Genomic DNA, 57,671 nt, shown 5'->3' on the forward strand with positions numbered 1-57,671 from the left:
TGTAAGGATTTCATGATCATTTTTATGAATCTTAGGGTATTCACTACATCTTTTAAAGAAAAATCCTTCACCTGGTGATACTTTTGGTACAACGTACCAGGCTTTTCTTCTTTGACATTTGTATCGCTGATGAATATTTAAAGATTCGCCAAGCTTCAAATACTCTTCGATTCGTTCACATGAACCTTTAACATAATTAGATAGGTCAACGAAAAAACTCGGTTTATTTAATTTGACTAGATATTCAAAATCATTTTCGTTGAAAATTATTTTCTTTTGAAAAAACTGACTTTTCTGAATTATAGGGAGTGTGTAATTATGTAAAGAATATTCCTCTATTTTCTTTTGAGAAACTATAAAGAAATTATTAGCGGCAGTTACTATACCTGGCCTAGATGTTACGTAACTCCCTATTTCTTTTAATTTACTAGATATTTTAGTTAAGAAAATCAATTCGGAATCAGATAGGCTTAATGAACTCCATTTAATATTACTATCTTGAGAAATTAGCTCTCTACACTCATCTTTTGAGTGATATATTAGGTTAGCTTTGTTCTTCTCATTTTCATCAAATGTGAGATCGTTTATAAATAATCCTTTATCTTTAGCATCCTTGTATGCAAATAGAATTATAGTGTCTTGCTCAGCCTTATCGAAAGCCAACTTGTTTGAAGTATAGATTTCGATTCGTGAGAAATTTGATGTAAGGTATGACTGTATATAACTACCGAACTTAACTTGTAATAAATCAAATGGAAGGACTAAAGCCATGATCCCATTTTTTTCAAGCATTTTAGTGCAGCGAATGATAAATGAAGTCCATATATTTTTATCTGCTAAGGTTGGTATTGATTCTGTTAAGAGTATATCACGACATTTCTCTATTTGCTCTTTTGTTAAATGTTTTTTGGAAATGTATGGTGGGTTACCTATGATAATATCGAAATTGTGATCATTCTCATAATATAAAAAATCATAGTTTATAATTTTAATGTTTTTTTTGTTGGTGAACTTTTCATTAAGAGATTTAGCAGATTCCTCATTTATTTCAACTAAAGAGGCATTTATAGTTGGCTGAGGTTTTTTTTTCATAAGGCTATCTATGAAACGCCCATCACCAGCACTTGGTTCGAGAACATTAATGCTCTTTTTTTTCGAAATCTTAGGTGAAATTTTATCTATAATAAAATCAATAAGAAATTGTGGTGTATAAAAAACCCCGAATTCTTTACTCATTATTTTTACAATTCTCGTTGTAGTTGTCGATATTTATCCATTTGTTCGATGACGTCTAGCAACAATGACTTTAACTCACCATGTAATGGATTGCTCTCGGGGGTCTCTTGAAGTTTTCGACTTATTCTTGGCACCAGTTCATAAAAGTAATCAGCTAACCAAAGTATTTCATGACGTCTTAGACCAAACTTTAGTTTGTCAAACATGTACTTTGCTGCTGAATTACCTTCTTTATATCGTATTTTACCTGATGAGTCTCTATAAAATGCCTCAGAGTATTGGATATCACAAGGCTCAATATATCCAATGCCGTTGCGGATAGACTCGCTTTCATTATTACCACACCAGTCGTTACTTTTGGCAATATTACAGGTGGGACAAGAGTAAACCAAATTACTATACTCATTCTCTAGATGTTTAAACTTGCTTTTGGGAGCAAAATGATCGATGTGAAAACATTTTCCTGAGCCGTAATATACATGATGAGTGCCACAGTAGCCACAACAGCAAAAAAAATCCTTTGATAAGGCTTCTTTATATAAATTATATTTACTTAATTTGCTTTGTGCCGTTCGTTTTGGATCATTTTTTCTCAGTGGGAACATATAAAGCATCCAGTTTCTCTAAAATATCTTCAGCACGAACGACTAATTCTTTTATGTTCCCAACATGCTGTAAGTTTTTTAAGTGTTTTGGTAATTTTACATCGTTGTTTAAACTAGACTCTAAAAAATCATCTAATTCAATGAGCCTGTTTTCTTGTTCTAATGTCAAATTATTTAATGACGTTAGCTCTGCAAATTCGCTAGATGCTCTTTGTAATTCATTAATATAATGTTCAATGCTTTTACGGATTTTAAATTCAAATAGCTTTTTACTTTCTGTGTCGCTGCCAAATGGAATGCTTTTGCTGTACACTATATGTGTATCGAAAGATTCCGAAATGGCGTCATCTGCAAATGATGTTAAGATAATACAAGGGAAATTTCTTCTCTTATTTCTAATGGAGTCAAATACTTTGACTCCATTATAATTAATATTAACATACTCATTGATTTGGAAATCAATAACTAATATATCCAGGTTGCTTGAATTTATCTCATCTATTAATTCTTCAATAGATGGCTTAGGTTTGAAATCAATAAATTCATATATGTCATATTTTTTTATAAAATCGTAGAAACGCGCTATATCTGACTCATCTTCATCAAGATATCCCATCCTAAATTTATTCATAAGCATCTCCTTTTCTTTACTTATGGGATTATTATTTCAAGTGAAAAGCCTGAACTACTTGATAAGACTTCACAAGTGGCATTATATTGTTCAAGTGATTTTTTCACTAACCACATACCCATACCAGTACCGACTTCTTTACCCGAATTATCTCGTTTTGTAGTATAGGTTGCTTGAAATATATCTTGTGCGTTTGTTATATCCTTGCTTAATCCGGGCCCGCTATCTTTATATTTAATATGGAACCCATCAGGTAATTTTTCAGTGGATATTTCTATATTCCGAAACTCACTCGATACCTCATTTCGAATGAAGACATCTAAAGAGTTTATTAGAAGATTGTTAAAGATACAATCTAAGTCAATTTCATATGACTTTAGTCGATACTCCGTACTTTTATTCTGTAATGTGAGATTGACACAACGCTCCTCTAATGTATCGCTCCACTCAGTTTTGAAATTTTCAAGATAATCTGAAATATTAATGTATTGTTGGTTTCGTTTATCTTTGCGTATGGTTCTAAGTGTATATTGCAACCACTGCTTTAATTTTTTATCTTCTTTTTCAAATAGTTCCAGTCGGTAATAAGGATTGTCATATTTATAGGTATTAGAAAGCGATGCCTCATCAATTAAGGGCGAGATTAATTGCCTTATCTCATCAAATCTACTTCCTAACTTAATCTGAAGGTTCTCTAATTCATGAGTAAAAGAGGCAATTGTCACTCCACTGGATGCGAATACTCGTAAAAGAGAATTCTCCTCACGCATTTCAGTTAGTTCTTGTTCTAATCCTTCTTTTTCCTCTTTTTCTTTTAAATAAACAGTAGCAATAGTTTCGTTATCTGTTTTTTTCGATTTTCGCTTTGAACCATCATTTTTATTTTTATATTTCTGATAGATTTCATTAGCAATTTGTGTAGCTTTTTCTATATCTCTCTTGGATATTTCTCCATCGCTTGGAGATGTAGAGTTCTGTTGATTAAATTTAAGTAGTTCACTAAAGAAAAAGCTACGATCATCTTCAAATATTTTTATTAACTTTTCAATGATATTTTTAAAGAATAGAAATGATTCATTCTCTTGAACACCCTCTCGACTGGATTTATCCTCTAGGTATGGATTGTCAATTCTAGAAATGTTGATTACACCAGTAATGTTATTAGGGCTTACTTTCCAGTGTCGATATCGACTAACCTGAGCAGGGTTAAGAGCTACTCTGTTACCTAGTTCTAACCAATCCCATGAAGAACTGCCTCTTTCTCCGTAAGGCCTGACTCTAAAATTATCTCTAAATAATTTTATGCCACCATAGCTGTCAAGCCATAAACCACGTTTAGTCGTATCAATTTTCTTTTGATAATATTTTTCAGTGTCTGATTTATTAGGTACAGCTCGTTTCATGAAATAGAGGGTGAAAGAAAATGGGCCTGTTTTACTTAACTCCATATCACTGATGCCCGGCATTAACTTTGATAAGGGAAAATTTAAATGTTTTACTTTATCTTTTAAACTTTGTGTTTCATTACTTTGGAAAAATATCGGAGGGATATCTTCTATTCGATATTCATTTCTAATTATACGTCCAGTCAAATTAAGTTTCTTATCTAAGCTAACTTCTAATTTGTAGTCATAATCTTCGCAAACTTCTGGTTGCAATAGTCCATTGTATTTGGATGTATGACTGCAGAATAGAAATAATTGAAATGATGTATCTTCGGATGGTGGAACTAAAGATTCTAACCTATCCTTTAAGTTTCGTATTGCGAGTTCATTCCAATGATCTCTGACGGACGATATTTTAATAATTGTACCAGTAGATAAAGTTTTCTCTAAATCTAATGGGTTTTTTCTTTTATTTAACCCGCTCTTTATTTGTTCTATGATTTCAAGAGGCAAAATAGACAATGTATTTATATTATTGTTTATGTCAGGAACTTCAATTGTGGCATAGATTTCATTTATGTTCTTTCCATTTTGCTCAAAACTTTCCCAATCAACCTTCCAAATGATCCCATTGGATTTTTCAGTTTTTGTTTTTAAAGTACAAAGCCGACCAAGACGGTCCAGAGCAAACCGACCAATTCCTTTTGCTCCCGATTTCGTTCTACCACCCTTAGATTTAATATCATAGGTTTTATTATCTGTGCCTATTGTCATCCAGTTTTTCTTTATCGTTTCAGAATCCATCCCCTCGCCATTATCAATAATATAAATATTTGTAAAAGAACCAAAGAAATTCTTTAATTTTTCATTTTCGGTGGCTCTTTCCTTTTTTAATCTTTCAATCTCTTCAGAGAGAATTCCTTTTGGAGGGTTAAATTCATGCCTTTCCCATTCAAATGTAATTTTATTTTGCTCATAAAAATCTTGTAAATTTAATTGTATCTTTAGTGCATATGATGATAATTGATTAAAACTCTCCTCTTGTATGATTTCAGGTGTTGTAGGGTAAGGTATATCAAAATAAACAATGCAATATTCTGAATCGGCATCATATGTATTTTTTACTAACTCTATAATAGCGCCGTCAGATGTCGCAACGTTCTCTCTTCCAATAAGACGGGCTGTCCGTGCTGAAACATTGAAATTAACAAGCTCTTTATTATTATCCATAAACGATACGAACCTTTTATTTGAGTTAGATATTGATGTTGTAAGTTAGATAAATTTCGCACAGATATTGCAATAAATGTTGTTTATTTTTAGGGGGTAGTGATGAACATAGTGTTTGTATGTTTTTGAACGTTGTTTATTACGCTTTAATTATGAGTTAAACCTGTATGTTTAATACTGATCGTATGCATGGGTTTAACATTTTTCTACAATATGGGTGTTTGTACGCTGTTATCTATTTAGATAGCCCTTAGTCACTTGTCAAGGTTGTGTGTAAAAACTTATTCGCTCATATACTTCGAAAGGAAATCATCACGTTGAGTTATTTTTCGGGCTGTTGTTTCTTAAATTTGAGTATAAATAACAGGGGCTATGCTTGAACTATAGAAAGGTCTTGAACGATAACTGAAACGAAAGTTACTTCATTTACTATGCAGGGTACCGATTGCTTAATCTTATGCCATTGAAAACACGCTACCGCCCGACCTTGGTTTTAGAACCTGCCCCGCGATATGTTACCAGCATTTGATGGTGTAAGCACACCCATGACCCCGTATATGACCCATTCATAATCAGGAATAACCGGCTTCATCTTTGCTGCATATTCTTGCAACCGGCAAATTCGGAGGGCGTCATCCAGCCCACTGCGGAATGGGAACGCCCCTGTTACAGTGTATGCGTCATGCCTCGCTTTTGCTCTATGCACCCTCCAGAGAAATGAGCCAGTTCTCGTTCAGGCATTCCTGACACAACCTACCGTTGAAGGACCCGACCGTAGCATCGTCCGTTTGTGTTCCCAGGAGTGACAAGTCGACTCTTATCCCTCTTTCATACACTCACCTGTCCAGCATTTTTTTGCAATTTCAGAACTATTATCGATTTTCAGAGACTACGATAAAGGGCGCCTGAGCACTATGCTGTTCAGCATTTCTGCCACTTCTGTTGTGTAGTGATGTGATGGACGCCCTTACCTGAAGCAGACAGTGCCATACTTTTACTGTCTGCGTTTGCTACGGGAGTAAATCACATGAGCACGATCAGAGTTGTTGGTATTGATATCGCCAAATCAGTTTTTCAGGTCTGCGTCTGGATGGTCGATGGCTCCGTCGCATGGAACAAAAAAATCTCTCGTTCTAAATTGCTGGATACTATCCGACAGTTTGAACCTGGAACTCTTGTTGCTATGGAAGCCTGCGCAACTTCGCATTTTTGGGGGCGAACCTTCACATCTATGGGCTATTGCGTCAGACTCATCCCCGCACAACACGTAAAAGCTTTTATCCGTTGCCAGAAAAATGATGCCAATGATGCGTTGGCAATTTGCGAGACAGCATTTCGCTCGGGTATTCACTTTGTTTCTGTAAAAATCACAGAACAGCAGGATATCAAGGTGCTTCGGAACACACGTCAACTGATGGTTGAGCAGAGAACGGCGCAGGCCAACCAGCTTCGTTCTCTGCTTGCTGAATATGGTTTCACTATTCCTGTCGGGATCCTGCGTCTCCAGCAACAGCTACCGGAGCTGATTGAAGATGCCTTAAACAGCCTGACATTCACTCTTCGTCGACTGTTGTCTTCGCTGCGGGAAGATAACGAAATACCGTCCTGCTCAGCGACAATGTCCTGCTGCCTGGCGTAAGCTCATGGCAAACTGCGCGGTCAGATAGCTGACCAGCTCACGTTTTATCGCTAGTGTTAAAGCTTTTTTTCAATAACGTCTTTCAGTGCTCGGCACTCGCGACTCAGGTCCGCAAACATCTGTTTGAGGCGACGGTTTTCATCCTCAAGGTCTTTCATCTTTTTGATATCAGAGGCTTCCATCCCGCCAAACTTCGCTTTCCAGTTGTAGTACGAAGCCTCAGAGATCCCGGCCTCGCGGCAGACATCCTTAACGGTACGTCCGGCTTCGACGGACTTCAGAATGGCAATGATCTGGTGTTCGGTGAATCGGGCTTTACGCATAGTGATCTCCTCAGGGGATCATAGTCAGTATGTCGGAAGCTCTCTGAAAGTGAATGGTTCGTTTAAGCGGGATACTTACACAACTACTGTGGGAGTGAGTTGAACAGTTTTTTTGCTCTCCAGCACATATTATTTTTCGTCAAACCCTCCCGCGACCTGTTATCTGGACTGCCTGATAAATTGTATATAAAACATGCAGTTAGGATACATGTGGAGATGTATGTATGAGCACCAGAAGAGAGATAAAGGATGGGGCACTGTTTGGCGTACTCGACAGAGGGATGGTCTACACCGAGACGTTGGGATGGATTGATAAGGGACATGCCCGTGGCAATGACGTGGTGGCGCACAAACGTCAATTCGTTGAGGGAGAGCGTAGCGTTAAGCCATCTTATTCCGTCATGTATCGGCAAGATATGGGTGTCTTAAAATTCAAATCGCGGTTCAGCATCGGGAAGTTCTCTCACTGGGAAATTAAGCATGACCGGAGTATCGAAGACATTAACAGAATCATGCTGGCCATGATGAACACCGCATCCAGATTCGAAGGGCTGCAAAGCTAGCGTTCCTTATCCTGGTATTCGGACAGTGGCTTTAGCGATGAGGATTTAGTGTCTTGCCTGTTCGGCTTCAATCGGGCAATTATGCCCGGCCGATATTGCTACCGTCTCAAGCCGGTGAGCTATGGTTCAGCCGTTCGCCGCTGGGATTACTACGGCGCTATCGGTTCCCATAAAAACTGTGGCTTTTGCCTGATTCTTTTCCCCGATCCGCAGGACCAGTGTGTGCGGAACCAGCCGTATGCGGTCAATCTTCCGCATTTTATGACCTGGCTCAGGCCGTGGGATGATTTCGCATCCGGAGTGGTGAAGGTCATTACAAACGATGAGGCATCGCTCTCGTTCATAGGGGCTAAGCTATGACAATCCTTTTAAAAATCCTGAAATAGTGCTTACTCTGTTGCCACCGTCTTTATCCTCGGATGGCTGTTAGTCTAGCTCTTGGCATCGGGTTCGGATGAAACCACGGTTTACACAGAAAATGACTTTTTCCACTACCACACCCTGACTGACAAGGATATTAAAAACGCCCCGCGTATCACGGACGACTAATATTTCGAGGCGCATCCAGCGATGGTTATGCCCCTTCAAATAGCATCATTTTTAAAGGGCTATCGGTGCTGCACCGTTGCGCTCGTATCTCGAAACGCTGGGATATACCAAGGAAAAGCGACGCCTGGGGATAAGGAAATCTGGTCAAAACCCGATCAGGTAAAAGGTAGCTTTTTCTATCTGTACTTTAATACCGCTACGGGTGAAGTCGAACTGACCAAAGTGATGATTGAGTTAACCTATCCCAGTCGATTAGCACAACATATTGATCACGCAGATTTTTTTCGTAATAACCCATTCAGCCATGTCTCATCTCTGTCCGGGCGGTTATCCTGAGTCGCCCAAAGCGAAGCTATCTCCATCCCCGGAACCGCCCTCAGCAACTCCCGCAATCCCTCTTCATTCAGATCCGTAAACCGTCTTTCACCCCGCACGCGTTCACCGTTGCCATACTTAAAGGACACATACCAAACGCCGCCAGGCTTAAGCGCATCCGCAAGCTTCTGCATCACCGCAGGCAGCTCAGAAGAGGGGACATGCAACAAAGAGGCACAGCACCATATCCCATCATACTGCGCTTTACCGTCGATCTCTGAAAAGGACATTAGCTGCACGGGTAACCCGGTATGTTGCCTTGCCAACTCTACCATCGCGGAAGAGGCATCAAAAGCATCCACCTGATAACCCATCTCATGAAATGCTTTTGCGTCCCGGCCTGAACCGCAGCCCGCATCCAGAACCCGAGCACCGTTAGGCAGATGCCGGGTAAATGCCTCGTATAGCGAAGTCATATCGACATTGACCGTGCCATCGAAGAAATCCTGTGCGTGGTTCTGATAGTAGTGAAGTGTCATTAAAACGTAGCCTCGCCTTCCGCGTTAGGTTTCCAGGTATGGATAAGTTTGTCCAGCGCGGCCTGCCAGTTACGCTGGAGAAAGCTTTTCCGTGCTTCAGGACGTTGCCCTGTCTGCAGAACAATCGTCTCATGTAACGGCAGTTTGCTCTGAATAAAATACTCATTGCGGGTGTGTAACCGCTGCAGGAGTCTGAGGTCGGGCAGCCGCGCAGATTTACCACGATTACAACAACGACAGGCCAGAACTAAGTTCCATACGCCGTTAACGTTAGTAACTTCGTTGCGGGCAGCCCAGGGAACAAAGTGGTCGACGTCCGCCAGAGCTGCGTCTCCGGGTACCAGGCTGACAGGTTTGAAGCAGTAAAAACACCGTCCTTTCTGGTAACCATTCAGGCTGTCGCGACAGCTGGTGATGCCTACGCGACGCGCGTTCACCTTCGTGAATAGCAGCTGATTATCTTCGTCGAACTCTACGCCCAAAATGTTACGCGAAATCCCCATCGACCAGGCCTGTTCTACCAGGTTCCAGCGAGCATTAGTTTCAAAAGCGAGGTTTTTATACTGTAGGCGTTCGCCCAGTAAATAGAAGTTATCCGTTAGGCGGATCCCGTTGCTGGTTTTGCGCTCATCAACGAAAAAACGTTTATCGATCTCGCCCTGATTAACGTAATGAAAGGCATCAATCACGTTGTTAAAGCCAAGGCGCACCGTTGCTTCAATGAGCTGAGCATGGGTGATTTCGCCCCTATTGAACTTCAGACAGGTTTCGAGAAATTTACTGCTGCGAGAGGTGATCTGTTTTGGCGCATGTTTCAGGTGCTCGCAAAGATGGCGGCTGAACGGCCCGGCAAGCTGGTCGAGCGTTATCAAATCGCTGCCCGTCTTATCCACTTCATACAACGCTGACGCCAGCGCAAATTTGTAAGATGCGACGTTCCTTCCAAAGAGGATCACACCACGCCAGTAGTTCTCAAGCGTCGGATCGGCCTGATAAAATTCCATCGATGAAGTCCTGTTACGGTTGGCTGGGGAGGGTGTTACTACAACCTGTAACAAGATCACATAACAAAATCAGAGTGATGTAAATCGTTAATCTATAGGTTTGATGAATTTTGAGAGGTCTGAGAGGAAAGGTGTGGTGACAGCCGATACGGCACTAGCGTTTGGTTTGCGAACGAACAGATATCTGGAAGAGATGAGTTGAACTGATTTCCAGCCAGGGTGTTGTTGTTTATCGAATTAGAAAACCTCTATTGTTATTTACTGAATCCTCCTCGCATTTTTCAAATTTACCCGTCGTGAAACCGCTGTACGTATATTCAGCACGGTATAATGGGCACCAGGAATTACGCCGAACGGCAAAGGAAGTATCAAAGAATATTTAAATAGAGAATTCGCGATATGAAGGTGCTGCAACACCCCCATACCGCTAACCACAAACAACTAATCAGGAGTTGAAAATGGCTGCGACGAATTTTATGCCAGAGTTTACCGTTTGCAAAACACAATCAGACGCTTTTACCGATATGATTGAAAACCGCGATCTGATGCGCAAAAACAGCGCCCGCCGCCTTCACGGTAACCGGCCGGAAAGCGCGCCCGTTCATGCCCGGGCAGATACGCCGGAAGGGAGCGCGGCCTGCTGCGAACTCTATTCCCGGATTGAGGGTCAATATCTTCCTCTCGGTGGCGGCTGGTTAACGCGGGCGGGGTTTATCGACGGCATGCCCGTTAAAATAAGAGTCATGAAGGACTGCATTGTCATTACGCCGCAGCATACAAGAGAATTATGGGGTTGCCTGGAAGGAATGAGCGTGGTGAATATTAATAAGCGACAGGTTACGCAGTGGCTAAAAACATTTCCGTGGGCGTTGAACGACACGGGGGATATTCCGGTCATCAAGCGCGTTAGGGTTATATCTAAATAAAACATGCAGGCAGCATAGCCATTAACGCTATACCGCCTGTTTCAGGCTATCGGGTCATCAGCGCAAATACGCCCCAGCCGAAGTATTCCCGTGCGTAGGTGACGTGGCGCACGGGCGCAGCCGTCAGCTCCGCCCGAACCTCCTGCGCAAAGTCATCGTCTGGGTTTGCCTCCAGCCAGCGGCGCATAGTCATCCATTTTGCCGCTTCGTATCTGTCCCAGCCTTCCCGATCGGCCAGCACCATTTCCACCAGGTCATAGCCCCGTTCGTCGAAAGAAGCCACAAGGTCGGGCAGGGTGAGAAAATCAGACACCGACGAAACGCCGCAGGCCTGGGCAATCTCATCGCTTGCGGGGACCTGAAGCCAGTAAGGTTCGCCGATGAGCATGATCCCGCCCGGCCGAAGGCTTTTGGCCAGCAGCGCCATCGTCCCGGCAACGCCGCCCGCGATCCAGGTGGCGCCCACGCAGGCCGCGACGTCACATTGCTCATCTGCGACGTATCCGGCCGCGTCGTTATGCATAAAATGCACGCGTTCGCTCACGTCGAGCTCCTCGGCGCGGCGCCTGGCCTGTTCGGTAAAGAGCGGGCTCATGTCGATGCCGGTGCCGCTGACGCCGTGATCGCGCGCCCAGGTGCACAGCATCTCTCCCGACCCGCTGCCGAGATCGAGAATGCGCGTGCCCGGCTTCATGCGTAACGCACGCCCCAGCGCGGCATATTTTTCCGCGGTGAACGGGTTGTGAATGCGGTGTTCGCTTTCGCTGACGGTAAAAATACGTGGGATATCCATCATCCTCTCCTTAGCGGTTATCAGGCTGGGCGCGAACGCTGTTCAGCCCGGTGGTATTAATGCGGTAGGGCTGACCGTTAACGGACTTAATCAGCTTTTTGGTTTTGAGCTTTTTAAAGACGGCGAGCGTGCAGTCGGTCAGCAGCAGCCCTTCGCGGCTGTAGCATTCAACAGAAGTGACGCGGCCTGAAGCATCGCGGACGTGCGCGATTCGGCCACCTTTGGCGAGAACGTGTAAGGTACGCTGTTCCTGACGGGATAAATTCATACTGGAAAACCTGTTTAATCATCATGTGCAAAACGTGCAAACACGCAGCGGTGTCCGCATTCGATTTCGGCGCATTGATAATCAGTCCGGCCTGAAAAGGTCGGGAAGCTGATTATCGGATGATTACATTCTCCAGCATCAAAGCCTCGGGTTGAGTTGATAGGTATTTACGGCGTGAATAATAACACCCGTTTTTTATAAGGGAATGTTTGAGGAGGAAAAGTGTGATCCAGGTCGAAGCCAGGCGGCGCCATCATCGGATTGCAGAATATGATGGCGCGCTGGCGTTAAGCCTCGGTTATCCCGTCAGGTCAAAACACTGGCACCCCCAGCCCAACCTTTACCTCCCGCAGCGTTTCCTGCGTCACGCCCTGCGCCCGCTCCGTCCCGCGCTTCAGCATCGCCATCAGCTCGCCTCTGTCACGAATGTACATCGCCCGGCGCTCGCGCATCGGCGCAATCAGCTCCTGCAGGCACGCCTCCAGTTCGTTTTTGCACGCCCGGTCCCCCAGCCCGCCCGCCTGGTAATGCGCCTTCATCGCCGCCACCTTCTCCTTGTCCGGATGAAACGCGTCGAGATACGTAAACACCACGTTCCCCTCAATCTGCCCCGGGTCGCTCACCTTCAGGTGGTTCGGGTCGGTGTACATGGCGCTGACCGCGCGGTGAATAGTCTCTTCGCTGGCCGAAAGGTGCAGCGTATTGCCCAGCGATTTCGACATCTTGGCGCTGCCGTCGACGCCCGGCAGGCGGCCGGTGTCGCTCAGCATCGCCCTACAGTGGCGCAGCACCGGGGCGGGCAGCAGGCTGTTCATCTTGTGCACAATCTCATTGGTCTGCTCAATCATCGGCAGCTGGTCGTCGCCGACGGGCACGCACTCGGCTTTGAACGCGGTGATGTCCGCCGCCTGGCTGATGGGGTAGGCCATAAACCCGACCGGCAGCGAGCGGGCAAAGCCCTTCTGCGCAATCTCATTTTTTACCGTCGGGTTTCGCTCCACGCGGGCAACGGTGACGATGTTCATATACAGCATCGTCAGCTCGGCGAGGGCGGGCAGGGCGGACTGTAGGCAGATCGTGGTCAGGTTCGGGTCGATGCCGGCGGCGAGATAGTCGGCCAGCACCTCGGGGATGTTGTCGCGGATCTTCTGCGGGTTGCTGCCGTTGTCGGTCAGCCCCTGCAGGTCGGCAATCAATACATACTGGTTATGCATCTGCTGCAGCGCCACGCGCTGGCGCAGCGATCCGACGAAGTGACCAAGGTGCAGCGGGCCGGTAGGGCGGTCGCCGGTGAGGATGGTAGTTTTAGCGTTCATAAAGACTCCTTAATGTGCAAGTGCCGAAAGGGGTCTTAAACGTGTGAAAGCCGCCTTTCGGCGGCTCTTTGAAATGGGGAAAAACGATTCCGTGCCGCCTTTAGGAAGGCAGCCACCAGCGGTTTACGGTGAGTACGGCGCGATTTGTGTTCATCGGGTTACCGTACCACGTCTGGCGCGGAATGCAAAAGGGCACGTCCTGCGGCCAGCAGAACGGATGCAGCCCGTTTTATTGCTATCGGCTCCCACCATCACAGGCTACACTCTGGGTTTGAGCGCGAAAAGCTGAGGAAACCACAATGCACTTCACACAGAAAAACGACAATACCGAAAAAGCGGACGGCAAAAACGTGGCGGGCGCCCTCCAGCAAAAACTGCTGGAATCCCGTTCGATCATCATCTCCGGTGAGATCGACCAGGCGCTGGCCGAAAAGGTGATCACCCAGCTGATCCTGCTGCAAAGCATCAGCAACGATCCGATCAAGCTGTACATCAACAGCCAGGGCGGCCACGTGGAAGCGGGCGACACCATTCACGACTTCATTAAGTTCATCCGTCCGGACGTGCACGTGATCGGCACCGGCTGGGTGGCCAGCGCCGGGATCACCATCTTCCTGGCGGCGAAAAAAGAGCACCGCTACGCGCTGCCAAATACCCGCTTTATGATCCACCAGCCGCTGGGCGGCGTGCGCGGCCAGGCGACTGACATTGAGATCGAAGCGCGCGAGATCATCCGCATGCTGGATCGCGTGAACAAGCTGATCGCAGACGCCACCGGTCAGCCGCTGGAAAAAGTGAAAAAAGATACCGACCGCAACTTCTGGATGTCTCCGGCAGAAGCGCTGGACTACGGCATCGTGGGTAAAATGATTACCCATTATGACGATCTGAAGCTCGATTAAGCGTTAGCGCGGTGTATGTGTCGGGTAGCGGCTTCGCCTTACCCGACCGACACCCGCAGGCTTTTTAACCTCGCTTGACCCACGACAAAGCAGCCCTCCACGCTCTCTTCCATAATCGCGCCTGTTTCCCTTCTCACTGGTGCTTACCATGGCGTATCAACTGAACCTGAACTGGCCGGAATTTCTCGAAAAATACTGGCAAAAAAAACCTGTTGTGCTGAAAAATGCCTTCGCAAATTTTGTCGATCCGATCACTCCGGACGAGCTGGCCGGGCTGGCGATGGAGCCAGAGGTCGACAGCCGCCTGGTGAGCCATTCCAACGGTAAATGGCAGGCCAGCAACGGTCCGTTTGAGCACTTCGACGGCCTGGGCGAAACCGGCTGGTCGCTGCTGGCGCAGGCGGTGAACCACTGGCACATGCCGTCCGCGGAGCTGGTGCGTCCGTTCCGCGTCCTGCCGGACTGGCGTCTTGATGACCTGATGATCTCCTACTCGGTGCCGGGCGGCGGCGTGGGTCCGCATATCGACCAGTACGACGTGTTTATCATTCAGGGGATGGGAAGCCGCCGCTGGCGCGTGGGCGACAAGCTGCCGATGCGTCAGTTCTGCCCGCATCCGGCGCTGCTGCACGTCGATCCGTTTGAGCCGATCATCGACGAAGATCTGGCCCCGGGAGATATCCTCTACATTCCGCCGGGATTCCCGCACGACGGCTTCACCCACGAAACCGCGCTTAACTACTCCGTGGGCTTCCGCGGGCCGAACGGTCGCGATCTGATCAGCAGCTTTGCCGACTACGCGCTGGAAAACGATCTGGGCGGCGAGCACTACAGCGATCCGGATCTCACCTGCCGCGAGCACCCTGGCCGCGTGGAGCAGTACGAGCTCGATCGCGTTCGCCAGATGATGATCGAGATGATTAGCAAACCGGATGATTTCACGAAATGGTTCGGCAGCTTTGTCTCCACGCCGCGTCACGAGCTGGATATCGCCGCCGCCGAGCCGCCGTATACGCCGGAAGAGGTGCTCGACGCGCTGCAGGGCGGAGAAACCCTGACGCGCCTGAGCGGCCTGCGCGTGCTAAACATCAACGGCACGTTCTTCATCAACAGCGAGCTGCTGGAAACGGTGGATGCGAAAGCCGCCGACGCGCTGTGCCGCTTCACGACGCTGGGCCAGGCCGAGCTTGGAAAGGCGCTGAATAATCCGGCGTTCATCGATGAATTAACCGGGCTGATTAACCAGGGCTACTGGTACTTCGAAGAGTAAATAAAGCGCGGCGTTTAGCCAGGCTAAACGCCGCGTGATTTAGACCAGCATATTGCAGGCTTTCCAGTAGTTCAGGAGCCGTTCATCATCACGCTCCCTCTCCGCTTTGATCTTCATAGCCTGCGCCAGATTTTCTCGTGAAACTTCATGGCCTTTTTGCACGATGTCTAAAACCGCTTCACCAAGAGCCAGCGAAATTTCCGTCCGATTATTTTGAATCGTCATGAATACCTCCTCGTGGTTTGCGATTATGTAATTATAAAAGATGTCTTAACCGGCGGGAATAATTCGTCTAATTCTTATTTTTTATTTTTTGAACACTCGCGCCCATATAGCTGTTATTTAATATTGTGTCAATGTTGTTTCAAAATGCTAATAGTCCTCTGAAACCCAAATTTATGGGCTACAGTTTGTTTCGTGCAACAGCCAAATAACCGAAACAGGAGAATCAACATGGTTAATAAAAGCGAAATTAAGGATCATACCCAGGTTGTAGCGAGCTGCGGAACGCACGTCGGCGTAGTCGACCATCTGGACGGCGAACGCATCAAGCTCGCGAAAAGCGACCCTGAATCAGGCGGCAAGCACCACTTTATTCCCCTCGGCTGGGTCGATAAGGTAGAGGATAATAAAGTCGTTCTCACCAAAAACCATAAAGAAGTTTTTGCTGAGTGGCAGGACGCGTAAATTTAATACCGTCGCTAAATGCCTCATTGCGCTCCGGTTATTACCGGAGCGTAATGCTGTTTAAGCGAATGTGTTCGTGAATATAAATCCGCAGGGCGACGCGTCCAGGTAGATAATCATCGCACCTCGCTTTTTTTCAGCCCATTATTTCAAGCGTCTGCTGCTTCGGCCTCTCCAGCAATTCAACTGCTTCTTGATACGTCCGCACGTTATTATATCCCATCACCAGCCCGTAGCGCCTGCCGGACCCGCGGTACCACTCCGAAAGCGCGTTGACCTGAAGCTGGTGCTGCTGCCAGCAGCGCGCCACTTCCCGGTCGGCGCTGCCGCGGGTGAGAAACGCCACGATGTGCATCCCGCCGTCGTTTTGCTCGGTGAAGAAACGATCCCCGTATACCTCCCGCAGGGCGGCAATCATCCAGTCGCGGCGGGTCTGGTACAGGGCGCGCATCTTCTTGAGGTGGCGGAAAAAATGGCCCTCGTTCAAGAAGGCGGTGAGGATTTTTTGCGTCAGGATCGGCTGGCCGCTGGCGACAATCTCCGCGCAGTCGGTGAACGCGTCGACGGTGCTGGCGGGCATCACCACGTAGCCTATCCGCAGCGAGGGCATAATGGTTTTGCTGAAGGTGCCCATAAAAATCACCCGGTCGTGCTGGTCCAGGCTCTTAAGCGACGGCAGCACCTTGCGGGTGTAGTGAAACTCCCCGTCGTAGTCGTCCTCGATAATCCACGATGCGTTCTGGCCTGCCCAGTCGAGAAGCTGCTGCTTGCGCGGCAGGGAGAGCGTCACCGCCAGCGGGCTCTGGTGCGACGGCGTAACGATGGCAAAGCGCGCGTCGCGATGGTGGCGCAGCAGGTAGTCGGTGTCGAGGCCGGACCGATCGACGGGGACGGTGTGCAGGCGCGGCACTATCCGCTTGAGCAGCTGCTGGCCCATAAAATAGCCCGGATCCTCAAACACCACCTTGTCGCTGCGGCTGGCGAGAGTATCGAGGATCAGGCGCAGGCTGCCGCTGTAGCCGCTGGTGATCATCACCTGTTCAGCGGTGCAGGAGAGCCCGCGCGAGATGTTGAGATAGCGGGCGATGGCCTGGCGCAGCGGATACCAGCCCATCACGGGCGGGTTGAGCATCTCCTCCTGACGCATGGCGCGCGTGGCCTGTCCCGCCAGCAGCAGCCATTTTTTATAGGGGAAGGCGTCGAGGGACGGAACGCCCGGACGGAGAAAACCGGCGCGCTCGCGCTGCGTAATCAGCGATTCCGGGAGCGTGCCGGTCGCCTGCGCCTCCGGCCCGCTTTCGGCAGGCAGCAAAAGGTCGGGATTCACCCGCGTGCCGCGCGCCCCGGCGCTCACCAGATAGCCTTCGCCGATCAGAATGGCGTACGCCGTCTCCACGGTTTTGCGCGCCACCTTCAGCTGCGCGGCCAGCACGCGAATGGCGGGAACCCTGTCGCCGGGCTTCAGCACGCCGCGCGCGATGTTGTCCCGATAGCGGCTGTAAATCTCATGGTAGCCGGGCTTCATGTCCTACCTCGTTTCACGGTTTTTGTGTCTTTTTACTATGTCATGAACGGCGTAGATTTGCTGCATCGCATGACATATGCCGCAAACAAAAAGAGGTAAGACGATGAGCACTCGCGTTAATCACCATAAAGCTACACCTGCACTCGCCAACGCGCTGTCCGCCCTGAGCATTGAAGTGGCGAAAACCTCCATCGACCCGGCGCTCAAGCACCTGATCGACATTCGCGTGTCGCAGCTGAACGGCTGCACCTTCTGCCTGGATATGCACTCGAAAGAGGCCAAAATTGCCGGCGAGCGCGAGCTGCGCCTGTACCACCTGGCGGCATGGCGCGAGTCCCCGCTGTTTAGCGCCCGCGAAAAAGCGGCGCTGGCGTTTACCGAAGCGCTGACGCACATCGGCGCGCACGGCGTGAGCGACGCGCTGTACCGCAGCGTGGCGGAGCATTTTTCGGACGTGGAGATTTCAGAGCTGAATTTTGCCATCGTGGCGATAAACGCCTGGAACCGTCTGGGGATCACCTCGCGTATGGAGCCCGGCTCGCTGGATGTGGCCTACGGCCTGAACAAGGCTAACCTGGAATAATTCCTCGTTCGACCGCCCGGTGGCGCTGCGCTGACCGGGCCTACGCGATCCCGTAGGCCGGATAAGCGCAGCGCTGCCTCGGCACAACGCTGCGCGCTTTGCCGAGGCAGCGTCGGCGGGGTGTACGTCAGAACGCCAGCCGGTACGTGGCGGTAACGCCCTGACGCGTTTCGTGATCCGAGGCATTGACGCTGTAGCCCACGCCAAAGGTCATGTTGCCTTTCTGGAATTTGACCCCAGCCTGGCCGGTAAAGGCGGTGTCGTCGAGCGTCTCTGCCGAGATAACGTCGCTGCCGCGAATGCCGACGGCGTGTAGCCTGCTGTCAATGTCCCGATCGCCCGTCACGGCGACCACTCCGGCATCCGCCTGCGCGCTCAGGTTCCAGCCGGAATCGAGCGCGAAGGTTTTGTTCACCTTCACCCCGACCGGGAACTGCCAGATATCCTGGCTGCCTTTGTCGGTATGGAAGACCTTCTCGCCGCTGCCGCTTTTGGTATCAAAGGCATCCGTTTTCAGCTGGCTGTAGCGCGCGCCGGCGTAAGGGATCACGTCTACCACGTCCGTCTCAATCCGGTATTCCCCCCGCAGCCCGGCGCTCAGCATCTGGGCGTCGACGTTCGCATCAAACCGGCTGCCCATTCCCAGCCAGCCCGGCTGCTTCTGATTGATGTCGTTGCTGCTTTGCGTCAGGCTGACGTTGCCCGTCACGCTGAGCTGGCGCTGCGTCCAGCTCTGGTACAGCGAAACGCCCCAGAAGCTGAAGTCATTATGCGTGGCGCTGAAGTCACCGCGCGAATCGCTGTCGCCGTTTCCGGCGTGGAACGCCGCGCCCGAGCGCATCTCCCCGAAATCGGTGCCGTACGCTTTATCCGCGCCGAGCATCAGGCCGTAGAAGTTGCTGTCCTGACCGTAGCGCAGGCTGCCCGCGCTCAAATCGCTGCTGCGCGCATTGCCGTAAAGCGCATGCACCCACACGCTGGCGTCAGGCAGATCGTTTTGCAGCGGCGCGTTGGCAAGAGACGTTCTGTCGAGCAGCGCGTCGATGGCCGCCATGCCCGCCGCCCAGGTGTTGCTCTGCGCGCCGCCCGCGATGGCCATCTGCGCCGCGCTGTTCACCGTCCGCACAATCTGCTGGTTGGTCACGTCTGGCGTATCGACGGCAATGGAGAGGAAGCGCTGTCCGGCGGCACTTGCCGTGCGGTCGTTTTCTCCGCTGGCGATCAGCGTATTCAGGGCGTTCGGCGTCGCGATGCCGGGCAGTACGTCCTGCGCGTCGCGGGCCTGCGTCGAGACCGTCACCTCGCCGTTACGGGCGGTGGTGGTGGCGCTGAGCAATCTGTTGAGGCGTAAATTATCGTTCTGCCAGCCGCCGCTGGCGATGTTGATATCGCTAAAACCTTTTGCCACCGAATAGCTCTGATTGGCCTTGGCGTCAGCCACGTAAAGCGCGGCGCCGCTGGCGACCTTCAGCGTGCCGTTTTCGGCGTTGAGCGCCGCCCGGCCTGCGGTTAACGCTGCGCCGTCGACCATCAGCAGGGAGCGGTCGGCAAACTCCGCCGTATTGAAGGCGGCGTCGCGGTTGCTCGCGCTTCCCGTCAGGGAGCCGTCCACCTTCAGGCCGCCCTGCGCGGCGTTCAGGGTTTGCGGAGCCTGAATGGCCAGCGCCGCGGTGATGGCGTCCTGGCCCCAGCGTGATCCCGAGTCGGCAAATTCCGCTTCCGCTGCCGCCGTGGAGGTATCTCCCAGCACCAGCAGCGAGTTTTGCCCCACGGTCAGGCGGCCGTTAACGTCGCTGCTGCCAACGACAACCGTTGAGGCCGAGGCCAGCGTGCCGCTCTCGCTCCACGCCGGGTCGATAAACATTCGTGCGCCCTGCAGGTTTAGCGCCTGGGCGATCAGGGTTCCGGCGCTGTCCGCGCTACCCACGGCGATCTGCGCGTCCTTGCTGGCGTTGAGCCGTTCCGCCATAAGCGCGCCGTTAACGGCCAGCTGCGCGGAGTCCTTCAGGTCAACGTCCGCGTGGAGCGCGGCATGCTGTGCGATCGCTATCTTGCCGCTGCTGACCACGCCCGCCTGCGCGCTGCCGGAGGCGATGGTGTGATCCCCGGCGAGGATATTAAGCGAGCCATCCGAAGAAAGGGTCAGCCTGCCGTTAAGGTGGTTGCTTTCGCTGCCCGCGACCGTCGAGCCGAGGTTAAGCGTGCCCTGATTTACCGCGATGTCGACGGCGGCGTTCGGCTGCCCGGCGACCTCAATCAGCGCGCCGCCCGCGGCGCCCGTCAGCGTCAGCGATTGATCGCCTTCAATCTCAATCTTCGGCGTGCCGGAGCCCTCAAAGCGCAGCTGCGACGCGCCAAAGCCGTTGGCAACGGCAATCGAACTCTCCGTCTGCGCATTGCCCGCGCCGATAACCAGGCGGTTTTTGCTGGAGGTAACCTGGGTTGTTGCCAGCGTCGCCTGGCTGGTGGAGGCATCCGCCACGCTTGCCGTTCCGCCCGTGCTCCCCGGATTTTCAATTTTGCCGAGCATCACCAGCGAGTTGCCGACGGCCGCGCCGATCAGCGCGTTGACCGCGGTCACGTAGTCCAGGCGGTAGATGCTATCCGTCAGGATCAGGGTGCTGTCCGTCAGCGACAGGTTTTTCCCGGTGGCGTTAAACCCGCCCGGAAGCGCGGCGGCGGTAGAGGCGTTAAACAGCCGGTCGGAGCGGGTCTGGAGCTGGCTGCCGTTGGTCATGGCAAGCGATGCACCGCTGCTGAGCGAGAGCGTATCGGCGATGATTTTTGTCCCGCTGAAGGTGAGCTTCCCGCTGCTGAGCTGCACGGGGGCGGTGATCGACCCTCCCGTCACGGTCAGCGCCGTGCCGACGTTTTCATTGCTAAAGCCGCCGGTGAAGCTCGCGCTATCCGTGAACGTTAACTGGCTAAAGTGGCTGAACTGTTTTCCGTCCAGCGAGGTGTTGCCCGCCAGGTGCAGGGTGCTGTTTTCACCGCTGCCGTACAGGTTTCCCCCGACTTTTGCGCTGGTCAGCCAGACGTCAGCGCGCTGGATGCTTTTGCCCGCGAGGTTGATGTCTCCTGACAGGGTACTGTCAGTGATCTTGACGTCCACCGTGCCGCTGCCGGTATGGGCATCCACGCTGCCGGTGAGGACTGAGCGGGTAATGTCCATCGCAATCTTTGCCGCGCCGTTGGCGGTGATGTCGCCCGTCACTTGGCTATTATCGATGACGGCGGTAATCGCTTCCGGGCTCGCCGCGTAAAGCGCGCCCGTCAGGCTGCTGTCTTGAAGGGTGATGCGGTGCGCCCCGGTCCCTGACGCTAAGATCCCGCCGTTGACCTTGCTGTCGTTGGCGATCGTCACGTCGATGCTGTCGTTCGGCGTCAGAAACAGCGCCCAGCCGCTGGCATACGCTTTACTGACTGGGGTTACGCCCCTTTTATCGTAATCCACCCCGGCGTTCGCGCCGTTCAGCGTCGAGCCCTCTACGAGGATGCGGGTATGGGTCAGGGTGTTTGCACCACCCGCTTCAATCCAGTCTACCGTCGCGTTATTCACCAGCGAAATCTCGGCGCTGCCGTTTTTGCTGGCGTTAATGTAGTAGCCGCTGAGATCCGCGCCGTCCACCAGCAGGCGCTGGATATCCTTGTCCTTACGCGATGAGGTGCCGCTGGCTAAATAGATATTCTGCGCTTTTGCCGTGCTATTGATGGCGGCATCCTGCGAGGGGGCGGTGAAATACCACGCTACGGGTTTCGGATCTAGCGGCGAGGTCATTTCATATTCCTCAAGCCCGCAGACGCCGGCTGCGGAATACGCGGTGCAGCTATTTGCCTGCGCAGCGAAAGGCATCAGCAGACTGCTCCCAAAAAGCACGCTCATGCGGGTGGCAATTTTAGAAAGTTGAAACGTTTTGTTCATTATTTATATCCCTCTATACATGCATTACGCTTAAGCCGAAAACGGCATTAAATTCGAACAATGCTTAATTCCTTGTTACATTTCGAAGCATAACAAAATGAGGGGGCGGTATTATTAGGATTGATCTTCGTGAAGTTGGAAAATTCTTATTAGAAATCTCATGCATATGTTATGTGAGATAAAATCAGCGTGCTTTTTTATTGAAATGTGATGAATAGCACGATCTGTTCTTGAGTGTTAAGAATTTTCCTATAACGTGCGGAAAAAAGCGTATTGATATTAAAAACATTTATGAGGATTATGAATTAATCCGCAGAGATGTTAGGGTTATGAGAATGGTAATTGTGATTTCATCCTGTAGGTATTTCAGGCAAGGGTTTGATTTATTGTTAAAAACCCTCAATCCTGAGGCGTCTATCTTTACTGACGTCACGTATGTGGATGATATTAAAAAAGCGCACAGGGACAATCTTGCGCGCGCCAAAGCTATCGTAGTGGATTATGGCCAGTCAGACATTAAGGCGCTGAATACTCTCCTTGAGGTTAAAGGTAAATATCCGAACGCTATGGTGATATTCATCACGCGGGAGGCCTGCTTCGACAGCACCATTGAAAATATATTGATTAACACGGCCGCAGATTTAACCATAGACTGTAAATCTTCTGTGAATAAAGTGACCCAGTGCCTGTCGCGCTTTACGATCGCCGACCAGCGGATCACCATTTTTAAAAATATGCGCTGGTGTAATATTGAACGCGAAAAAAGCCTGACCAAAATGGAATCGCTGCTGTTGCCCTATATTGTCTCCGGTAAAAAGAACAAGGAAATATCGCGCTGCGTTAACGTGACGGGAAAAACGGTAAGCCATCACCGCAGGAATATTTATAAAAAGTTCGCGGTAAACAATCTGACCGGATTATATAAAAAGTTCGACCACAGTGTATAAATGCGATCGCGGGTGAAACAATGGACAAAATGATTGCTGCTCAACGAAATCTGAAAGAAGCGCTGCTAGTGCTGGCACAGGACGCCGACTTTACCGAAAAACACCTGCGCGCGTATCGCCAGTGCATTAACCCCGCCACGGCGCAGGGGATACCCGCGGTGATCCGCAAAGACTATTACCGCCTGGCCGACCGCTTCGCGCCGCTGGTGGCGCGCAGCGATGGCGACAAGGCGGTTTTCGACGCGGCCACACTCAACGACATCGCCCCTGCGGTGATGGAGCTCTTCGTCCGCCTGACGGAGTGGATAACCCTTGAACACTATCTGTTAAACCAGCGGGTGCATTACGCCTGAGGGCCGTTTCCCCGCACGTCTTTCCGCGCGTTGTTACCAATTATTGCGCTTTACCCTTTTGTTTCTTGATACTTACCCTGATAACTATTATCTTGATTGGGTAATACGAGAGGGCTCCCCATGAGTGAAGATAATCTGTTCAGCCGCAGGCCGATGGGCATGCGGATGGCGATGATCGTGCGCCAGTGGCGCGCGGTGATTGACGACGCCATTCTTGATACGGGGCTGACCCAGTCAAGCTGGACGGTGATGATGCAGCTGCACCAGCTGGGGGATAACGTCTCGGTCAGCGAGCTGGCGGAGGTGCAGGGCATTGAGCTGCCGCCGCTGATGCGCACGATAGCCCAGCTTGAACTGCGGGGATACCTGCTGCGCACCACGTCGCCGTATGACAAACGCATCCGCCTGCTGGCGCTGACGCCGGATGGCCACGCCATTCTGCGCAGGCTAAACAGCGTTATTGAAACCTATCAGGCCCGCGTATCGCAAAACATCGCGCCGGAACATCTCGAGATTTTCAGCGCAACGCTTAATCAATTCGCCTGCAATTTGCGGACTATCCGCGAAGAAGATAACAAGACCGAAAAATAATGACCCCTGAACAAAAGTTTGCCCGGTGGGTAAGGGTAAGTATTGCCTCTTTCCTGCTGATGTTTGTCTACTTTATCGTCGCGGATATCTGGATCCCGCTGACGCCGGACTCCACCGTCATGCGCGTGGTGACGCCGGTCTCCGCGCGCGTGTCGGGCTACGTGGCGGCGGTGCATGTCCATAACAACAGCCAGGTGAAGAAGGGCGATCTGCTCTTTGAGCTGGACGCTACGCCGTTTCGCAATAAGGTCGAAGCCGCGCAAATCGCGCTGGAGCAGGCGCGCCTGTCGAACGACCAGCTGGATGCGCAAATCGCCGCCGCGCAGGCCAGCCTGAAAACCGCCGTGCTGACCGCGCGCAACGATAAAGTCACCTTCGAGCGCTACCGGAAGCTCAGCACCCTCCAGAACGTTTCGCAGTCGGATCTGGACAAGGTGCGCACGGCCTGGCAGAGCAGCGAGCAGTCCGTCCATTCTATAGAGGCGAACATCCACAACCTGCGCATCCAGCGCGGCGAGCGGGATGAGCACCGCAACGTGACGCTGCAAAAATACCGCAACGCGCTGGACGACGCGCAGCTCAACCTCGCCTGGACGAAGGTCTACGCCGAGGCGGACGGCACGGTGAGTAACCTGCAGCTCAGCCCGGGATTTTATGCCTCCTCCGGCTCCGCCGCGCTGGCGCTGGTAAACAACCAGACCGATATCGTGGCTGATTTCCGCGAGAAGAGCCTGCGCCATACCCATCAGGGAACCGACGCGGCCGTGGTATTCGACGCCTTCCCGGGCCAGGTTTTCCGCGCCCACGTCACCAGCAGCGATGCGGGTATCCTCGCCGGGCAGGAGTCGGTGAACGGCGAGCTGTCCCAGCCGGAGACCTCCAACCGCTGGGTGCGCGACGCCCAGCGGATGCGCATTCACGTGGCGCTGGACGAGCCGCTGCCAAAAAGCCTGCCGACCGGCGCGCGCGCCACCGTGCAGCTCTACAACAGCGAAGGGCCGTTCTCCCGCTTCTTCTCCGGGATGCAAATTCATCTGGTGAGCCTGCTGCACTATGTCTATTAACACGCTGGCCCGGGTCTTTACCCCGCACGGCAACATCGTCTACACGGCAAACGACTTTCGCCAGACCCTGCGCATCGTCTTCGCGGGAACGATCGCCCTGAGCATCTCCAGCTTCTATAACACCTCGTACGGGGTGTTTTTCGTAGTCTACCCGATCATGCTGCTGTCGCTGGTGCCGGTGTTTAACCGCCACGTGGCGAAGCAGTTCATCTTCAGCGCCTCGCTGAACTGCGTCGAAATGATCTTTATCATCGGCTATCTGTCGCAATGGCCGCTGATCATGACGATAGTGGTGTTTGCCCTGTACGTGATGCGCTTTCGCTTTATGAGCAAGGGGCCGCTGTTCCTGTTTGGCTCGATGGGCGTGGTGTGCCAGAGCGTGATGCTCAACTTTATGAGCTACCCCACGACCAACTGGCACACGCTGCTGTTTTCCAACATTGAGGCGAGCGTGATGGCGGTGTGCCTGAGCGCGCTGATGAACTACCTGCTGCCGGACGTTGAGCCGCGCAGGCCGCCGCCGCTGATTGAGAAAGACGATGCCCGCGTGCGCCACGAATCCCTGCTTTCCGGCACCGTCGCCACGCTGATTTTTGTGGTGTTTCAGGTGAGCGATCTCAGCGATTCCCTGTCGGCGCTGATGGCGGGCGTGCTGATCCTGTTCCCGATGCACTATCGCGGCGCGGTGATGAGCTCCATCTGGCGCGTGGCCGGGGTGGTGTTGGGCTGCTTATACATTCTGGTGGTGCAGCTTATTCTGTACGATCACAGCAGCCACATGCTGCTGATGATGCCGCTGATTGCCCTCGGGCTGGCGTTCGGCGCGCGGCTGCACGTGATGGAGAAGGTCGGCGCGGGGGTGGGCTTCGCCAGCATCACCACCATCGGCATCATGTTCGGGCAGAACATGCACCCGGACGGCGACCTGGTGTTTAGCGATCTGTACCGCATCACCTCGGTCACGTTCTCGCTGGTGGCGACGCTGACGCTGGTTTTCCTGGTGCACCGGATCCTCAACTGCTTCGAGCCGACGCGCTACGTCATCGCGCCGCCGAAGGCCGACTAGCGCGCGAGCAGGGCGGGCAGCTGCGACAGCAGGAACAGGATCAGGCCAATCGTCCCGCCGACCAGCGTGCCGTTGACGCGGATAAACTGCAGGTCTTTGCCGATGTTCAGCTCGATCTGGCGCGACATGTCTTTCGCATCCCAGCTTTTCACCGTGTCGCTGATGTGGCGCGTCAGAAACGCGGCAAAGTCGGGCGCGACGCGGTGCGCCGCCTGCTCCAGATGTTCGTTCAGGGACGCGCGCAGGCTGGCATCGGCGGCGAGCGTTTCGCCAAACCACAGCCCGGCGCTGGCGATGCGCTGCTTCACGCGCGAATCGTCGCTGTGCATGTCCGCCTTCAGCCAGTCGCGCAGGTCGCCCCACATTTCCCCCAGATAGCGGTTAAACGCCTCGTCGTTCTTCAGATAGTGCTTGATGCCGTCGGCTTTGGCCGCCATGTCCGGATCGTTTTTCAGATTGTCGATCAGCTTCAGCGTGGCGCGATCGAACGCCTGGCGGATCTGATGCGTGCGGTCGTGGCTGATGTCGTCCAGCAGGCTGTTGACCGCGTTCGACACCATCTCCGCGCTCTGGTCGCCCAGCCACTCGGTGGGCAGCACCATCGCCTTGCGCGGGTGCTCGGTCTTGAGCCAGTGGACAATCTGAGTGGCGATAAATTCTCGCGAGCTTTCGCGCTGAATCAGCGTAATCAGGCGGTTAATAATGGCGTCTAACAACACCTGGTGGCGGTTGTTTTTGGTCATGCTTTCCAGCATCACCGCGCTGGTTTCGGTGAGGTCCACCTTGTCGATGGCCTTATGCACCGCGCGCTTGAGCAGCCGCTGGATGCGCCCGTCGTCGGCAAGCTCGAGGAAACCGCCCATCACCTGAATCAGATGCTGGCCCACGCGCTGGGCGTTGTCGGGCTGGCTGAACCATGCGCCAATCATTTTCGCAGGCTCGTAGCGGCGGATCAGCGCCACCAGGGACTGGGTATCGAGAAACTTCTCCTGCACAAACTGGCCGAGGTTGTCGCCAATCCGGTCCTTATTGCGCGGGATAATCGCCGTATGCCGGGCGATAAACGGGATCGGCACCCGTCGAAACAGGGCGACCACGGCAAACCAGTCCGCCAGCGCGCCGACCATCGCCGCTTCGGCAATGGCCTTAACGCCGCGCACCCAGAAGGTCTGCGGCAGGAAGAGGGTGGCAATAAACGCCGCGGCGGCAACCAGCAGCAGCGACAGCGCTAGCAGCTTGGCGCGTTTCAGTTCGGTATGTTTTTCCATGGGGTAAGGATAGAGGGAAGCGGGGGGAAAGTGCAAAAAACGGCAACCGTTAGGTTACCGTCGGCCAGACATGGCTTAAGGCACGATGTCTTTATTGCGCCATTTGATGCTGCTTAAAATGTTCAGCCTGCGCCAGTACGCCCATATAGACATCATCATTCGCTACCGGCGGGAACTTATGCTTGTGCAGCAGCAGAATCAGTTCAACCTTCAGCTTCGCTTTAATATCATCACGCTTGCTCCAGTCCGGGTACTTCGACGTGTTATCGACCACCGCCTTCATCTCTTTCGCCAGCGCCAGCATTTTGTCGTCTTCATAGGTGAACTGATATTTATCACGCATATGCGCCAGAATGTCGTAGAAGGCTTTCTCTTCCATATCGATCCCCAAATCGGCATAGGTGCCCATCTCGGTCTTTATGTCGTAGATGATGTCCGTCATTTCTTGGCTGAATTCATCAAACTCTTCGCCATTAAGAATGTCATCTTCCCGGCGCTCATTATATTTATCCATAATGGACTGGAAGCGACGGGTGAAGTTGATCCCCTGTAGCTGGTTAACTTTTTTAAAGTCGCTGATGGCTTTTTCCAGCAGCTTTTGAAGCAGCTGGATTTTGGTGGCCGGCAGTTTGATCTTATTGATGCGATCCAGATAATCATTGTCAAAGATATCGATTGATTCGGCTTTCTTATCGCCGAGGAAAAACAGTTCTTCCACGCCGTCGGCCTTGAGCGCCTCGGCGATCATCTCGCGCACGCGGGCGTTCATCTGCGTGACGTCCGGCGCATCGCCTTTGGTCAGCTTGAAGACAATGGAACGTACGGCCAGATAAAAGTGGATATGATCGCGATCGGCCTGTGAAAGCGCTTCGCTACCGCAGCAAACGTCATAGGCGGCTTTCAGGCGTTTCACCAGGCCCATAAAGCGTCGTTCTACCTTTTGTGTGCGCATTACAAATTCTGCCGCGTTGTTCAGGCAGGCCAGCTGCGCCTGCGGCTCGCCGCTAAAGTAAGCTTCGCTGTCAAAATCATGGAAGGCCTGCGCCAGCAAATCGAGGTGGTTTTTTACCTCAATCACCGACTGCTGAATATCTTCAAAGTTATTGGCATCAATGCGCGAATACATTGCCAGCGCCTGGTTCATCTGACGCTTTATGCCGATATAGTCGACGACAAGTCCTTTGCTTTTGCCTTCCAGCTTGCGGTTAACGCGGGAAATGGTCTGGATCAGGTTGTGCTTTTGCAGCGGTTTATCGATATAGATGGTGTCCAGTTCCGGCACGTCGAACCCGGTCAGCCACATATCCACCACGATGGCGATCTTGAAATTTGACTTCGCGTTTTTGAACTGTTTATCAAGCTCCTTGCGGTACTCTTTGCTGCCGAGCAGTTCATACAGCGTGGCGTTATCATCTTTACCGCGCGTCATCACCATCTTCACCATTTCAGATGGCGGTAACTCTTTTTGCTCCTGCTCCGTCAGCGCGATACCGTCTGGCACCTGTTTGACCTCAAACCACGCCGGACGGAAAGTTTTAAGCTGACGATAGAAATCCCAGGCAATTTCGCGGCTGGCGCAGACGAACATCGCTTTGCCTTTTACCGTCGAGCCTTCTGCAACCCGTTTTTCATAGTGTTTGGCAAAGTCCTCGGCTAGCGCCTTCAGGCGGTCTTCATCGCCCAGAATGGCGTTCATGGTGGCGCTGGCTTTTTTGCTCTCGTCGATTTGCCACTCGTTGGTTCCGGCGCTGGCGCACTCGTCGTAATATTTTTCGACCTCTTCCAGCTTGCTGCTGTCGAGGATCACTTTCGCCGCGCGGCCTTCGTATACGATACGCACCGTGATCTCGTCCAGGACGGATTCGGTCATGGTATAGCTGTCGACCACCTCCCCAAAGACGTCGAGCGTGGCGTCGATCGGTGTTCCCGTAAAGCCGACGTAGGTGGCGCAGGGCAGCGAGTCGTGCAGATATTTAGCGAACCCAAAGGTTTTGCGTACCTTGCCGCTCTCTTTATCGACCAGCACTTTCTGATCCAGATTGACTTGGCTGCGGTGCGCCTCGTCAGAGATACAGATGACGTTGCTGCGTTCGGTAAGCAGTTCGGTATCTTCGGTAAACTTATGGATAGTGGTCAGGAAGACGCCGCCGCTGTTGCGACCGGCCAGCTTTTCCCGCAGATCGTCACGGCTGGTGACGGGGACAACGGTCTCGTCGCCAATATAGTTTTTGGCATTGCACATCTGCGTTGAGAGCTGATCGTCCAGATCGGTGCGGTCGGTGATCAGCACGATCGTCGGGCTGGCGAATTCGACGCTTTTCATCAGCAGGCGGGTTAAGAACTGCATGGTGTAGCTCTTGCCGCAGCCCGTGGCGCCAAAGTAGGTGCCGCCTTTACCGTTACCGTAAGGTTTTCGCGCCCGTTCGATGCTGTAGTAGAGCTTGCGCGCCGCATAGTACTGCGGGTAGCGGCAGCAGATTTTCACTTCATGTTTGGCTTTATCCGGGAAGCAGATAAAGTTTTTGATCACGTCCAGCAGGCGTACCGGGTGGAATAAACCCTGAATCATCGAGTGCAGGGAAGGGATGCCGTCCTGCTCGCGGTTTTCATTCCCGCTGACCTTGCGCCAGGAGTAGAAATACTCGTATGGCGCAAACAGGTTGCCCATGCGGTTATTGACGCCGTCGCTGATAATGCACAGCGCGTTATAGACAAACAGCTGCGGAATATCGCGACGATAGCGGGTGCAGAGCTGTTTATAGGCGTCACCAATATTGGCTTCCTGCTCGCGCACCGCGCTTTTAAATTCGAATACTACTAGCGGCAGGCCGTTGATATACAGGATGGCATCCGGAATGCGCGGCTGGTTTTCTTTGCCGGTGATGATCAACTGATTGACGATTTTCACGCGGTTCAGCGGCTGGATAAGATAGCCTGTCGGCGTTTCCGCGGCCTGTTGCAGCGGCACGTCAGCTTCAAACAGTTTACGCAGCGCAGCGGGCAGGTGCCGGGTATCGAGCAGTTCGATATAGAGATCTTTCTGCTGGCGATCGTCGCGTTTAAACAGGAAACCGTTAGCCAGCCAGGTGCAGAAGGTTTTATTGCTTTCGTAGAGATCGGAGGCGGGCAGGGTGGTGAACTGCTTGATCAACCGCTGGATCTCTTCTTCAGTGATGCCGTCGGCCTGATAGCGCGCGGCGAGGTAATGACGAAGATCATCTTCGATAATCACCTGCTCGAGGCTGGAACGCGGCACATTATCGCCTGTCAGGTGCTGGTAGCCCTGCTCCTGTAACAGTTCAATTATTGCCTGTTCTAACTTCGCTTCACTGAATGAGAGATGCATATCCCGCTCCGGCCCTGGCTGGTTTTCTGGTAAGGGTTCCTGTAACAGAGAAAACCTTAACAGAAAGCCCCTGATTTTTCAGGGGCAAAATGCGTTATGCGGGTTCGGTTTGAGCTACTAAGTTTGGCAGATCCTCTAGGGGCAGTTCGCCGGAGATGAGTTTGGGGAGCAGGGTGTCGCGGAGGGCGGTTAGATTCTCTGTTTCATTATGATTCGAATCCATTTTATGCTGGATTGTCTGGATTATATTTGTGAATTTGGCAATGATGGATTGTGTTGGTGTAACGACCTCAAGACGATAAGCATTGTTTCTGTTCAAGCCTGGGACTGCTGCATCGGTATTCATATTCTCTAATCCCAGTGTTTTCAACAGTTGATAGCAGTAAGCAAGAGAATAGTATTCTTTAGGTTTTACGAAAAATACCGTATCAATGGGGTAAAAATCTTTGTTTTCCCAATGTAATGAACCAACAGTACCTTTCCTCCCAACAATAACCCCAGGTCCTTTAACAAGATACTCATTATGGGTTCCATCAACACCGCCAGAACCATAAACAGGATAATCACCATTGGTTCTTTCTGTCTTTTTAAGTGCTTTTCCGTAAGCCAACTCTAAAATAATTTCCAGTCGATTTGTCACCCAGCCTTTTGGCACCCAACCTAACTCTGTTTCTTCAAATTCAGCCGGGAACAGTACACGAATATCCGCCGGAAGTGGTTTAAAATCTGCACTATTGCATACTTTTTGACGCAGTTCGGCGCGAGATTGCAGCGTTTCCGGGATTGGGTTTCCTGCATCCAGCGCGTTATCAATCACCGGATCGAAATCCACGAACCAGGATTTGAACAGGGTTTGGGACATTTGTTCGAGGGTTTGGTTTATGGATGTATTTATTATTATTTTTTTATCGAGATTTCTTAATTTTTCTATTACTGAGTCTTGCGCTTCTGGCAAAGGTACTACTACTTCAATATTCGATAGATCATTTATGGTTATTTGACTTTGAGCAGAGCCGCTATCAAGATAACGTAATGTGTTTTGTTTAAATAGATAATAAAAATATTCTTTTCTTATTATTTTATCATCCAAATCTATCTTGATAGGTAAATTTGTTAAATAGCAATCTTGATTTGCTATTTTTACATCACCAGTTCCGCCGACTCCTCGAGCGACAACAATTAAATCACCAACTGATAGGTTTTTCTCCGGGTAGTTATCAGTATATTTATACCCTGAAAAAACGACATATTTACCTAAGCCAATAAGTTCTTTTTTTGGCATTTTACCATAAGAAAAAGTTGCTATATCACCTAGACGATATTTCATCCACTTACTCCCCATAACCCAACCCCTCCAGGTTCTGGCGAATCGCTTTATCCAGTTCTTCCGCCTGCTTCATCTGCGCAAACAACGTCTGCGACAATTCACGCATTTTGGTCTCAAACGCTACGCCATCTTCTTCCTGCTCGGCGGCACCGACGTAGCGGCCCGGCGTCAGTACATAGTCGTTAGCCTTGATCTCTGCAATGGTGGCAACCTTGCAGAACCCAGCCTGGTCTTCATATTGCGCCAGCTTGCTGTCGCCACGCTTAACGCGTTCGGCCAGCTCTTCTGGCGTGCTGCGCCACGCATGGTAGGTGTCGGCGAGGGTGGCGATATCGTCCGCCGTCAGCTCTTTGGCGGTGCGGTTCATCATGGTACCGAGGTTACGCGCGTCGATAAACAGCGTTTCGCCCTGACGGTTACGGTAGCCTTTGGCCGGATCGGCCGCTTTCGACTTGGTCATAAACCACAGGCACACCGGGATCTGGGTGGTGTAGAACAACTGGCCGGGCAGGGCGATCATGCAGTCGATCAGATCGTTTTCGATCATCTGCGCGCGGATCTCGCCTTCGCCGCTGGTGTTGGAACTCATCGAGCCGTTCGCCAGCACAAAACCGGCAGTACCGTTAGCCGACAGCTTGGAGAGCATATGCAAAATCCAGCCGTAGTTGGCGTTGCCGGTTGGCGGCGTGCGGTACCCGGCAAAGCGCGGGTCTTCGGTCAGCTCGGCGTCGTTGCGCCAGTCTTTCAGGTTAAACGGCGGGTTGGCCAGAATATAGTCAGCTTTTAAATCCGGGTGCTGGTCGCTGAAGAAGGTGTCCGCCGGGCGCTCGCCCAGGTTAGCGGAAAGACCGCGAATGGCAAGGTTCATCTTCGCCAGCTTATAGGTGGTGGCCGTCAGCTCCTGACCGTACAGGGCGATATCGCGGCTTTTCCCCTGATGGCTTTCAACAAACTTCACCGACTGGACGAACATCCCCGCCGAGCCGCAGCACGGGTCATAAATTTTGCCCTGGAACGGTTCGAGCATTTCGGTCAGCAGCGTCACCACGCATTTTGGCGTATAGAACTCGCCGCCGCCTTTGCCTTCGGTGGCGGCAAACTTGCCGAGGAAGTATTCGTACACGCGGCCGACCAGGTCCTCTTTCGAAAGCGCTTCCACGTCGGTTTCGTGGGCCAGCGTTTCGATGTTATCGATGGTATCGATCAGCGACGCCAGCTTCTTGGTTTCCAGGTTCTGGCGGCTGAAGTAGTTGTCCGGCAGCGCGCCTTTCAGCGTCGGGTTACGCTTCTCAATAGTGGAGAGGGCGGTATCAATCAGCACGGCAAGGTTATCCTGCTTGGCGTTCTGCTTGATGAACGACCAGCGCGCCGCTTCCGGCAGGTAGAAGATGTTGTCCTGCTGATAGAAGACTTCCATTTCGAGGAAATCGCCCTGGCCTTCGTCCTTCATCTTTTGACGGCGGGCCTCGAACTTATCGCTGATAAATTTGAGGAACACGAGGCTCAGCACCACGTGTTTGTACTCGGAGGATTCAACGCTGCCGCGAAGCTGGTTGGCGGTATCCCATAACGTCTCTTCAAAGCCTTTCTTTGCTTTGGTTTTTTTTGCTGGTGCTTTGGCCATGATGAACTCAATCAGGAAAAATTTGGCGCCTATTGTAGCGATTTAGGCGTTACATTTCGCCTTTTAATCCTTCTTCCAGCTCATCAAAAAGCTGCAAATCCACGTCCAAAAGTTCTACCGCACTGCTGCGGCGAATCCCCACGTTATTCTCAATTAACAGTTCCAGCAGGCGAGCGCCATCTATCAGGGTAATAGGGGCCGCGCCAGGGTGCAGAGCCGCTTTTTCGCAGTTACCGGCAAAACGACCTGTCGTGATCAGCGTACCTCGTATCGCGCTGTGGTAAGGCAGTGCGCCGCGAAGCTGGTCGATGATAGGGCGAGTGATGTTGCTTTGCATACGCTTAACCTGAACCACTTCGGTAATCGTGGTGATACCGACCTGCACTCTGCCCACCACATCTACGCCTTTATCGCCCGAGGCTTTGGTCACTTCAACCTGCTCATAGCCCATTGCTTCCAGTAGCTGACCAATCAGGTGCTCAAACTTGTAGGGATTCATGGTGCTGATTTGCTCACGCAGCAGCTCTTTTTGCTGGTGGTTGTAGCGCTTAACAGCGTCCAGAAGCTCTTTACGCGGATCGCTTTTGCGGGCGGGAAGCGCTTTCCCAAGCCAGGCGCGGCCAGTATCGGTGATGTGATAGCTCATGCCTTCGCGAGCGACCATCTCGCGCTCAACCAGGTTATACAGCCGAGAATAGAGCGTGCTTTTTATCGAACTCGTTGAGGCAAACTTAGAGTGCTGATGTAGAAAAGCCTGCCATTCGGGCAGTAAATCGGCGCGGCGGGACATTTCACGTCCGGCAAGGAGCTCTAAAAGATGTAGCAGCCCCTCCCTGTCATCCAGCATACGCAGGACCGTTTCATCATTGGCAAGAAATTGTTCGCCACGTGTGGTCGGGGTCCAGCTCTCGTTTGGATCCGTCGTCATCAGTTCAAAAAGTGGATAGTTTAGGAACAGGTAACAGCCGTAGCTGTGGCGAGGATTTAATATGTGTTCGTCCTGATTCCAGATGCAGCGCGCAATTTCAGCATCTTCACCTTTCAAGCGTTCACTTATCCACAAATCGGGCTCGGACCAGTCTACCGGGTTTTGCGGCGTGCCGGTCTGCTCATGAATGGCATTAATCATATTGCGCACGGACTTAACGGAATAGCCTGAAACAGCTTTCATCATTGCTTTCACTTGCGCATAGGTGGGAAACAGCGGGGTGATGACTTTGTAATTTTTCACGTTGGTCCTTTAACGATTTGTAGCAGCGTAGCTGATGGCTTAAGAACGGAAATTCTAACGAGTATGTTAATTATCTTATAACTCAAACGTGTCATTACAGGATTGATATCTCATTCGTTCTTCATAGGCGCTGTTGCCATTACCCTTCAGATGCAATTGAGGCATCAAAGGTTGACTAAGAACCTTCCGGATATACCCAACTTTACGCCCGCGCTCTGCCACGTTGACTACCCTTAATACCCTAAGCGGTAAAACAAGGAGATTCGAAATGGCCTATCAGACAGTCAACCCTGCCACTAACCAGCTCATCAAAGAATACCCCTCGCATACCGATGCGGACGTCGAAGCGGCGCTCAAAGCGGCCGATACGCTCTACCATTCCGACTGGTCAAAGGGCGATATCGACCAGCGCCTGCCGGTGCTGCACAAGCTCGCGGATCTGATCGACGAGCGCGTGGAGGACCTGGCCAAAATCGCCAGCCGGGAGATGGGGAAACTCATTGAGCAAAGCCGCGGCGAGGTGAAGCTGTGCGCGCAGATCGCCCGCTACTATGCGGACAACGCGAAGCAGTTCCTGGCACCGGTGGAGTACAAAACCGAGCTGGGCGAAGCCTGGGTCGAGCATCATCCCATCGGCGTGCTGATGGCCGTTGAGCCGTGGAACTTCCCGTACTATCAGCTGATGCGCGTCCTGGCGCCAAACCTGGCGGCGGGTAACCCGGTCATTGCAAAACATGCCAGCATCGTGCCGCACTGCGCCGAGACCTTTGCGCACCTGGTGCGCGAGGCGGGCGCGCCGGAAGGGGCGTGGACCAACCTGTTTATCTCATCCGATCAGGTGGCGAAAATCATCGCCGACGACCGCGTGCAGGGCGCAGCGCTGACCGGTTCCGAAAAGGCCGGCAGCGTAGTGGCGGCGCAGGCGGCCAGGCACATCAAAAAATCGACCCTCGAGCTGGGTGGTAACGACGTGTTCGTGGTGCTCGACGACGCGGATATCGACAAGGCCGTGAAGATTGGCGTCAACGCCCGTCTGAACAACGCGGGACAGGTCTGCACCGCGGCGAAGCGCTTTATTCTTCATGAAAAAATCGCCGACGCGTTCCTGAGCAAGTTCACCGAGGCCTTTAAGCAGGTGAAGATGGGCGATCCGCTGGACGAAAGTACCACGCTGGGGCCGCTCTCCTCGAAGGACGCGCTGGAAACGCTGGCTAAACAGGTCGACGAGGCGGTGAAAAACGGCGCGAAGCTGCACTACGGCGGTAAGCCTGCCCAGCGCGACGGGAGCTTCTTTGAGCCGACGATCCTGACCCACATCTCGCGCGAGAACCCGGCGTACTTCGAAGAGTTCTTTGGGCCGGTGGCGCAGATGTACGTGGTGAAAAGCGACGATGAAGCGGTTGCGCTGGCGAACGACTCCCACTACGGCCTGGGCGGCGCGGTGTTCAGCCAGGACATTGCGCGGGCGAAGAAAATGGCGTCGCGCATTGAGACCGGCATGGTGTACATCAACTGGCTCACCGATACCGCGGCCGAACTGCCGTTCGGCGGCGTGAAGCGCTCCGGCTACGGACGCGAGCTGTCGGATCTGGGGATCAAAGAGTTTGTGAACCAGAAGCTGGTGGTGGTGCGCCGATAATCCACACGTAACGAGTTAACTATTTCACGCCGGGTCTGCCTTTGCCCGGCGTTATTGCATTTATTAATCATGCAGCCAGGCGTAATATTGAGATAAGAATTGACTGACTCAGTGAGAGAAAGCAATGAGCAATATTATCTTCAGAACGATTAATGGTGTGGTCAGGCCCATTAACGTCAGCGGTTCAACAAAAAAAGTTCACGCAGCGAAAAAAACGCCAAATTCTGACTATAAGCTTAAGAAAAATCATTACGCGAACTTCCGTGCCTTTACCGTTCCGAATGTGAAATGTAAAACCTGCCATCAGCTTGTCTATTATTATGAACATCCTTCAGGCTCACGCGTTTTATTTGATGAGCTCGGGCCCCCCTGGCCGCTCCATCCCTGCTTTATCGCCGGACAGCTAAAGAGGCAATCTGGTGTAAAAACACCCGCCAACTCGATCAGCAAAAAAGAGAAAGGCTGGTTCCCGTTGGTTATAGAACGGGCTGAACGGTATCAGGATAAAGTCAACGTTCACGCCCGGTCAGAAAATGCGGCGTATGTTTTTACGATTCCGTCAGCAACGCTTCGGGAAAGAATGATTGAGGTGGTGCAGGTTAAACTTCTCCTAGCGCAAGCAAGGCAACGTTCCGCGACCGACGTGCGGGTGCAGCTTCATGACGGCATGTCCAGCTGGGAGCAACAAGGTAAAGTTTTTATCGGTCCAACTGTCGCGGAGGTGCCAGCTTCCGGAGCGATGGTGCTGTCTGAAAAAAAACTGAAAAACCTCTCACTGCTGCAGAATTTTAGGATGTGTATTGATCAAAATAAACTTCACGTCGATTACTGGTTTCGCGATAAGCAGTACCACCAGGCGTTACGTCTGAAGAAATGGCGCCATTTTCGGCATAAAGTGGAGAGACTGCGGCTCTATTACCGCATAGATAAACAGGGTGCCAACCCTATTTTTTATGCCCTTGATCCTGCTTCGCGGGAGTATTTCAGCTTCGCGATGGCACCTGCCGCTGAGCCTGCATCGAGCATGACACCGCATGTGCAGGAAAGCCAGGTCATGCTGGAGGATATCTGGCTTGAGGATGTCGATTCCTTACAGGTCAAGCTGAGGGGGAAAATTGATACCAGCTATATCACGCTGTGTCTCCCCAGAGCCTGCTTGCGTGTCGGGGAAAGCATTGATTCCTTACTTCAGGGCGATATTGCGCTCTGGTTGTCGCATGCCGGCGGCGCGGAATGCCATGTTGCTATTGGTGCAGCATTGGATCCGCGCAATAAAACCGCTCGGGGCAAAATAACGGTCTTATCCTGCGTAAATGCAGAAAAAGTGAGTTTACCTGCGGCCGCAGATTTTAACGTCATCGATATTGATATACGTGAAGATGCGCATGTCATATTAACCCTCTCTTACCAAGGCAAAACCTGGCATATGCCATTATTTGTAAGCGATTATCAGCGTAATTGGCTTATTACCCGTTTCGCAATGGAAACGCAGTTGCTCTTTAAACAGCGGAGAAGCAACACTAAAAATATGACCCAGCTGTATGTTGATAACCGGTGCGTAGGTTACTACAAAAAAATGCTTCCGGAGGATAAGCCGACATTAACCGAGGTAGTGTTGGGCCGTATTTACGAAGAGACCGCTCTGGGACTGGCGTTCAGTGAAGCAATTAAGAAAAAAAGCGAATCCGAAAATCAGGCGTGATACCAGACTGCAGCGGATGGGGAGGCCTGAAGTCGCTGATAATTCGTAGGTAAAAGGGGGACCTAAAAAAACCTGCCGAGCGGCAGGTTTTTTTTTTAGGTATTAGAAGGTGATCCCGCCGCCGACATAGGCGCCGTCAATCAGCGTGTGGTTTGGACGACCGTCTTTGCCGTCAACGCTCACGTGGCGGTAGCCCACTTTCAGCGTCACCGGTGAGATTGGCGTCCAGCTTACGCCGCCGTTGGCTTCAACGTAGTTTTTCACGCTGTTGTTCAGCCCTTCCGGCGCGGCATAGCCTTCGCCGAAGACGTGGATGCTGTCGGTCAGGGCCACGCTCACGCCGCCGCCGATTGGGAACGCCACGCCGTTATCGCCTTTCTTTGGACCGATGTAGATCGCTTTAGCACCCGCGTTCAGCATCACCGGGCCCACTTCCAGGTTGTAGCCTGCGCCCACGCCGCCGGTCTGCGTACCGTCGTCGGTGTTTTTCAGCCAGTTGCTCTCAGCGTACAGGCCGGAAGAGGACTTACCCATTTCCAGATTGAGGTTGGTATAGTTTTTACCCTGCTCGATGCTGCCGCCCATTGCCAGTGCGGAACCCGATACGGCGGTCAGTGCGGCCAGAACCAGAACGTTGAGCTTTTTCATGTTTTATACCTCGTCATCAAGTTAATCTGGGCACACCCTAACAGGCGATTTTTATGACTGCAAATGTGATTTCGTTCGCGGTTTTATGCTGATTTTGTTGTGTTTTCGTGGTTTTGCTGTTGTGGAACTGTTTGTTTAGCGAGCCGTCAATGCCCAATCTGTTCGCGTTTAGAGAGCGTTTAAGGTTGTGGCTAAACGGGGAATGAACGAGGCGGAAAAAAACATTCGATATGCAATCGTTGAATTTCTAATAATTTCCTAAAGTGTTTCAGTTGTAACAGATAAAGGCAGAGGTTTACATTTCTGATAATTCATATACATTCGCCGGCGCCGCTCCCTTTCCCCGCGCGTGTCATTTTTCTGACACGTTTATTCATTACGTTGTTGGCTTAACCTCCTGGACGCTAACAATATGAAAAGAAACATTATTCCTGTGCTGATTGGCTGTGCGCTCTCTTTCTCTGGCGTGGCGGCAGAGCCCACCGCGGAGCGCTACGTCGTCAGCTTCCCCGAAGGCTCGCACGTGAAATACAGCGGTGCCTTTGCCAGCGCGTTTCCCAATGGGCTCCCCGTGGGGATCGGTTCTGGGTTACTGTTCACGGGCAGGCAGGGAGATGCCCTGACGTTTGCCACCGTGACAGACCGCGGCCCCAACGCGGATTCGCCTAAAGCCGGTAAAAACGATGCCAAAATCTTTGTTACCCCGAATTTTGCTCCGATGCTGATGACTATCCGCCTGCAAAACGGCCGAGCGGAGGCTATGGATGCGCGTCCGTTGCATGACGAAAAGGGCGAGATTAACGGTCTTCCGCTGCAAAGCGGCGTGGTTGGCGCCACCAATGAAGTGGCGTTCAGCGACACCTTAAAGACGTTGAAGGGTGACAACCGCGGGCTGGACGTGGAAGGCATCACGCCGGACGGGAAAGGCGGCTACTGGCTGTGCGATGAGTATGGCCCGTTTCTGATTAACGTGGACAGCAAAGGGAAAATTCTGGCGATCCACGGACCGCAGGCGGCGCAGGGGGAAAAATCCATCGCGGGTGGCCTGCCAAACGTGATCAAGTGGCGACAGGCAAACCGGGGATTTGAAGGCGTAACCCGGATGCCGAACGGACGCGTTATCGCCGCCGTGCAAAGCACGCTGGATATCGACGGTAAAAGCAAAAAGCAGGCGCTGTTTACGCGCCTGGTGAGCTTTGACCCGGCGACCGGAAAAACCGCGATGTACGGCTATCCTATCGACAGCGCGGCCTACAGCAAAAATAGCGACGCCAAAATCGGCGACGTTGTGGCGCTGGATGATCGGCATATCCTGCTGATTGAGCAGGGAAGTGATAAAAACGAGGGGATGCGCAACCTTATCTACAAGGTGGATCTCAGTAAGGCGACCGATTTAGCGGCATTCGACAGGCCGGGCGAGTACCCGGAGTTTGATGATGAGAAAAAACTGGCGCAGCGCGGCATTACCCTTGCTGCAAAAACGCAGGTTGTCGACCTGCGCGCGCTGGGCTGGCAGCAGGAAAAAGCCGAAGGGCTGGCGCTGATCGACAGCAAAACGCTGGCGGTGGCGAACGATAACGACTTTGGCGTGAAGGTGGCGATGCAAAACCCGGTTGAGGGCAAGAAGCTCAAGGATTACCGGGTAAATGCTGAGGGATCGCTGACGCTTGATGATAAGCCGGTTGACACCACGCTTCGCGTGGAGCCGCTGAAGAAGCCGGAATCTGAGAGCGAGCTGTGGATCTTGACGCTGCCAGAGGCGTTGAGGTAAACCCTGCCCCTCTCCCCAAAGGGGAGAGGGGATGTATGTTGGCGGGTTTCGCTAGACTCTCTTCGCGCAATACTTGTAAGTGCTGACAAGATGGTCGCGCAGGTTTCCGGCTCCGTGCATTGTTACCAGCAGGTTCTGGCGCGCGCGGGTAAATCCGACGTAAAGGCGCTTGATATCGTCACTCAAATCCTCCTCATCCCTTTCCTTTGCGGCATCCATAATCGCGACCGACTGAAACTCAAGCCCCTTACTGCTTGGCAACGGCATCACGCAAAGGAAATCATTTTGCGGCGACCAGTGCTTTTTATCATCGCTGGTGACGATCATCTGATAAGGGATCTTGCGGGCTTCGAGCCTTGGGCCAAGCATGCCCGAAATGCTGTAAGTCGAGGGGCAAAGTATGGCAATGTCTGACCATGCAACGCCCTGCTGTCGCTGTTCAGTGACCCAATCAAGAACGTGCGTGATCTCTTCGTCCTGATTATCAAAGCTGGCTAAGGTTGGGTAATGACCTGATAACCCTCCTGCGGCAGGCCGTTGGTATTTAAGGGCGTCTTCAATGTGATTATTGAGATAACTAAACGCAATGCTGCTGGCAAAATGGAGTATTTGCCGGGTATTACGATAGTTGGTATCCAGTATTGTTGTGCGCCCCTGAGCCTTTATATCGACGCTGGAGAGAGTGAAGTCGAGAGCTTTCTTTTTCTGGTATATCGACTGGGCGTCATCGTAGAGGAAAAGTAGGGCGCTATCTTTAGCGTCTGGCATCTGAGCGAGAATTCTTAACCATTCCGGTTTGAAATCGTGTCCCTCGTCGATAAGAACGGCACTGTATTGCTCCGGTTTGATAATCCCGTCTTCAAATGCCACCGTCAGCGCATTTTCCATCAGCTCAATAAAGTTTTTGCTCTTTGGGGGAATACGATGATGTGCGTGTAATTGCTGATAACACCAGGCGTGGAAATGGATGACTTCGACAGGCAGCCGCAGCGTATGCCGCTCGAGCTGCGCTTTGAGTTTTTTGGCCAGCGTGATGTTGTAGCAAATGACCAGGATCGGTTTGGTGTTTTCAATATTGTTGGCAAGCTCAATACACCGATGGTGCAAAATAAGCGTTTTGCCGGATCCTGCCACGCCGTGGATAACGCGGTGTCCTGCCCCCATGCTTCTGGCGAGCTGTTCCTGCTTTGTGTCCATCATGCAAACAACATCCGGCGTGTGGAGCGTAAAACTATCCACATCAACCTGCGTCACGGCGTGATTAATTCGTACATCGGGATAGAGATGCCATCGAATACGATCGAGCTGCTGGGGCGTTGTGTGATGTACGAAGCTATGTTTGAGGAGGGATTCAAGCCGGGCAGAGATGTGTTCCCTGGTCATAAACTCAGTGAGTTCATCTTTGCAAATGACCTGGCTGGCGGGAAATATTTCACTTAGCTCGTTTGGCAGAAAACTCTTTTCAAGCTGGGCTCGGGTGATGTTGCTCAAGTAGACGCCATATCCATACGGCATTATAAATCCTCCCTGATAAGCACCTTCTTGTTGACGTAGCAGAGGATCTTTTTTCAGGCTGTCGATGGTTTGGAAGGTATATTGACGAACCTGTTCAAGCGGGTTTTTCAACGGCTCAATGTCGTTTTTCGTTTCGTAATGAATGTGCGTTTTGTTGGCCGACTTAATTTTAGTGATAAACCAGTCTTTGACCTCCAGGAATAATAAGCCTTTATCCGGGGTCAATATCACAAAATCAGGATGATTTTGCTTTTCCCCCATTCGTGTGTCGTACCAGCAGGTACATTGTTCGCTCAGGCCGCCTTCCAGGATCCGTGCCAGTCTTTTCTCACCGGCGGTGATTTTATCGCTACAGCTGCTGACTGTGGGAATAATAATTGCCATGTTACGCCTACTTATTCGGGAAGCTTATATTTATCAGTTAAATCAAAATTAAGATAAATGTTTACTTATAGGGGGTTTCGTTATTTGAGAAACCTTAACAGACAATATTGTTCTCAGAAAGGATATAGCGAGGAATACAGGTCAAACGGTAGGTGCTCCCTTAAGGAAATAAAAGGGAGCATATATGCTATTTCTTTAAGCCAGCAAACGCCGCCCGAATCTCTTCTTCCGGCAGCTGAATTCCAATAAACACCATCACGCTGCGCGGTGCTTCCTCGCCCCACGGGCGATCCCAGTCGGCGCTATACAAACGCTGCACGCCCTGGAACAGCAGGCGGTTTGGCTCGCCGTCGATCCACAGCATGCCTTTATAGCGCAGGAGCTTATCCGCAAACGACAGCAGCAGGTTTTCCATCACGCGCGACACCTCGCTGATGTTTACCGGGTAGTCCAGCTCGACCACGATAGAGGAGACGTCGTTCTGCTTGTCCGCCATAAAGTGAAAGCGCGGCTTCGAGGTCACGTTCTCTTCCAGCATAAAGCCGTTGGTGTTGAACAGCTGCGACAGGTCGATATTGCCGTGCGTTACGGTGTAAACAGGCGCGCGGGAGTTGATGCGCGCCAGCCGCTCGCGGAGCTTTTCGGCTTCACCCGCGACGTCGGTTTTGGTCAGCAGGATGCGGTCGGCGTAGCCCACCTGCGACTGGGCAATCGTGAACTGGTTCATCTGCTCGTCGGCGTGAACCGCGTCAACCAGCGCAATCACGCCGTCGAGCAGGTAGCGCTGGCAAATGACGTCGTGGGAGAAAAAGGTCTGAATAATCGGGCCGGGATCGGCCATGCCGGTGCACTCAATCACCAGGCGGTCAAAGTCGATTTCACCGCGGTCGCGGCTGTCCAGCAGGTCGAGCAGGGCGTCTTCCAGCTCGCTGGAGCGGGTGCAGCAGATGCAGCCGTTGGTCAGGGTTTTGATCTGGGTGGCGCGATCGCCGATCAGCTGGTCGTCCACGGAGGCTTCGCCGAACTCGTTTTCGATGACGGCGATTTTGAAACCGTGCTGTTCGTTGAGGATGTGGCGCAGCAGGGTCGTTTTGCCTGCGCCGAGAAAGCCGGTGAGGAGGGTAACGGCAATCGGGGTCATGATCTCTCCTTTAGCAGCAGCGTACGCCGCCTTCGCCACTTCCGCCGTAGCGCGCTTCCTGGCGCTCGCGGAAGAATTCGTTGTAGGTCATGTACGGCTTATCCGGATGGTTGGTCTTCATATGTTCAACGTAGTTGTCATAGTCCGGGATGCCAATCAGCATCTTTGCCGCCTGACCGAGGTATTTTTTTGCTTCGCCTAAGTTACCAAACATTGCGGGTTCCAGACAGGAAAAGCCCCTCACCCTAACCCTCTCCCCAAAGGGGAGAGGGAATATTGACACCCTCTCCCCTTTAGGGAGAGGGCTGGGGTGAGGGGGGGCGTGTGGATTAATGGTGTGAAGAAGTCTTCACGCCGCCTTCCGGCACGGGCACGTACGGGGTTTCTTTATCCGTACGGCCTTCGGCGTTACGCACCTTCATCCAAGTTTTGATGCCGTAGAAGATGATGCTGTACACCACCACCAGGAACAGAATGCTCAGACCCGCGTTGGTGTAGTTGTTCACCACGATATGGTTCATGTTGGCAATCTGCTGCGCGGTCAGGTCACCGCCGCCAGCGGCGATCTTCTCTTTGTACTGGTTAGCCATGAAGAAGAAGCCTTCCAGCTGCGGGTTGGTGCTGAACAGCTTCAGTCCCAGCGCCCAGGTGGTGCAGAGCAGCAGCCACAGGGCAGGTACCACGGTTACCCAGATGTATTTGGTGCGCTTCATCTTCACCAGCACCACGGTGCCGAGAACCAGCGCCACGGCGGCCAGCATCTGGTTAGAGATGCCGAACAGCGGCCACAGGCTCTTCACGCCGCCGAGCGGGTCAACCACGCCCTGATACAGCAGGTAGCCCCACAGGCCTACGCAGCCCGCGGTTCCGAGAATGCCCGCCACCAGAGAGTCGGTTTTCTTCAGGAACGGCACGAAGTTGCCGAGCAGGTCCTGCAGCATAAAGCGGCCCGCACGGGTACCGGCGTCCAGCGCGGTCAGGATGAACAGCGCTTCAAACAGAATACCGAAGTGGTACCAGAAGCCCATGTCCGCCCACGGCAGCACCTTGTGGAACACGTGTGCGATACCCACGGCCAGCGTCGGTGCGCCGCCCGCGCGGTTCAGCACGGAAGGTTCGCCGATGTCTTTCGCGGTCTGCATGATCTGCTCAGGCGAAATCACGAAGCCCCAGGAGCTGACGGTCGCCGCGGCGTGCGTGCTCGCCTCTTTCAGCTGCGTCAGGATCATCGCGGTGTTTTCGCCACCCATTTCGTGCAGGTTTGGCATGGTAATGCCCAGGCCCGCCGGCGGGGTGTTCATCGCGAAGTACAGGCCCGGTTCGATGATGGAGGCCGCTACCAGCGCCATGATCGCCACGAAGGATTCCATCAGCATCGCGCCATAGCCGATAAAGCGCGCGTCGGTTTCGTTGGCCATCAGCTTCGGCGTGGTGCCGGAAGAGATCAGCGCGTGGAAGCCAGACACCGCGCCGCAGGCGATGGTGATAAACAGGAACGGGAACAGCGCGCCTTTCCACAGCGGACCGGTACCGTCGATGTACTGGGTCACCGCAGGCATTTTCAGCTCAGGGTTGATGATCACAATGCCGATCGCCAGGCCCACGATAACGCCGATTTTCAGGAAGGTCGCCAGGTAGTCGCGCGGCGCCAGGATCAGCCAGACCGGCAGTAGCGCAGAGATAAACGCGTAGCCAATCAGCGCGAAGGTGATGGTGGTGTCTTTAAAGGTCAGCGCCGGGCCCCAGTACGGGTCGTGGGCGATGATGCCGCCAAAGTAAATAGAGGCCACCAGCAGCACGATGCCGATTACGGAGACTTCACCCACGCGTCCCGGACGCAGGAAGCGCATGTAGATCCCCATGAACAGCGCGATCGGCACGGTAGAGCAGACGGTGAACACGCCCCACGGGCTTTCCGCCAGCGCCTTCACCACGATCAGCGCCAGCACCGCAAGGATGATGATCATGATCAGGAAGCAGCCGAACAGCGCGATGGTGCCCGGCACGCGGCCCATCTCTTCTTTGATCATTTCGCCCAGCGACGAGCCGTTGCGGCGGGAAGAGATAAACAGCACCATAAAGTCCTGTACCGCACCCGCCAGCACCACGCCCGCCAGCAGCCACAGCGTACCCGGCAGGTAGCCCATCTGCGCGGCCAGCACCGGCCCAACCAGCGGGCCTGCGCCTGCGATAGCGGCGAAGTGGTGGCCAAACAGCACGTAGCGGTTGGTTGGCACGTAGTTCAGGCCGTCATTGTTAATGACCGCCGGGGTGGCGCGCGTCGGGTCGAGCTTCATGACCTTCTGCGCGATGTACAGGCTGTAGTAGCGATAAGCCACAAGATAGACGGAGACAGACGCGACCACGATCCACAGGGCGCTGACGTGTTCGCCCCGGCGCAGTGCGACTACCGCCAGACAGAAAGCGCCGATAATCCCGAGTATTGCCCAGGGCACGTGCTTAAGTAGTTTTTTAGTATCCATAGTAAGACCTGGTTTTTTATGTGAAGAAAAAAGGGTCAGGGTTCGTTTTGAGGAGGTATTGAGTAATGCTGGAGCGATCGTGCCAGATCCTCGCGCGCGTAAAGGACGGTAAATGCGTGAGCGGTTGAAACCGATGAGTGAGTGGTCAAAGAACGGGGCGAGTGGTTCTAACGTCAGGTAAAGTAAAGAATATATGTGATGACGATCACGAAATATATCCTCCTCACCGCGCGGACGGGTGAGGAGGAGACGCAGCGTTACACGGCGGCTTCCATTTCCAGCATGACCGGGTGGAAGCGGCGCTTGAAGTAGATCAGGCCGTAGCCCTCGTCGCTGAGGATGATGTTTTTAATCTCCACCAGGTAAACCAGATGGGTGCCGATGGTCTGCACCTGACTTATTTCCCCTTCCAGGCAGGCCAGCGCCTCTTTGAGCGCCGGCTGCCCCAGCGGGCCTTTCTGCCAGCAGGAGAGGCCAAAGCGCTCTTCCATGGTCATGCCGGTCATGCCCGCGAAGTGGCGGGCCATGATCTCCTGCTGATGGTTGAGGACGTTCACGCACAGCCTGCCGTTGCCCTGGAAGACCGGGTTCATGGCGCTGTTGGCGTTGATGCAAACCATCAGCGACGGCGGGGTGTCCGTGACCGAGCAAACGGCGGTGGCGGTGATGCCGCAGCGGCCGGCCTCGCCCTCGGTGGTGACCACGTTGACCGCTGCCGACAGGCTGGCCATGGCTTCGCGAAAGCGCAGGCGTTGTTCATCTGTATGCATGATTATCTCCCGCTGCGCTATTTCAGCAGCTTGTCCAGCATGTTGATATCAGAGTTGTTGTGCAGGTGCGGCACGGTCCAGCCGTGCTGGTCGTACTCGGACATGCAGCGGTCGACCATCGCCATCATCTTGTCCATGTTGCCGGAGCTTTGCGCCTGGCGCAGGCACTGCAGGCGGATTTCGTCCTGGCTGCCGGAGTAGTTGATTTCGTACAGCTCGTGGCGACCGCCAAACTCGCTGCCGATGGCGTCCCACATCAGCTTCAGGATCTTGATGCGCTCGACGTGATCCATGCCGTTAGAGCCGCGCACGTATTTCGCCAGGTACTGGTCGATCTGCGGGTTGTTCAGATCGCGGGCGCTGGACGGCAGGTAGATCAGCCCGGAGGTCACGTTACGCTCGATGATGTTCTTGATCTTGGCGTAGGCCATCGGCGCCATCACGCGGTAGGTTTGCAGCGCCGCGTGGTCCGGCAGGTACGCGCCGTTGACCCACGGCGTGGCCTCAGAGCACATGGAATCGCTCAGCGCCCAGAACATGTTGCGCCAGGCCACCACCTCGCCGAGATCCGCCTGCACGCCGCGGAACTCCAGAGTGCCGGTACATTCCAGGGACTTTTTCAGCAGGGCGGTGATGAAGTCGAGCTTGACCGCCAGGCGCACGCAGGCCTGCAGCGGATACATGCGGGCAAATCCGCCCTCCATCGTCCAGCGGCGGCAGCGGTCGAAGTCACGGTAGATCAGCACGTTTTCCCACGGGATTAGCACCTTATCCATCACCAGAATCGCGTCGTTTTCGTCGAAGCGGCTGGAGAGCGGGTAGTCGTACGGCGAGCCGGTCGCACCGGCCACCATCTCGTAGGAGGCGCGGGAGATCAGCTTCACGCCCTCGGCGTCCATCGGCGCGACGAACATCAGCGCGAAGTCCGGGTTTTCGCCCATCACCTGCGCGGAGCCAAAGCCGATCATGTTGTAGTGGGTCAGCGCCGAGTTGGTCGCCACCACCTTCGCGCCGCTGACGATGATCCCGGCGTCGGTCTCTTTTTCCAGCTTGATGTAGACGTCTTTTACCTCGTCCGCGGGCTTATGGCGGTCAATCGGCGGGTTGACGATCGCGTGGTTGAAGTACAGGCCGGTTTCCTGAATGCGGGTGTACCAGTTACGGGCGTTTTGCTCGAACTGGCCGTAAAACGCCGGGTTCGCGCCGAGCGCGCAGCCAAATGCGGCTTTGTAGTCCGGCGTGCGGCCCATCCAGCCGTAGCTCAGGCGCGACCATTCGGCGATGGCGTCGCGCTGCTGGCGCAGGTCGTCGGCGCTTTTCGCCACGCGGAAGAACTTGTGGGTATAGCCGTCGCTGCCGGTGTCGGTGCCCCAGCACAGCGTGTCCTGCATCTCCGGCTTGTGCAGCGCGTCGTACATCTGCGCGACGGACGCCGCCGCGTTGCGAAATGCCGGATGGGTGGTGACGTCCTTCACGCGCTCGCCGTAGATATAAATCTCGCGGCCGTCCTGCAGGCTTTTTAAATACTCTTCGCCGGTGAGCGGGCGCTTGGCGTCAGCGCGGAAATCTTCAGGCTTCATAGGGACCTCGTTATCGGAATAGAGTTTGTTAAATTTATGTTTTGTATTTGTTGTTCAATTGAAGCCTGTGCGGGGCAGAACGTGAAGGGACGTTTGGGACAACGGCGGGTACTTTTCGCGAGAGATTGAGTTTTGTGATCGTTGTCCCCTCACCCCGGCCCTCTCCCCAAAGGGGCGAGGGTGTCATCGTTCCCTCTCCCCTTTGGGGAGAGGGTTAGGGTGAGGGGAAATTACGACACCGGTACTTTCTGCGCCCGATATGCGCTCGGCGAGCAGCCCTCCAGCCGGTTAAAAAAGCGGGCGAAATAGGCTGGGTCCTTAAAGCCTAGCTGCCAGGCGATATCGCTGACCGCGCTGTCGGAGAAAAGCAGCAGCCGCCTGGCCTCGCGCAGCTGCCTGTCGAAAATCAGCCGCTTCGGGGGGCGGTTGGCGAAGCGGCGGCAAATATCCGTCAGGCGGGATTCGGTCAGGTGCAGCTCGCAGGCGTAGTCCGGCACCGTCCAGTGCTGGTGGTAATGCACGTCAATCAGCTGGGTAAAGCGCTGGAACAGCTTCAGCTCGCCGCGCATGCCGCTCGCGGCGTGATCGTCGAGCTTTGCGTTGCGCAGCAGAAGGGTAAAGACCGCCTGCGCCAGCAGGACCAGCGTGTGCTCTCGTCCGGGCAGCTGCCCGGTCGATTCGCGCGCGATCAACTGCCAGTAGTGCTTCAGCGCCGCCAGCTCGTCCGGCTTATCCGCCAGCGACAGGCAGATCCCCGGCAGGCCAAAGGTTTCCCGCGTGCCGGGGTAGAGCACCTCCAGCAGCGGCCAGATCAGATCCTCGCGCACCGTCAGCACGTGCCCGTCGCTGTCGGACTCGGTGATAAACGCGTGCGGCACCGACGGCGGCGTCAGGACGAACAGCGGCGCCTGCACCGAGTAGCGGTGATCGTCGAGCTGAAGCTCAATCTGCCCGGTATCGAGAAAATGCATCTGAAAATACTGGTCGTGGCGGTGCGCCTGCATGTCGCGGCCAAAAAAGGCCGCCATGCGGGCGAACGACTGATAATGCACGTCGTCGGTGCCCAGGCTTTCGTCGTACTCCTTGCTGATATCAATGTTGGCGATAGGGCTCTGGCACATGGCGACTCCTTACGGCGTGGCGCGAGGACGCGAGGCGTTCATCGGGATAATCCAGATAATCACCGCGCCAATCACCAGCAGCGCGGCGACAAACCACAGGCCGCTGTTAAAGCTGCCGGTCACGTCTTTCAGCCAGCCGATCATAAACGGGCTGAGCGCGGAGCCAATGTTTCCGGTAGCGTTGATCGTAGCAATGCCGATCGCCCGTGCCCGCAGGCTGATGGACTGATCCGGCGTGGTCCAGAAGATCGCCATCGCGCTAAAGGAGCCGGTCGACGCCATCACGATCCCCAGCAGCTGGATCAGGTTGTGATCGGTCGCGGAGGCGAGCAGCCAGCCCGCAGCGGCAAAAAGATACGGCAGCGCGGTGTGGTGCTTGCGCTCCTGGTGCCTGTCGGAATGGCGGCTCCAGTAGATCATCCCCAGAATCGTACACACCTGCGGAACGGCGGCCAGCAGGCCGATGGTGATATTGCTGCTGCCTTCGTTGAAGCTTTTCAGGATCTGCGGCGTCCAGATGCTGATCGCGCTAAGCGTGTTGGTCAGGCAGAAGTAGGCCAGGGTATACATCAGCACAATTGGGGTGAACACCTCGCGCCACAGGCTGCGCTGCTGCATGGCGCGGTGGCTCAGCGTGCCTTCCGGCTGCACCAGCGACAGCCGGTCGTTCTCCATCATCTCGTGCAGGCACTGTTTATCCTCTTCCGTCAGCCACTTCGCGCTGGCGGGTTTGTCGTCGAGATAAAACCAGACCATGATGCCCAGTAGCACCGACGGGAACCCTTCCAGCAGGAACAGCCACTGCCAGCCGCGCAGATCCAGCATGCCGTCCATCGACAGAATATAGCCGGAGACGATCGAGCCGAGCGCGGTGGTGACCGGCATCGCGATCATGAACAGGGCGTTGGCGCGGGCGCGGAAAAAGGCCGGGAACCAGTAGGTTAAGTAGAGAAGGATGCCGGGCAGAAAACCGGCTTCGGTGATCCCGACCAGCATTCGCAGCACGTACAGGCTGTTGGGCCCGGTGGCGAACATGGTGGCGGTGGAGGCGATGCCCCACAGCACCATGATAGTGGCAATCCAGCGGCGCGCGCCAACGATGCTCAGCATGACGTTGCTCGGAATACCGAAAATCACGTAGGTGGCATAGAACAGCGTGGTGGCAAGGCCGAACATGGTGGCGTTAAGTCCGAGATCCTGGCCCATCGTCAGCCCGGCAAAGCCGATGTTGATCCTGTCCAGAAACGAAAAAATAAACAGCACGAACAAAAACACGATCAGGCGGCGGAACAGTTTGTTGATTACCGACTGCTGCCGCGCCGTCAGCTGCTTGTGCTGGTTCGCGGGATCGTGCCGATCCGGCAGTGCTGATGATGTGTCGCTCATTGTTGTTTCCTCTGATGGGAATTTTTGTAGGGTGAGGCTTGCTGCTGTTAATAGACGCTGGATTTCACCGCGCTGACGTGCGCGCCAAATCGTTCGGCGAGCGCTTCGGCGCTGCGGGCCAGCAGGGTGGTGTCGACGCCGACGGCGACAAACAGCGCGCCGAGGTCGAGATAGCGTTTTGCCAGCGCCTCGTTCGCCATCAGGATCCCCGGCGCTTTGCCCGCGCGGAGGATCTGCGCAATGGCGTGTTCAATGGCGTCCTGCACCTCCGGGTGCTGCGGATTGCCGGCAAAGCCCATGTCGGCGCTGAGATCCGCCGGGCCGATAAACACGCCGTCAACGCCATCCACGTCGAGGATCTGCGGCAGGTTTTTCAGCGCCTCGCGGGTTTCGATCTGCACCAGCACGCACATGGCGTCGTTAGCCTGCTGTAAATAGTCCGGAACGCGGTTCCAGCGCGACGCCCGGGCCAGCGCGCTGCCCACGCCGCGAATGCCCGCGGGCGGGTAGCGGGTGGCGCTTACCGCCAGCCGCGCTTCATCGGCGTTTTGCACCATCGGCACCAGCAGGGTCTGCGCGCCCACGTCCAGCAGCTGCTTGATCTGCACCGGATCGTTCCACGACGGGCGCACCACCGGCTGGCTGGGATAGGGCGCAATCGCCTGAAGCTGGGTTAATACCGTCTGCACGCTGTTCGGCGCGTGCTCCCCGTCGATCAGCAGCCAGTCGAAGCCTGCTCCGGCCAGCAGCTCCGCGCTGTAGCTGCTGGTCAGCCCCAGCCAGAGGCCGATCTGCGGCCTTCCGGCCCTGAGCGCGTCTTTAAATGCGTTTTGCATGGTCTTCTCCTAGACAAAGCGGCAGCTGATGGAGCCCATCGGGCCGTAATCCACGTGGAAGGTGTCGCCCCTGCTGGCGGGCACCGGGCGGGTAAAGGAGCCGCCGAGGATGATTTGTCCCGGCTCAAGCTGCACGTCGTACGGCGCGAGCTTGTTCGCCAGCCACGCCACGCCGTTCGCCGGGTGGTTGAGCACGCCTGCCGCAACGCCGGTTTCTTCGATGACGCCGTTGCGGTAGAGCAGGGCGGAGATCCAGCGCAGATCCAGCGCGTCGGGCTTAATCGGGCGGCCGCCGAGGATCACGCCCGCGTTGGCGGCGTTATCGGAGATGGTGTCGAACACCTTGCGCGGGCGCTGGGTTTCAGGATCAACGTTGTGGCAGCGGGCGTCGATCAGCTCCAGCGCGGGGATCACGTAGTCCGTGGCGTTGTAGACGTCGAAGATCGTGCAGTTCGGGCCGCGCAGCGGCTTTGCCAGCACGAAGGCCAGCTCTACCTCGATGCGCGGAACGATGAAGCGATCGACGGGGATATCGCCGCCGTCCTGGAAGAACATGTCGTCGAGCAGCGCGCCGTAGTCCGGCTCGCTAATCTGCGAGCTGGCCTGCATCGCTTTGGAGGTCAGGCCGATCTTGTGGCCCTTCAGCGTGCGGCCTTCGGCAATTTTCAGGCTGACCCACTCGCGCTGAACGGCGTAGGCGTCCTCGATGGTGATCTCCGGGTACTCCAGCGAGATCGCGCGGATCTGCTCCCGGGTTTGTTCCGCCTGATGCAGGCGCTGGGCGATCAGGGTGTGGGTGTGTTTGTCGAGCATGGCGATATCCTGTTGTAGTGTTTTCGCCCTCTCCCCGTGGGAGAGGGCCGGGGTGAGGGCATCTGGCCGCAGCGATTTTCCCTCACCCTAACCCTCTCCCAGAGGGAGAGGGGACAGATCGGCGCGATACGTTTTTCTCCCTCTCCCCATGGGAGAGGGCCGGGGTGAGGGCATCAGGCCGCAGCGATTTCCCCTCACCCTAACCCTCTCCCAGAGGGAGAGGGCCGGGGTGAGGGCAACCGGCCGCAGCGATTTTCCCTCACCCTAACCCTCTCCCAGAGGGAGAGGGGACAGACCGTGCGCGGTATGGTTTTCTCCCTCTCCCCGTGGGAGAGGGCCGGGGTGAGGGCAACCGGCCGCAGAGATTTCCCCTCACCCTAGCCCTCTCCCAAAGGGAGAGGGGACGGTTTTACTTAAACAACGCGTGCACGTTGTTCTGCTTAAAATTCAGCGTCGGGTGTAGCTCTTCGATTTCAAACGACAGCGCCAGATACCGGCTGTTCATCAGCGCTGCGAAATGATCTTTAATCAACGCAAACAGCATCTCGCCCACCTGCTGGCGGCTCTCCAGGCTGCGCCCGGCACCAATCTTCAGCGTCATATGCACGAAGGCGTAATCGTGCCTGCCGTCGGCCATCTGCCAGGTATCCAGCCAGTGGGCGCGGCTGCGGATGCCGCCGATGGGGAAGATGCCCGTTGCGGCCAGCGCCTCGTTCACTTTGGCGAACAGCCCCGGCAGGTCGGCCTGCTCGCGGATGTTGTCAGTACATTCAGCAATAAAGTGCGGCACGGTGGCTCCTTACGCGGGCAGCGGGAAAACGGCGTTGACCTGGCCGGTGCCGGAGCTGGCGAACAGCTCGGTGAGAAACTCGACCTTGCCGTCGTAGCGGTCCCAGCCGAGCATCCCCAGCAGCATCACCGTGTCGTGCATGTTGCCCTCGCCGTAGCAGTAGTCGGCGTACTCCGGCAGCATGCTGCAAAACTCCTTAAACTGGCCTTCGCGCCACAGCTTCACCACGCGCTCGTCCATCTGGCGGTCAAACTCGCGGGTGTAGCTGTTCATTCCTTCCTCGGCGCGCTGGTCGTCGATAAAGCGGTGGGACAGCGAGCCGCTGGCGAGCACCGCCACGGTGCCGTCGTATTTTTCGATAGCGCTGACGATGGCCTCGCCGAGCCTGCGGCTGTCGGCAAAGTCGTGAACCGTGCAGAACGCCGAAATGGAAACCACCTTGAAGTGCTTATCCGCGTTCATGTAGCGCATTGGCACCAGGGTGCCGTACTCCAGCTTCAGGCTCGGGATGTTGTGCGCCTTGGCGCGCACGCCGAGCTTCACCGCCTCGTCGGCAATCAGCTGGCCCAGCTCCGGGTTGCCGTCGTAGTCGTAGGTCATGTCGCGGATAAAGTGCGGCAGCTCGTTGCTGGTGTAGACGCCTGAAAAATGGTCCGCGCAGTTGATGTGGTACGCGCTGTTCACCAGCCAGTGGGTGTCGAAGACGATAATGGTATCGACGCCCAGCTCGCGGCAGCGCTTGCTAATCTCTTTATGCCCGTCGATGGCCGACTGGCGGCAGCCGTGGTTTTTGCCCGGCAGCTCGGAGAGATACATCGACGGAACGTGGGTGATTTTTGCTGCTAACGCTAGCTTGCCCATATCAGACTCCCCATTTTGGAATTGGATGGTCGCCCATGGAGATACAGACGTTTTTCATCTCCGCAAACACCTCAAAGCTGTACTCGCCGCCCTCGCGCCCGGTGCCGGAGGCCTTCACGCCGCCAAACGGCTGGCGCAGGTCGCGCACGTTCTGGGTATTCACAAACACCATGCCGGCTTCGATGTTGCGCGCCAGGCGCAGCACCTTGCTGACGTCCTGGGTCCAGATGTAGGACGCCAGGCCGTACTCCACGTCGTTCGCCAGCCGCAGCCCTTCCGCTTCGTCCTTAAACGGCAACAGGCAGGCCACCGGCCCGAAGATCTCCTCCTGCGCCACGCGCATGCGGTTGTCGACGTCCGCCAGCACCGTTGGGCGCAGGAAGTTGCCGCCGCGAAGGTGCGCGGGCAGATCGGTCGGTTTGTCCGGCCCGCCCGCCAGCAGGGTTGCCCCTTCCTCGATGCCGAGGCGGATATAGCCGGACACTTTCTCCCAGTGCTGTTGGCTTATCAGCGCGCCAACCTGGGTGTTCGGATCGGTCGGGTCGCCCACGCGCAGGCGGTTAGCGCGCTCGGCAAAGCGCCTGACGAACTCCGGGTAGATGCTCTGCTGGATGAAGATGCGCGAGCCCGCGGTGCAGCGCTCGCCGTTGATGGAGAAGATGGTGAAGAGGGCGGCGTCCAGCGCGCGCTCGATGTCGGCGTCTTCAAAAATCAGCACCGGGGATTTGCCGCCCAGCTCCATGGAATACTTCTTCAGCCCGGCGTTTTTCATGATGTTGCGCCCGGTGGCGGTGCCGCCGGTAAACGACACGGCCCGCACGTCGTGATGGCGCACCAGCGCGTCGCCCGCCGTCGCGCCGTAGCCCTGCACCACGTTCAGCACGCCCGCCGGAATGCCCGCTTCGAGCGCCAGCTCGCCCAGGCGGTCGGCGGTCAGCGGGGAGAGTTCAGACATTTTCAGCACCGCGGTATTGCCGAGCGCCAGGCACGGCGCGACCTTCCAGGTGGCGGTCATAAACGGCACGTTCCACGGCGACACCAGCGCGCAGACGCCGACCGGCTGCACCAGGGTGTAGTTCAGCATCTTGTCGTCGACCGGGTAGGTTTTGCCGTTCATCTGCTGGCACACCTCGGCGAAGAACGCGAAGTTGTGCGAAGCGCGCGGGATCAGCACGTTTTTGGTCTGGTGGATCGGCAGGCCGGTGTCGGCGGTCTCCATGGCGGCGATCTCGGGCACGTTCTGGTCGATCAGGTCGCCCAGGCGGCGCATCAGGCGCGCGCGCTCCTTCATCGGCAGGTTGGCCCATTTTGGAAACGCCTCTTTGGCGGCGGCAACGGCCTGATGGATTTCGGCTTCACCGCCGGAAGCCACTTCCGCCAGCACCTCGCCGGAGGCCGGGTTAGTGGTGTGGAAGTAGTCGCTGCCCGCGACGTTTTTACCGTTGATCCAATGGTTTATCTTTTTCATTTTGCCGTCTCCTCACTCACAATTCGGTTTACCAGGCGCCCCACGCCTTCCACTTCCACCACCACTTCATCCCCCGGCACCACGTCGGACAGCCCCTTCGGCGTGCCGGTGGCAATCATGTCGCCCGGTTGCAGGGTCATAAACGCGCTCAGGTATGAAATCAGGAACGGGATGCTGAAAATCAGATCCGCCGTCGTGCCAAGCTGTCGCAGTTCGCCGTTAACGAAGGTGCGCAGGGCGAGGTTGTGCGGGTCGGGAATGGCCGCTTTCGGCACCACGTTAGGGGTAATTGGCGTCAGCCCGTCGCGGCTTTTCACCCGCAGGTTCGGACGGTAGTAGTTTTCGAGATAGTCGCGGATGGCGTAGTCGTTACAGACCGTGTAGCCCGCGACGTAGTCCATCGCCTCGGCTTCACCGACGTTGCGCGCGGTTTTACCGATCACCACCACCAGCTCGGACTCGTAGTGCATGTAGTCAACGTTGTCCGGGCGGACCGAGGTCTGGTTATCGCCGTTGAAGGTATTGGGCGCTTTGATGAACACCAGCGGCTCGGTAGGCGGTTTGAAGTCCAGCTCGCTGGCGTGGTCGGCGTAGTTCAGGCCGAGGGCGAACAGCGTCGGGTGCGGATGCGGGCCCTGAACGATAGCGACCTCGCGCTCATCGACCACCGGGTTTTCCAGCGGCGGGAAGCCCTTCGCCAGCACGCGCACGCGATCGCCCGGGCGGATCTCAACGCGGCTTTGCGGGGTACCGAGCAGGATCGCATCGCCCGGATTGAGGGTGGCGAACTCGCTCAGGGCGCTCAGCAGTTCTGCGGCGTTGCGCTGTAGGTCGGCGGTGTTCCAGCGGTCGGCCTCGCGGCCGTTGATTTCGGTGATGAGGGTCAGGCTATCCACGCTGTCGACGGCGACCATCTCCCCTAACGGACAAAATCCGTCGCGGCATTTGGCCTTGATCGCCGGGCGATAGAAGCTCTCTTCCGGCAGGCTGATTTCGTTCGCCAGGGCGTATCCGGCGATGTATTCCGCCGCGTCCTGTGCGCGCACCTTGCTTGCCGTTTTACCGACCACCAGCGCGACGGTGGCACCGCTTAGCACCGTTTCTCCCTGCGGAAACGGAATAGGGTCACCCGCGCGGATCACGGTGTTATGGGGCTTGATAAACCAGACCGCCGTTTTCGGCGGCGCGTTGTAGGGGGCCTTTGTGAAAGCGTCACCCCACGCCGCCAGCTGGCTTTGATGGTTTAACGCAACGGCAAAAACGGTACCTTTCATCCACATACTCCTCAGCCGGTTATCCAGACTGTGATTTCATTAATATGTTAATGATCTGGTTTTAAGCTTTTGCTGGTTATTTCGCAATCAGAAGTAAAAAATTTGTGATATGAATAACAATAAATTTACATCATGTGTATTATGTCTATAAAAAACAGTAGTTTAATTAAAATGTGTGATTTCTGTTGGACTTTTTAGCGTAAAATGGGTTGTTTATAAAACCAGCGCTTATAGATTGTTTATGTATTAATGAATTTTGGGGTGACTATGCATGACTCTTTAACCATCGCGCTGCTGCAGGCGCGGGAAGCGGCGATGTCTTACTTCCGGCCCATCGTGAAGCGGCATAACCTGACCGAGCAGCAGTGGCGCATCGTGCGGGTGCTGGCGGAAAACCCGTCGATGGATTTTCACGATCTGGCGTTTCGCACCTGTATTTTGCGCCCCAGCCTGACGGGCAT

At 54.1% G+C, this 57,671-nt stretch carries 49 protein-coding genes and 1 pseudogene (1 of these 50 running past the window's edge); 17 read left to right on the forward strand and 33 right to left on the reverse strand.

Going from position 1 to position 57,671, the window contains the following annotated elements; all coding sequences use genetic code 11:
- From DBY73_RS09695 to DBY73_RS09710, 4 genes are all read right to left on the reverse strand, one after another.
- Positions 1-1,236 (reverse strand): N-6 DNA methylase (locus DBY73_RS09695; RefSeq protein WP_112010952.1); only part of this gene is annotated, 1,236 nt, incomplete at its 3' end.
- A 5-nt stretch (positions 1,237-1,241) separates the two neighbouring features.
- Positions 1,242-1,841, reverse strand: coding sequence for an HNH endonuclease signature motif containing protein (locus DBY73_RS09700; protein WP_181573225.1), 600 nt, complete (start codon positions 1,839-1,841; stop codon positions 1,242-1,244).
- A complete protein-coding gene (locus tag DBY73_RS09705; RefSeq protein WP_181573226.1) occupies positions 1,819-2,472 on the reverse strand; it encodes a hypothetical protein in 654 nt (217 codons plus the stop codon). Before DBY73_RS09705 ends, DBY73_RS09700 begins: the two co-directional genes overlap by 23 nt.
- A gap of 20 nt (positions 2,473-2,492) precedes the next feature.
- A complete protein-coding gene (locus DBY73_RS09710) occupies positions 2,493-5,087 on the reverse strand; it encodes a sensor histidine kinase (RefSeq protein WP_112010955.1) in 2,595 nt (864 codons plus the stop codon).
- Positions 5,088-6,114: 1,027 nt separating this feature from the next.
- Between DBY73_RS09710 and DBY73_RS09715 the strand changes: the two genes are divergently transcribed.
- The gene (locus tag DBY73_RS09715) at positions 6,115-6,726 is read left to right on the forward strand and encodes an IS110 family transposase (RefSeq protein WP_258458427.1); all 612 of its coding nucleotides are present in this window, start codon (positions 6,115-6,117) and stop codon (positions 6,724-6,726) included.
- 21 nt (positions 6,727-6,747) lie between these two features.
- Here DBY73_RS09715 and DBY73_RS09720 read toward each other — a convergent pair.
- A pseudogene (locus DBY73_RS09720) lies at positions 6,748-7,049 on the reverse strand (transposase); the annotation flags it as partial.
- A 224-nt stretch (positions 7,050-7,273) separates the two neighbouring features.
- Between DBY73_RS09720 and DBY73_RS22390 the strand changes: the two are divergent.
- On the forward strand, positions 7,274-7,612 hold the full coding sequence (locus DBY73_RS22390) for a hypothetical protein (RefSeq protein ID WP_309300355.1): 339 nt from the start codon (positions 7,274-7,276) through the stop codon (positions 7,610-7,612).
- An 81-nt stretch (positions 7,613-7,693) separates the two neighbouring features.
- Complete coding sequence (locus tag DBY73_RS22395) at positions 7,694-7,972, forward strand: hypothetical protein (RefSeq protein ID WP_309300356.1); 279 nt, start codon at positions 7,694-7,696, stop codon at positions 7,970-7,972.
- 458 nt (positions 7,973-8,430) lie between these two features.
- Here the strand turns inward: DBY73_RS22395 and DBY73_RS09735 are convergent, their stop codons facing one another.
- Together DBY73_RS09735 and DBY73_RS09740 are read right to left on the reverse strand one after the other, a co-directional pair.
- Positions 8,431-9,015, reverse strand: a complete 585-nt coding sequence (locus tag DBY73_RS09735) for a class I SAM-dependent methyltransferase (RefSeq protein ID WP_112010956.1) — start codon at positions 9,013-9,015, stop codon at positions 8,431-8,433.
- A complete protein-coding gene (locus DBY73_RS09740; protein WP_112010957.1) occupies positions 9,015-10,019 on the reverse strand; it encodes an HNH endonuclease domain-containing protein in 1,005 nt (334 codons plus the stop codon). Before DBY73_RS09740 ends, DBY73_RS09735 begins: the two co-directional genes overlap by 1 nt.
- Before the next feature lie 458 nt (positions 10,020-10,477).
- Here DBY73_RS09740 and DBY73_RS09745 point away from each other — a divergent pair, with 458 nt between their 5' ends.
- Complete coding sequence (locus DBY73_RS09745; RefSeq protein WP_112010958.1) at positions 10,478-10,945, forward strand: SymE family type I addiction module toxin; 468 nt, start codon at positions 10,478-10,480, stop codon at positions 10,943-10,945.
- 46 nt (positions 10,946-10,991) lie between these two features.
- Here the strand turns inward: DBY73_RS09745 and DBY73_RS09750 are convergent, their stop codons facing one another.
- The 3 genes from DBY73_RS09750 to trpS all read right to left on the reverse strand — a co-directional run bounded on the left by DBY73_RS09750 (position 10,992) and on the right by trpS (position 13,322).
- The gene (locus DBY73_RS09750; protein WP_112010959.1) at positions 10,992-11,738 is read right to left on the reverse strand and encodes a class I SAM-dependent methyltransferase; all 747 of its coding nucleotides are present in this window, start codon (positions 11,736-11,738) and stop codon (positions 10,992-10,994) included.
- 10 nt (positions 11,739-11,748) lie between these two features.
- On the reverse strand, positions 11,749-12,006 hold the full coding sequence (locus tag DBY73_RS09755; RefSeq protein ID WP_112010960.1) for a YjhX family toxin: 258 nt from the start codon (positions 12,004-12,006) through the stop codon (positions 11,749-11,751).
- Between the two features lie 311 nt (positions 12,007-12,317).
- Positions 12,318-13,322, reverse strand: coding sequence for a tryptophan--tRNA ligase (gene trpS / locus DBY73_RS09765; protein WP_112010961.1), 1,005 nt, complete (start codon positions 13,320-13,322; stop codon positions 12,318-12,320).
- A 299-nt stretch (positions 13,323-13,621) separates the two neighbouring features.
- Here trpS and DBY73_RS09770 point away from each other — a divergent pair, with 299 nt between their 5' ends.
- Both DBY73_RS09770 and DBY73_RS09775 read left to right on the forward strand, forming a co-directional pair.
- The gene (locus tag DBY73_RS09770) at positions 13,622-14,224 is read left to right on the forward strand and encodes an ATP-dependent Clp protease proteolytic subunit (protein ID WP_112010962.1); all 603 of its coding nucleotides are present in this window, start codon (positions 13,622-13,624) and stop codon (positions 14,222-14,224) included.
- Between the two features lie 148 nt (positions 14,225-14,372).
- A complete protein-coding gene (locus tag DBY73_RS09775) occupies positions 14,373-15,494 on the forward strand; it encodes a cupin domain-containing protein (RefSeq protein WP_112010963.1) in 1,122 nt (373 codons plus the stop codon).
- A gap of 39 nt (positions 15,495-15,533) precedes the next feature.
- Here DBY73_RS09775 and DBY73_RS09780 read toward each other — a convergent pair whose 3' ends face one another.
- Positions 15,534-15,719: a DUF2767 domain-containing protein gene (locus DBY73_RS09780; RefSeq protein WP_112010964.1), complete on the reverse strand. Its 186-nt coding sequence runs from the start codon at positions 15,717-15,719 to the stop codon at positions 15,534-15,536.
- Positions 15,720-15,947: 228 nt separating this feature from the next.
- Here DBY73_RS09780 and DBY73_RS09785 point away from each other — a divergent pair, with 228 nt between their 5' ends.
- Positions 15,948-16,181 carry a DUF2171 domain-containing protein gene (locus tag DBY73_RS09785; protein WP_112010965.1) on the forward strand — a complete coding sequence of 78 codons (234 nt, stop codon included), beginning with the start codon at positions 15,948-15,950 and terminating at the stop codon, positions 16,179-16,181.
- Between the two features lie 136 nt (positions 16,182-16,317).
- Here the strand turns inward: DBY73_RS09785 and DBY73_RS09790 are convergent, their stop codons facing one another.
- Positions 16,318-17,706, reverse strand: a complete 1,389-nt coding sequence (locus DBY73_RS09790) for a PLP-dependent aminotransferase family protein (protein WP_112010966.1) — start codon at positions 17,704-17,706, stop codon at positions 16,318-16,320.
- A gap of 103 nt (positions 17,707-17,809) precedes the next feature.
- Here DBY73_RS09790 and DBY73_RS09795 point away from each other — a divergent pair, with 103 nt between their 5' ends.
- Complete coding sequence (locus DBY73_RS09795) at positions 17,810-18,289, forward strand: carboxymuconolactone decarboxylase family protein (protein WP_112010967.1); 480 nt, start codon at positions 17,810-17,812, stop codon at positions 18,287-18,289.
- A gap of 127 nt (positions 18,290-18,416) precedes the next feature.
- On the opposite strand, the gene DBY73_RS09800 is transcribed toward DBY73_RS09795, so the two are convergent.
- Positions 18,417-22,211 (reverse strand): autotransporter outer membrane beta-barrel domain-containing protein, encoded by a 3,795-nt coding sequence (locus DBY73_RS09800; RefSeq protein ID WP_112010968.1) that lies wholly within the window; start codon positions 22,209-22,211, stop codon positions 18,417-18,419.
- A gap of 335 nt (positions 22,212-22,546) precedes the next feature.
- Here DBY73_RS09800 and DBY73_RS09805 point away from each other — a divergent pair, with 335 nt between their 5' ends.
- The 5 genes from DBY73_RS09805 to DBY73_RS09825 all read left to right on the forward strand — a co-directional run bounded on the left by DBY73_RS09805 (position 22,547) and on the right by DBY73_RS09825 (position 26,232).
- Complete coding sequence (locus DBY73_RS09805; protein WP_181573227.1) at positions 22,547-23,158, forward strand: LuxR C-terminal-related transcriptional regulator; 612 nt, start codon at positions 22,547-22,549, stop codon at positions 23,156-23,158.
- 20 nt (positions 23,159-23,178) lie between these two features.
- The gene (locus DBY73_RS09810; protein ID WP_112010970.1) at positions 23,179-23,511 is read left to right on the forward strand and encodes a hypothetical protein; all 333 of its coding nucleotides are present in this window, start codon (positions 23,179-23,181) and stop codon (positions 23,509-23,511) included.
- A 120-nt stretch (positions 23,512-23,631) separates the two neighbouring features.
- Entirely contained in the window at positions 23,632-24,102 is a 471-nt protein-coding gene (locus DBY73_RS09815) for a MarR family transcriptional regulator (protein WP_112010971.1), read from the forward strand.
- Entirely contained in the window at positions 24,099-25,166 is a 1,068-nt protein-coding gene (locus DBY73_RS09820) for an HlyD family secretion protein (RefSeq protein WP_112010972.1), read from the forward strand. The genes DBY73_RS09815 and DBY73_RS09820 overlap by 4 nt, the downstream gene beginning before the upstream one ends.
- The gene (locus DBY73_RS09825; protein ID WP_112010973.1) at positions 25,156-26,232 is read left to right on the forward strand and encodes a DUF2955 domain-containing protein; all 1,077 of its coding nucleotides are present in this window, start codon (positions 25,156-25,158) and stop codon (positions 26,230-26,232) included. Before DBY73_RS09820 ends, DBY73_RS09825 begins: the two co-directional genes overlap by 11 nt.
- Here DBY73_RS09825 and DBY73_RS09830 read toward each other — a convergent pair.
- From DBY73_RS09830 to DBY73_RS09850, 5 genes are all read right to left on the reverse strand, one after another.
- On the reverse strand, positions 26,229-27,500 hold the full coding sequence (locus tag DBY73_RS09830; RefSeq protein WP_112010974.1) for a DUF445 domain-containing protein: 1,272 nt from the start codon (positions 27,498-27,500) through the stop codon (positions 26,229-26,231). The two genes, DBY73_RS09825 and DBY73_RS09830, sit on opposite strands and share 4 nt — an antisense overlap.
- 91 nt (positions 27,501-27,591) lie before the next feature.
- Positions 27,592-30,846 carry an HsdR family type I site-specific deoxyribonuclease gene (locus DBY73_RS09835; RefSeq protein ID WP_112010975.1) on the reverse strand — a complete coding sequence of 1,085 codons (3,255 nt, stop codon included), beginning with the start codon at positions 30,844-30,846 and terminating at the stop codon, positions 27,592-27,594.
- A gap of 94 nt (positions 30,847-30,940) precedes the next feature.
- Positions 30,941-32,173 carry a restriction endonuclease subunit S gene (locus DBY73_RS09840; RefSeq protein WP_258458428.1) on the reverse strand — a complete coding sequence of 411 codons (1,233 nt, stop codon included), beginning with the start codon at positions 32,171-32,173 and terminating at the stop codon, positions 30,941-30,943.
- 4 nt (positions 32,174-32,177) lie between these two features.
- Entirely contained in the window at positions 32,178-33,797 is a 1,620-nt protein-coding gene (locus tag DBY73_RS09845; RefSeq protein ID WP_112010977.1) for a class I SAM-dependent DNA methyltransferase, read from the reverse strand.
- Positions 33,798-33,846: 49 nt separating this feature from the next.
- Positions 33,847-35,028, reverse strand: a complete 1,182-nt coding sequence (locus DBY73_RS09850) for a restriction endonuclease (RefSeq protein ID WP_112010978.1) — start codon at positions 35,026-35,028, stop codon at positions 33,847-33,849.
- Positions 35,029-35,296: 268 nt separating this feature from the next.
- Here DBY73_RS09850 and DBY73_RS09855 point away from each other — a divergent pair, with 268 nt between their 5' ends.
- Complete coding sequence (locus DBY73_RS09855; RefSeq protein WP_112010979.1) at positions 35,297-36,667, forward strand: NAD-dependent succinate-semialdehyde dehydrogenase; 1,371 nt, start codon at positions 35,297-35,299, stop codon at positions 36,665-36,667.
- Between the two features lie 124 nt (positions 36,668-36,791).
- Entirely contained in the window at positions 36,792-38,369 is a 1,578-nt protein-coding gene (locus DBY73_RS09860; protein ID WP_112010980.1) for a hypothetical protein, read from the forward strand.
- A gap of 102 nt (positions 38,370-38,471) precedes the next feature.
- Here the strand turns inward: DBY73_RS09860 and DBY73_RS09865 are convergent, their stop codons facing one another.
- The gene (locus tag DBY73_RS09865; RefSeq protein ID WP_112010981.1) at positions 38,472-39,017 is read right to left on the reverse strand and encodes a YfaZ family outer membrane protein; all 546 of its coding nucleotides are present in this window, start codon (positions 39,015-39,017) and stop codon (positions 38,472-38,474) included.
- A gap of 412 nt (positions 39,018-39,429) precedes the next feature.
- Between DBY73_RS09865 and DBY73_RS09870 the strand changes: the two genes are divergently transcribed.
- On the forward strand, positions 39,430-40,788 hold the full coding sequence (locus DBY73_RS09870) for an esterase-like activity of phytase family protein (RefSeq protein WP_146745760.1): 1,359 nt from the start codon (positions 39,430-39,432) through the stop codon (positions 40,786-40,788).
- A 51-nt stretch (positions 40,789-40,839) separates the two neighbouring features.
- Here the strand turns inward: DBY73_RS09870 and DBY73_RS09875 are convergent, their stop codons facing one another.
- The 14 genes from DBY73_RS09875 to hpaG form a co-directional block, all read right to left on the reverse strand.
- Positions 40,840-42,687, reverse strand: a complete 1,848-nt coding sequence (locus tag DBY73_RS09875) for a 3'-5' exonuclease (RefSeq protein WP_112010983.1) — start codon at positions 42,685-42,687, stop codon at positions 40,840-40,842.
- A gap of 187 nt (positions 42,688-42,874) precedes the next feature.
- On the reverse strand, positions 42,875-43,828 hold the full coding sequence (gene yjiA, locus DBY73_RS09880; protein ID WP_112010984.1) for a GTPase: 954 nt from the start codon (positions 43,826-43,828) through the stop codon (positions 42,875-42,877).
- Positions 43,829-43,838: 10 nt separating this feature from the next.
- Positions 43,839-44,042 (reverse strand): YbdD/YjiX family protein, encoded by a 204-nt coding sequence (locus DBY73_RS09885; protein WP_059180224.1) that lies wholly within the window; start codon positions 44,040-44,042, stop codon positions 43,839-43,841.
- Between the two features lie 115 nt (positions 44,043-44,157).
- The gene (locus DBY73_RS09890) at positions 44,158-46,311 is read right to left on the reverse strand and encodes a carbon starvation CstA family protein (RefSeq protein WP_112010985.1); all 2,154 of its coding nucleotides are present in this window, start codon (positions 46,309-46,311) and stop codon (positions 44,158-44,160) included.
- 257 nt (positions 46,312-46,568) lie between these two features.
- Entirely contained in the window at positions 46,569-47,081 is a 513-nt protein-coding gene (locus DBY73_RS09895; RefSeq protein ID WP_112010986.1) for a 4-hydroxyphenylacetate 3-monooxygenase reductase subunit, read from the reverse strand.
- Between the two features lie 17 nt (positions 47,082-47,098).
- Positions 47,099-48,661, reverse strand: coding sequence for a 4-hydroxyphenylacetate 3-monooxygenase, oxygenase component (hpaB, locus tag DBY73_RS09900; protein ID WP_112010987.1), 1,563 nt, complete (start codon positions 48,659-48,661; stop codon positions 47,099-47,101).
- A gap of 230 nt (positions 48,662-48,891) precedes the next feature.
- Positions 48,892-49,782: a 4-hydroxyphenylacetate catabolism regulatory protein HpaA gene (gene hpaA / locus DBY73_RS09905; RefSeq protein WP_112010988.1), complete on the reverse strand. Its 891-nt coding sequence runs from the start codon at positions 49,780-49,782 to the stop codon at positions 48,892-48,894.
- Between the two features lie 9 nt (positions 49,783-49,791).
- Positions 49,792-51,168, reverse strand: a complete 1,377-nt coding sequence (hpaX, locus tag DBY73_RS09910; protein WP_112010989.1) for a 4-hydroxyphenylacetate permease — start codon at positions 51,166-51,168, stop codon at positions 49,792-49,794.
- A gap of 47 nt (positions 51,169-51,215) precedes the next feature.
- Positions 51,216-52,004: a 4-hydroxy-2-oxoheptanedioate aldolase gene (gene hpaI / locus DBY73_RS09915; protein WP_112010990.1), complete on the reverse strand. Its 789-nt coding sequence runs from the start codon at positions 52,002-52,004 to the stop codon at positions 51,216-51,218.
- A 9-nt stretch (positions 52,005-52,013) separates the two neighbouring features.
- Positions 52,014-52,817 (reverse strand): 2-oxo-hept-4-ene-1,7-dioate hydratase, encoded by an 804-nt coding sequence (gene hpaH, locus DBY73_RS09920; protein WP_112010991.1) that lies wholly within the window; start codon positions 52,815-52,817, stop codon positions 52,014-52,016.
- Positions 52,818-53,226: 409 nt separating this feature from the next.
- Positions 53,227-53,607 carry a 5-carboxymethyl-2-hydroxymuconate Delta-isomerase gene (locus tag DBY73_RS09925; RefSeq protein WP_112010992.1) on the reverse strand — a complete coding sequence of 127 codons (381 nt, stop codon included), beginning with the start codon at positions 53,605-53,607 and terminating at the stop codon, positions 53,227-53,229.
- 9 nt (positions 53,608-53,616) lie between these two features.
- Positions 53,617-54,468 carry a 3,4-dihydroxyphenylacetate 2,3-dioxygenase gene (gene hpaD, locus DBY73_RS09930; protein WP_112010993.1) on the reverse strand — a complete coding sequence of 284 codons (852 nt, stop codon included), beginning with the start codon at positions 54,466-54,468 and terminating at the stop codon, positions 53,617-53,619.
- Between the two features lies 1 nt (position 54,469).
- The gene (gene hpaE, locus DBY73_RS09935) at positions 54,470-55,936 is read right to left on the reverse strand and encodes a 5-carboxymethyl-2-hydroxymuconate semialdehyde dehydrogenase (protein WP_112010994.1); all 1,467 of its coding nucleotides are present in this window, start codon (positions 55,934-55,936) and stop codon (positions 54,470-54,472) included.
- Complete coding sequence (hpaG, locus tag DBY73_RS09940; protein ID WP_146745761.1) at positions 55,933-57,210, reverse strand: 4-hydroxyphenylacetate degradation bifunctional isomerase/decarboxylase; 1,278 nt, start codon at positions 57,208-57,210, stop codon at positions 55,933-55,935. Before hpaG ends, hpaE begins: the two co-directional genes overlap by 4 nt.
- A 267-nt stretch (positions 57,211-57,477) precedes the next feature.
- On the opposite strand from hpaG, the gene hpaR reads away from it, so the two are divergent.
- A protein-coding gene (hpaR, locus tag DBY73_RS09945) for a homoprotocatechuate degradation operon regulator HpaR (RefSeq protein ID WP_112010996.1) crosses the window boundary here: on the forward strand, positions 57,478-57,671 show its 5' end (the start). It continues 250 nt past the right edge of the window; only the first 194 of its 444 coding nucleotides appear in the window; it begins with the start codon at positions 57,478-57,480; its stop codon lies off the right edge, out of view.

Source organism: Enterobacter sp. RIT418, assembly GCF_003057745.1.
Taxonomy (GTDB): Bacteria; Pseudomonadota; Gammaproteobacteria; order Enterobacterales; family Enterobacteriaceae; genus Enterobacter.

What these genes read in the sequence shown, in the direction of transcription:
- DBY73_RS09700 (WP_181573225.1), bottom strand. Translation starts at nt 1,841, where the DNA reads ATGTTCCCACTGAGAAAAAATGATCCAAAACGAACGGCACAAAGCAAA.
- DBY73_RS09705 (WP_181573226.1), bottom strand. Translation starts at nt 2,472, where the DNA reads ATGAATAAATTTAGGATGGGATATCTTGATGAAGATGAGTCAGATATA.
- DBY73_RS09710 (WP_112010955.1), bottom strand. Translation starts at nt 5,087, where the DNA reads ATGGATAATAATAAAGAGCTTGTTAATTTCAATGTTTCAGCACGGACA.
- DBY73_RS09715 (WP_258458427.1), top strand. Translation starts at nt 6,115, where the DNA reads ATGAGCACGATCAGAGTTGTTGGTATTGATATCGCCAAATCAGTTTTT.
- DBY73_RS22390 (WP_309300355.1), top strand. Translation starts at nt 7,274, where the DNA reads ATGAGCACCAGAAGAGAGATAAAGGATGGGGCACTGTTTGGCGTACTC.
- DBY73_RS22395 (WP_309300356.1), top strand. Translation starts at nt 7,694, where the DNA reads ATGCCCGGCCGATATTGCTACCGTCTCAAGCCGGTGAGCTATGGTTCA.
- DBY73_RS09735 (WP_112010956.1), bottom strand. Translation starts at nt 9,015, where the DNA reads ATGACACTTCACTACTATCAGAACCACGCACAGGATTTCTTCGATGGC.
- DBY73_RS09740 (WP_112010957.1), bottom strand. Translation starts at nt 10,019, where the DNA reads ATGGAATTTTATCAGGCCGATCCGACGCTTGAGAACTACTGGCGTGGT.
- DBY73_RS09745 (WP_112010958.1), top strand. Translation starts at nt 10,478, where the DNA reads ATGGCTGCGACGAATTTTATGCCAGAGTTTACCGTTTGCAAAACACAA.
- DBY73_RS09750 (WP_112010959.1), bottom strand. Translation starts at nt 11,738, where the DNA reads ATGGATATCCCACGTATTTTTACCGTCAGCGAAAGCGAACACCGCATT.
- DBY73_RS09755 (WP_112010960.1), bottom strand. Translation starts at nt 12,006, where the DNA reads ATGAATTTATCCCGTCAGGAACAGCGTACCTTACACGTTCTCGCCAAA.
- trpS (WP_112010961.1), bottom strand. Translation starts at nt 13,322, where the DNA reads ATGAACGCTAAAACTACCATCCTCACCGGCGACCGCCCTACCGGCCCG.
- DBY73_RS09770 (WP_112010962.1), top strand. Translation starts at nt 13,622, where the DNA reads ATGCACTTCACACAGAAAAACGACAATACCGAAAAAGCGGACGGCAAA.
- DBY73_RS09775 (WP_112010963.1), top strand. Translation starts at nt 14,373, where the DNA reads ATGGCGTATCAACTGAACCTGAACTGGCCGGAATTTCTCGAAAAATAC.
- DBY73_RS09780 (WP_112010964.1), bottom strand. Translation starts at nt 15,719, where the DNA reads ATGACGATTCAAAATAATCGGACGGAAATTTCGCTGGCTCTTGGTGAA.
- DBY73_RS09785 (WP_112010965.1), top strand. Translation starts at nt 15,948, where the DNA reads ATGGTTAATAAAAGCGAAATTAAGGATCATACCCAGGTTGTAGCGAGC.
- DBY73_RS09790 (WP_112010966.1), bottom strand. Translation starts at nt 17,706, where the DNA reads ATGAAGCCCGGCTACCATGAGATTTACAGCCGCTATCGGGACAACATC.
- DBY73_RS09795 (WP_112010967.1), top strand. Translation starts at nt 17,810, where the DNA reads ATGAGCACTCGCGTTAATCACCATAAAGCTACACCTGCACTCGCCAAC.
- DBY73_RS09800 (WP_112010968.1), bottom strand. Translation starts at nt 22,211, where the DNA reads ATGAACAAAACGTTTCAACTTTCTAAAATTGCCACCCGCATGAGCGTG.
- DBY73_RS09805 (WP_181573227.1), top strand. Translation starts at nt 22,547, where the DNA reads ATGGTAATTGTGATTTCATCCTGTAGGTATTTCAGGCAAGGGTTTGAT.
- DBY73_RS09810 (WP_112010970.1), top strand. Translation starts at nt 23,179, where the DNA reads ATGGACAAAATGATTGCTGCTCAACGAAATCTGAAAGAAGCGCTGCTA.
- DBY73_RS09815 (WP_112010971.1), top strand. Translation starts at nt 23,632, where the DNA reads ATGAGTGAAGATAATCTGTTCAGCCGCAGGCCGATGGGCATGCGGATG.
- DBY73_RS09825 (WP_112010973.1), top strand. Translation starts at nt 25,156, where the DNA reads ATGTCTATTAACACGCTGGCCCGGGTCTTTACCCCGCACGGCAACATC.
- DBY73_RS09830 (WP_112010974.1), bottom strand. Translation starts at nt 27,500, where the DNA reads ATGGAAAAACATACCGAACTGAAACGCGCCAAGCTGCTAGCGCTGTCG.
- DBY73_RS09835 (WP_112010975.1), bottom strand. Translation starts at nt 30,846, where the DNA reads ATGCATCTCTCATTCAGTGAAGCGAAGTTAGAACAGGCAATAATTGAA.
- DBY73_RS09840 (WP_258458428.1), bottom strand. Translation starts at nt 32,173, where the DNA reads ATGAAATATCGTCTAGGTGATATAGCAACTTTTTCTTATGGTAAAATG.
- DBY73_RS09845 (WP_112010977.1), bottom strand. Translation starts at nt 33,797, where the DNA reads ATGGCCAAAGCACCAGCAAAAAAAACCAAAGCAAAGAAAGGCTTTGAA.
- DBY73_RS09855 (WP_112010979.1), top strand. Translation starts at nt 35,297, where the DNA reads ATGGCCTATCAGACAGTCAACCCTGCCACTAACCAGCTCATCAAAGAA.
- DBY73_RS09860 (WP_112010980.1), top strand. Translation starts at nt 36,792, where the DNA reads ATGAGCAATATTATCTTCAGAACGATTAATGGTGTGGTCAGGCCCATT.
- DBY73_RS09865 (WP_112010981.1), bottom strand. Translation starts at nt 39,017, where the DNA reads ATGAAAAAGCTCAACGTTCTGGTTCTGGCCGCACTGACCGCCGTATCG.
- DBY73_RS09870 (WP_146745760.1), top strand. Translation starts at nt 39,430, where the DNA reads ATGAAAAGAAACATTATTCCTGTGCTGATTGGCTGTGCGCTCTCTTTC.
- DBY73_RS09875 (WP_112010983.1), bottom strand. Translation starts at nt 42,687, where the DNA reads ATGGCAATTATTATTCCCACAGTCAGCAGCTGTAGCGATAAAATCACC.
- yjiA (WP_112010984.1), bottom strand. Translation starts at nt 43,828, where the DNA reads ATGACCCCGATTGCCGTTACCCTCCTCACCGGCTTTCTCGGCGCAGGC.
- DBY73_RS09885 (WP_059180224.1), bottom strand. Translation starts at nt 44,042, where the DNA reads ATGTTTGGTAACTTAGGCGAAGCAAAAAAATACCTCGGTCAGGCGGCA.
- DBY73_RS09890 (WP_112010985.1), bottom strand. Translation starts at nt 46,311, where the DNA reads ATGGATACTAAAAAACTACTTAAGCACGTGCCCTGGGCAATACTCGGG.
- DBY73_RS09895 (WP_112010986.1), bottom strand. Translation starts at nt 47,081, where the DNA reads ATGCATACAGATGAACAACGCCTGCGCTTTCGCGAAGCCATGGCCAGC.
- hpaB (WP_112010987.1), bottom strand. Translation starts at nt 48,661, where the DNA reads ATGAAGCCTGAAGATTTCCGCGCTGACGCCAAGCGCCCGCTCACCGGC.
- hpaA (WP_112010988.1), bottom strand. Translation starts at nt 49,782, where the DNA reads ATGTGCCAGAGCCCTATCGCCAACATTGATATCAGCAAGGAGTACGAC.
- hpaX (WP_112010989.1), bottom strand. Translation starts at nt 51,168, where the DNA reads ATGAGCGACACATCATCAGCACTGCCGGATCGGCACGATCCCGCGAAC.
- hpaI (WP_112010990.1), bottom strand. Translation starts at nt 52,004, where the DNA reads ATGCAAAACGCATTTAAAGACGCGCTCAGGGCCGGAAGGCCGCAGATC.
- hpaH (WP_112010991.1), bottom strand. Translation starts at nt 52,817, where the DNA reads ATGCTCGACAAACACACCCACACCCTGATCGCCCAGCGCCTGCATCAG.
- hpaD (WP_112010993.1), bottom strand. Translation starts at nt 54,468, where the DNA reads ATGGGCAAGCTAGCGTTAGCAGCAAAAATCACCCACGTTCCGTCGATG.
- hpaE (WP_112010994.1), bottom strand. Translation starts at nt 55,936, where the DNA reads ATGAAAAAGATAAACCATTGGATCAACGGTAAAAACGTCGCGGGCAGC.
- hpaG (WP_146745761.1), bottom strand. Translation starts at nt 57,210, where the DNA reads ATGAAAGGTACCGTTTTTGCCGTTGCGTTAAACCATCAAAGCCAGCTG.